Raw genomic sequence first — 53356 nt, 5'->3', positions numbered from 1 at the left:
TCTTTGCCGGTTCTTCCTTGACCGGCGACGCGTCCTTCACCGCCCGCTTCGCGGCTTCCTGCTGCGCGAGCTGCTGCGTGCGCTCGCTCTGGATCTGCCAGTCGGTGAATCCGCCGACGTATTCGCGCCACCTGCCGTCGCCTTCGGACGCGATCACCGACGTCACGACGTTGTCGAGGAACGCGCGATCGTGGCTGACGAGCAGCACCGTGCCGTCGTAATCCGTCAGCAGCTCCTCGAGCAGTTCGAGCGTCGGGATGTCGAGGTCGTTCGTCGGTTCGTCGAGCACCAGCACGTTGGCCGGACGGGCGAACAGGCGCGCGAGCAGCAGCCGGTTGCGCTCGCCGCCGGACAGCGACTTGACCGGCGAACGCGCGCGCTCGGGCGCGAACAGGAAGTCGCCGAGATAGCTCATCACGTGCTTGCGCACGCCGCCGATCTCGACCCATTCGCTGCCCGGACTGATCGTATCGGCGAGGCTCTTCTCCTGGTCCAGTTGCGCGCGCATCTGATCGAAATATGCGACCTGCAGGTTCGTGCCGGTGCGCACCGTGCCTTCGTCGGGCTTCAGTTCGCCGAGGATCAGCTTGAGCAGCGTCGTCTTGCCCGCGCCGTTCGGACCGACGAAGCCGATCTTGTCGCCGCGCATCACCGTCGCCGTGAAACGGTCGACGATCGTGCGGCCGCCGTAGTGCTTCGTCACGTCCGTCAGCTCCGCGACGATCTTGCCGGACTTCTCGCCCTGCGCGACGTCGAGCTTCACGTTGCCCTGCGCGTTGCGGCGCTCCGCGCGCTCGCGGCGCATCTGCTCGAGCCGCGCGATGCGGCCAACGCTGCGCGTGCGGCGCGCCTCGACGCCCTTGCGGATCCACACTTCTTCCTGCGCGAGCAGCTTGTCGAACTTGTCGTTCTCGACGCGCTCCACTTCCAGCTGCTGCGCCTTGCGCGTCTGATATGCGGAGAAATTGCCCGGATACGACAGCAGCCGGCCGCGGTCGAGCTCGACGATGCGCGTGGCGACGCGATCGAGGAACGCGCGATCGTGCGTGATGAACAGCAGGCCCGCGCGCTGCGCGACCAGCAATTCTTCGAGCCAGCGAATGCCGTCGAAGTCGAGGTGGTTCGTCGGTTCGTCGAGCAGCAGCACGTCGGGCTGCAGCACCAGCGCACGCGCGAGCGCGACGCGCTTCTGCATCCCGCCCGACAGCGCGTCGACGTGCGCGTCGCCGTCCGGCAGTCCGATCTGCGCGAGCGTCATCGACACGCGCGTGCGCCAGTTCCACGCGTCGTGCGCATCCAGCGACGACTGCAGCGCGTTCATCCGCGCGAGCAACGCATCGTGCTCCGCGCCTTCCGGCGTTTCCGCGAGACGGTGCGCGATCGAGTCGTATTCTTCGAGCAGTTCGCGCGTGTGCGCGAGTCCCGACGCGACCGCATCGAACACCGTCGCGCCCGGCTCGAATTCGGGCTCCTGCGGCACGTAGACCGTCACGAGTTCCTGTTGACGCGTGACGAGCCCGTCGTCGGGCTTCGCGAGCCCCGCGACGATCTTCAGCAGCGACGACTTGCCCGCGCCGTTGCGGCCGATCAGGCCGACGCGCTCGCCGGCCTCCAGCGAGAAGTCCGCGTGATCGAGCAACGCGACGTGGCCGAACGCGAGCTGCGCGCCGGTAATGGAATAAAGCGACATGGGGAGACGGCGAAGAGAGAAATCGGAAGCGCCCATTGTACCGGTGGCGGACGCGTACGCCGGGATGGCCGGATGGGCTAGTGCCACGATCGGCGCCGGTCGATGCCGGTTGATGCCGCTCGCGCGGTTGCCGCGGGATGTTGCACGAGCAGCGGCCGGCCCGGACGGCGGCCGGCCGGAATCCCGCGTCGGGCGCACGCGCGCCCGCGCGGGCGATAACGATCGTTACTTCACGTTGATCGTGATCGTCGAGCTCAATTCGGGACCGTACGAACGATGTGCGCCGTCGCCGAGCTGCAGCGTCAGCGTGTGCTGGCCGGGCGGCAGCTTCACGTCGGTTTCGGTCTGGCCCTTGCCGAAGTGCAGCGAATGGTCGGTCGCCGGGATCACGTCGCCCTTCGGCACCGGCTTGCCGTCGATCAGCAGATGATGGTGGCCGGTGTCCGGCGTCATGTCGCCAGCCGGCTTCAACGCCATTCCTTCGAGACCGAACTTCACGTGCACCGGGCTCGATACCGTCGCGCCGTCCTGCGGCTCGACGAAGAACACGCGCGCTTCGGCGCGCGCCGCCGTCGACACGGCCAGCGCCACGACACATACCGCACCCGCGATCCACTTTCTGTTGAGCATCGTTTGTTCCTCCAGATTGACAGGCCCACGAAGCATACACTGCATGCCCGGCGCACGCGACGGCGTGCGGGTCGCGCGCCCCGTCGTTCGGCTGCTGTTCGCGATGCGTACGTTTAAAACGACGTTGCGGCGGAAATCGGCGAAATTCCGGTACCATTGCGCGTCTCGTCCGGCGGACATGCCGCGGACGGCGTCACAGATTCCCGATCATCCCGAGCACCACAATGAGCGAAGTAACCGAATACCAGAGCTGGGTCTGCCTGATTTGCGGGTGGATCTACCACGAAGCGGAAGGACTGCCCGACGAAGGCATCCCGGCCGGCACCCGTTTCGCCGACATTCCCGCCGACTGGCGCTGCCCGCTGTGCGACGTGGGCAAGGAAGATTTCGTCGTCGTCGATTTTTGATTTCTCGTTGTTCGGTTGCCGATTGCGGCGCGTGATGCGCGGTCAGTGCGGAGCGATCCGGCCGCCGCGCGCGCCGCGTTTGCTATACTCTGCGCGCTGTCCACACCCGCCGTCCGGTTCACGCTTCGCTTCTCGCGTTTCGCGCGCGATATCCGGATAGGGCTCTCCCCGTAGTTCAATGGATAGAACAAGCGCCTCCTAAGCGCTAGATACAGGTTCGATTCCTGTCGGGGGGACCAGCAAGGTTCCCAGAGCCTCCCAAGATTTCCTAAAAAGCCCCGCAAAGCCTTGCTCTGCGGGGCTTTTTGCTGCCATCATTGCCCAATGTTGCCCAGTACAAGCCAAGTGCTTTGGGGGTATCGTTGAGGATATACCCCGAAGCACGCAGCGCCGATACCCCCAAGTCAAATGCCGAAGCGAACTGATCCACTGTCCGACCTACAGGTGCGCCGCGCGAAGCCCGCCGAACAGCCATATCGCCTAGCTGACGGCAAGGGACTCTATCTGCAGGTGATGCCAAACGGTTCCCGCTACTGGCGGATGAAGTATCGATTCGGCGGGAAGGAAAAGCTCGCGTCGTTCGGCGTGTACCCTGAGGTATCTTTGGCCGAAGCGCGACAGGCCTGTCTCGCCGCCCGGAAGTTGCTGGCAGCGGGACAAGACCCAACCGAGCAGAAGCGCGAAATCAAGCGCGCACGGGTAATCGAGGCATCGTCAACCTTCGAGGCAGTGGCCCGCGAGTGGTTCGAAGCCCAGAAGGACGGCTGGACGGAAGTCTATGCAGCCAAGGTGATCAATTCGCTGGAGGTCGACGTGTTCCCGCGGATCGGCGCCAAGCCGCTGCGCGACATTGAGGCACCCGCCATGCTCGAGATCCTGCGTGCCGTTGAAGCACGCGGCGTTCGAGAAACAGCGAAGCGTGTGCTTCAACGATCGCGCGCTGTGTTTCAGTACGGGATCATGACAGGCCGGTGCTCGCGCAACCCTGCCGCCGACATTGACGCCGAGACCGTTCTTCGGAAAGGAGCCGGCGTCCGGCACATGGCGCGCGTGAAGCCCATCGAAATCCCGCAGCTCATGCGCGACATTGCCGCCTACTCCGGCGATCGAGTCACGCAACTCGCCCTTCGGTTCATGGCGCTGACGTTCACTCGGACGACTGAGATGATCAACGCTGAATGGGATGAATTCGATGAGCGCGCAGCCGAATGGCGCATCCCGCCTGAGCGTATGAAGATGCGCGATCCGCACATCGTGCCGCTGTCGCGGCAAGCGCTAGAAGTGCTTGCCGCCCTGCGCGAGCTCAACGGCAGCCAGCGGCATGTCTTCTACAGCGTCCAGGGACGAAGCCATATCTCGAACAACACGATGCTCTATGCGCTGTACCGAATGGGGTACAAATCCCGAATGACTGGTCATGGGTTCCGCGGCCTCGCTGCGACCGTGCTCCGCGAACTCGGATACAGTCGGGACGTCGTCGATCGTCAACTGGCGCACGCGGAGCGCAATCAGGTCACGGCTGCGTACGTCCACGCCGAATACCTTCCGGAGCGCCGAAAAATGATGCAGCACTGGGCGGATCACCTTGACGCTCTTCAGGCCTCCAACTGAACCGCGGCCAATGTCGGAGCAGTCGATCTCGGCGCCAGCGCGATTACGGACCGACACGCCCCCGTGATTCTTCTCAACCAGTTGATTTAGAAAAATCGAGCAAACGACCATCCATCTCGGTATCAGTTCGTCGAAGGTGTCCAGTCCTGCCTGAGAAATCGGAGCAAAAAATATGGCCCGAAACACCAGAAATGCGTTCACCGCATTACGGTTACTCGCCGCCTACGCCGTCATAGTTACCCACAGCTATGTGGTGCTCGGGCTGCCTCACGATTGGCTTCAGATACACGGCTTCCCGCAGTTCAGCGAGTTGGGAGTAAGCACCTTCTTCGCGATCAGCGGATATCTGGTCTGCCAGTCGCTGCAGCGTAACGCGAATCCGCTTGCGTATCTACGCAACCGCGCCCTGCGAATCTTTCCCGGTCTGCTGGTTCTCTTGTTGCTGACAGTCTTCGTTGCCGGACCGATCATGACGCGCACGTGGTTTCCCGGCTGGCTCGACTATCTGGCGAATCTCACTTTGTTCTGGCCGGTCCCGACGCTGCCACACTTCTTCGCGTCAAACCCGGTTCCCGTCGTCAACGGCTCGCTTTGGACACTCGCGCTCGAGGTGCTGTGTTACCTGATGCTGCTCGGCGTATCGTGGGCCGGCGCGCTGAACTGGCGCGGAACGCTGCTGATGCTAGCCGCGTTCTATGCCGCTTTCATGGGCAACATGCTATGGGCGGACGGTACGATGTTCGGCGTGAGCACCTTCCAGCTCGCGCGGCTCGGCGTGTTTTTTTGGGGTGGAGCATTTCTCGCGACTGTCACGCTGCCGCGCAGTTGGGTCCTGTGGGCAGTTTGCGTCTTGCTGGCGCTGCTGCCGTTCTACGTGTTCGCGGCGAGCGCAGACTGGAAGATCAAGGCGTACGCGTTCAATCTGCTGCTGCCTTTCATCGTCATCTTTGCGGCGGAACGCCTGCCGAAGCTCGCGTTCCTGAACCGTTTCGATATTTCGTACGGCGTCTACATATACGCGTTTCTCGTGCAGCAGATGCTGGTGTGGTGGTTCGGAACCGGCGTCGCTCCGACAACCCTATCGCTGCTCACGGTTGCAATGGTGACGCCGATTGCGACAGCGTCGTGGTTCTTTGTCGAGAAGCCGGCACTCTCCCTGAAGAAGGTGTCCCCCGCGCCACCGAAGTCTTCTGAGCCTGCACCAACCGATGTCAGGCAGCCCCTCGCTTAACGAATGCGTCGAGCGCGGATTCGCCCATTGCAAGTCGCCGTGCCGCCCGACACGCCGGCGGAAGCAACCAGATAAACCGTAGCGGCCGAAGACAGCGGTACGCGGACGGTAGGTGTAACCAGCGTGTCGCCGAGTCCTTGCCCGTTTGAGCCAATTTTCAGCATCGAGGTATCGAACGCGCCGAAGGCAGCTGATACGGTCGATATGCCGACTCCGGGATTCACAAAAACGGTCGACGCGGCCGGCGCAAACTGGACGACTCCCTCAACGTCCCAGTCGCCCGCGGACAATGGCGCGGTCGCGCAATTCACGGCGACATTGTTCGTTATGCTCGTGCCCGTCGTCGCAGCCGGGTTGATGAATTCCCCAACGCTTCCCGCATTCGCGTTATCGCCGAGCGCCGTGCCGACAATGCCGGCCGTCGACGACGGCGTGATCGCTCCTGTTGCGGTGATCGTCGTGAAGCGGCCAGTACTTGCTGTAGTCGCTCCGATCGGCGTGTTATTGATGCTGCCCCCCGTGATCGTCGGAGACGTGATCGTCGGGCTCGTGCCGAACACAAGTGCACCGCTGCCCGTCTCGTCGGAAACCACGCTGGCCAGCTGCGCGGACGTCGTCGCCGCGAACTGATTCAGACCGGCGGACGTCAGCGCGATCGAGCTCGCGCACGTGAATCCCGTGCCGGCCGTCCATCGCAGCGCGTTGTTTGCGCCGCTGCAACTCGGCATGGGGAACGCAGTCGGTGTTGCGGTCGAGCCGGTCGCATTCGCGAGCACCGTGTTTGCGGTGACGGGCGACAGGCCGCTGACCGAAACACTTCCCCACGTCGACACACCAGACGGGCCGCCCGACACGATCGCTTGTCCGACAGTCGAACCGACCGTGTCGATCATCTGCACGGGCACTTTCGTCGCAGCATGCGCGACTGCGGTCAGCGCAAGCAGCGCGCCGATCAGGGTCTTCTTCATTGCGGTTCCTTCCTCTGGTTGATGGATTCGGTCAGGGCATCGTAGTCGCGCTCGCATTGCTGGCCGGCAATGCCCCGCTCGTCAGCGATTTTCGCCAGTTCTCCCGCGCGCTCGTCAGCCCGGCCGAACAGGTCGGCAAGCAGATCGAGGGCGTCGCCGGTTGCCGAGCTTCCGGCGGCAGCGGCGGGATGGAGGGCGGCTGCGACGAGCTGATCGACGCGCTGTTGCAGGCTGCCAGCGGCAGCGCGAGCAGCAAAAGCATCCGCGAGCGCGGCAGTTCGCTGTTTGTTCGCATCTTTCGCAATCTCCGATTGGGCCGCGGTGCGGCGTTGTTCTTCGGCGCGTGCGGCCGCGACAGCCTCGAGCTGCGATTTCTGCGCAGCTGCAGTCGTCGCGCGTACGCCGTCGGCGTGCCCTTTGAAGTAGCAGCCGGCGGCCGTGATCGCCAGCGCGACGAGGAAGGCGAGCCAGATGCGCGGATCGAGAATCGTCATGTGCCGCTCCGCATCAGATCGGCGAGCCGCCGCGCACGGGCGCCGACCTGCTTCGCCCACAGGCTGTTGAGCATCCCGTCGGCGGCCGCGCCATAGTCGCCGCGCTGGATCGCCGCAAGCGTGTTGACGAACGTCAGCAGCTTCCCTTGCATGTTGAACGCCATGTTCATCATCACGCGCTGGCGCACCGGATCGAGCGAGCGCCACCACGTGAGGTTGCGATCGAGCCACGCTTCCGTCTCGGCGACGTCGTTCTCGTACATCAGGTCGATCTCGTTGTCGCGGAACCCTTTGTCGGTGAGATTGCGGCCGATGCCGCCCGACACCTTGCCGACCGTGTCGACGTAGATGCGCTTCATGCGGCCTTCGTCGCGCGTGAGCTCCGTCTTCAACAGCGAGCGGTCATAGCCAGCCATGACGCCCCCCTTTCTTGCGCCAGTACGCAACGCGCGCCGCGATCCAGATGCACACGATCGCGAGGCCGACGAGCATCAGTGTCTCGGGCATATCGATCGTCGATGGCATGCGCATCGGTTTGAACAGGTTCACGGCCGACGAGATTCCGATGATCGAGAATCCGAGCGTGCCCCACCAGCCTGTCACGAACACGTTCGTAACGGCGATCCACATGCAGAACAGCAACACAACGAGGTTTGCGAGATAGAAGACCGTGACCATCATTGCCCCCCAAGGAAGCGGCGTTTCAAAGCCCCGATGAGGTCGGCTGTGTTGATTTCCTTGAACAGCTCTTTTGTGATTGCCAGTCCGAACAGGCCCACGAGGAACCCGATCGCCTGCTGCGCGCCGCTGTCGCTGATCGAGAACCACACGACGATCAGCGGGCCGCCGTAATACGCGACCGCGGCGCCCGACAGGAACGAGACGACCTTCTGCTTGCGCGTCAGTCCTTCGCCGATGAAGCCGAGCGCGATCAGCGAACCGATTGCGCCCGGCAGCAGTTTCCAGAGAAGGGCGCCGACGGCGGCCGTGCTGGTGGTGGTGGGTTCAGCCATATCGGCTCCTTCTTATTCGAGCGCGGCGCGCCAATTGAAAGACACATTCGCGCCGGGATTAGCGTCGCAACTCACAGTAAATGCTGTCGGTCCAACGGAACTGATCCACACGCTTTTCGCCAGGCCGATCCCGGTCGTCATACAGATCTGAATCTGGCTGATACTCGGCGTCATTGGCAACCCGTGGTTAATCGTCACGGACGTCGTTCCGTTAGCGATAGTGCCGGTCCCAAGATTTACGCCTTGCGGGTAATGAATGGCGCCGGCACCAGCGAACAACGTCGTCCCGGTCGGCCCTTCGGCGACGACCGCATCAGGTACGATCAGTTGATTGCCGCTGCCGCAATAGAACGCTTCCGAACCTGCGCCGAACGTATTCCATGACGAAATGCGCGCGCCCGCGACACGGACGATGTTGCCCGTTCCTTCGATGCGCACCAGCCCACGTGACAGCGTCTTGCCAACCAGATTCGAAAATTCGAAACGGCAGTTGTTGCCGAGAATGCGGACGCCGTATCCGTTCGTGTCGGCCGGTGTCTGTCCAAACGTAGTGACGTTTACAAACTGCCCGTCGACGCCATCGGTGACTGACGCGTCGACAAAGATCGGCATCGACGTTTGGTCAAAGTCGATATTCAGAGCATGAACCTGCGATGCGCGTCCTGCTGCGCTTTCGAAAAATTCAAATCCGACGAGATTGAAGATCGAGAAAATGTTCTCGAACATCGGGTTGTCGCAGCGCGTCATCGAACAGAAAACATGGTTCGCCTTCTGGTAATCCGTCACGGCGGATCCGTTGTACCAGAACGGCCATTGATGAATATTCGTCAAACGGCACGTGTCGAACACTTCGAAAAGATTGATGCCAATGCTGAACCACTGACCCCGCACGTTGTTCAGAGTCACTCGGCCGCCGCCGTTGGGATGTGCGACCTGCACGGCGCGATACGCGTTCAGGATCATCACGTCGTCCATGATGATGTCCGCGTTCTGCGATGAGAAATCGAAGTCAAATACCGTCGGAGTCCATCCCGGAGCCACGGCGTTCACGTGCTTGCGATACGAGCCGACGCGCAAGAATCGCACGGTATTAACGAAATTCACGCCAGCGTTGTTCGATACGTTAATGCCGATGCCGGGGTGATCAAAGAAGAACCAACTACCGGGACCGCGATTGTCGTACGGACCGGCTGACGTGAACGGCGACGTGCCTTCGCCTAGAAACGTGAGCGATTGTTGACACTGGATCGTTGCAGTGGTTCGAAAGCCATTGGCCGTCGATGGCACTTCCAGCAGTGGCAGATTCGCATTCACGGCGGCCTGAACACGTGCCGTGTCGTCGGTGACGCCGTCACCTTTCGCACCGAAATGGAAGAGATTGACGTTTCCACGAAGAATCAGACGCCAACAGCCGGGCCCGGTACTGCTCGCGATGATCGTGCCGCCGTTGTCCATATCGTGCGTGGCTGTACTGTCGTACCAGTAATCGCCTGCGCCGCGCCCCCCTGCGTAATAGCCGCGCGTCGACGCGGCTTGATACTTTGAGACATTCAGGCTTTTCAATGCGTCGACGGAGTCCACCACACGCGTGAGAACGCGTCCCCATTGCAATTGATCATCACCGACAGAGCCATAAGGCGGCACGTAAATCGACAGCGTCGTTCCGCCTACGCACCAGATACGCGACACGCCGAGCGGGATCGGCGCGTCGAACTGCAGAGTCGTGCCGCCGTCGATCAGCGAATAGCTAGAGGGGTCCTGCGCGATGCCAGCCATCACGACGATGCCGAGGTTCGCCTTCGTTCCATACGAGCGCGAGAGCTGCACGGACGTCGAAGTTCCGGCCGTGTAATCGACGCCGTCAGTCCACGATTCGTTTTTCAGATCGCCAGCGCCGACACTCGCCGGAAGCGGAACCATCGTCTGCATGCCGAGTTCGTCGAATCCGAGCAGCATCTTGCTGCGATCGTTCGCCGGCGGAAGTGTGCCGTCCGCGGTGTATTCGGCGATCGGGTATTGGATCGCGCGCGTGCGGTTGGAGCCTTCGTCCTGCAGCGCCATCCAGATGCGGTCGAAATCGGCGTTCACCGTGTCGGCGAGCAGGTCGCCATTGTCCTGATAGTCCACGTCTCGACGCAGGGCGACCAGCCGATAGATGATGATCTTGTCGCCGAGCAGCGGAGCGACCGAAAAGACCACCGATCCGCCCGATTCCTCACCGATTCCGTTGATCGAAAAGTGCGTTCCGACGTACAGCGGTGCACCGTTCTTGATCACCTTCAGGTCGGCACTGTTCAGGATCTTGAAGTCGAACGCGAACTCGGTGGTGATGCCGTTGCCGACATACGAAACGATGGGATTCTGGACTGGGACGGTCACGCTGCGGTCTCCGGTGGAGCGCCGCACGCGCGGCGCTAGACTTCGAGCGTCACTTCGTGCACGCCCGTTGATGGACGCCAATCGTGCCCCTCTGGGGCTGTCGGATTCCCGACTATCCGGCCGATGCGGACAGGGGTTTCGAGGATCGCGGACGCGCCGGAGTCGATGAAGTCGTCCGGCTGCTGTTACACCATGGGGTTGAAGGACTGCATCTGGTCCCACACCGGGCCGTCGAGCACGTCGACGTGCGCCCATAGAACGCCGGATTTCAGCGGCGGCTCGATACCCGCGAGGATCTTCTCGTTCTTGTTGACGGTCGCGGTACGCTCCACGACACCGCATATCAGCTTGCGCTGCCGGAGTGCCTTGCGCAGCAGCTGCGGCACGAACGAGCCGACGCCGTTCGTCTCGACGTAGATCTGCGGAATCGCGAATCGCTCGACCAGATCGCACACCTGCATGACTTGGCCGCCGACGATCTTCGAATTCTCACCGCTGGAAAATTCTGCAAACTCGCCGAGCATCGCCTGCGCGACGTGCCAGTAGTAGTTGCCGGCTGCGTCGTCGAGCAGCAGGGAAAACGCCGAGTCATCACTGCCGACCTTGCCTGTCGCGCAGTCCCAGTACGCGCGCGCACTAACGATGCGCGTGCCGCCGAGCATCATGCGCATTTCGCGGTTCGCACGCTCGACGATCGGATGCACGTCGTACGGCTTTAGCTTTTCGGGATCGAGCCGGACTTCCGTGAGCGGCTTCGCCTCGAGCTGATACTGCGAATCCCACTCGTTGATCGTCCGCGTTTCCTTACGCCGTAGTTGCAGTTCCTCGCGTGTGAAACGCTCCGGCCATGCACACCGCGCATAGACGTCGATCAGGCACCCGGGCGGCTTCGGGAACACGATCACTCGTCCCTCCACGCGATAGTCGCTTCCTTCCGTTAGCAGCCGCGCATGCTTGTGGATGCCTGCGAAGACGTACAGGCCATGCTCGTCCGGATCGAAATCGAACTGGTACCGTGTCTCCTTCGACGTGTCCTCATATCGCTTTGAATTCTCGAAAAGGCGGATCGTCAGCGAGTCTGCGCCCGCTGCAATGCGTTCCGGGTAGATCGAATCATGGGTATGCGGTGTGCCGATCAGCGTCTTCTGCGCGCCGGGCACCGCAATGTGTGTTGATTCGGCGATGCGTCGGCGCAGCTTCTCGCGTGCCTCGGGCGTCTCGATGTTGCCGGGCACTTCGATATCATCGAAATCGACGTCGTCAGCACGCGCGCCGGTCACGTTCGACATGACGCCTGTCGCGCGCATGCTCGGGTTCCGCGCGTCCGTCGCGCCAGCAACCCAGAACCGCTTCGCGCCAGGCTTGGTAGGTAGCATGCCGCGGCACAGCGGATGATTGCGAAGCACGTTGATCGTGTCCGCCGTCAACATAATGGCGGTGTCGTTGTCGGCCGACCAGATCAGCGACCGACGCGCCGGGTCGCGATACAACCGGTATGCCTTCCACACCGCATAGATCGTCGATTTTGCCGCACCACGAAACACCTGAAGGACGCGCACTGGCGCCGTGCAGGTGTCGAGCCACACGCAAATCCGGACGTGCAGAAGCGGGACGGTCCAGCCTTGAAATTCCGCCCAGAGGATGAAGAACGTCAGGAAGTCGACGGGCTTACGCTTTGCCATGCGTCTTTTTGTCGAATGCCGTCTTGCGCGCCTCCTGCTGCACGCGGTCTAACAGCTGCGCCGCCTTTCGTTCGGCGCGCGCGATGTCCTTGTCAAGATCGCCGGCGTCGGCATCTTCGGGTTCGACAGCGGCGCCCCCCGCACCACCACCGGCCGAATCCGCCTGAATCTTGCCGGTCAGTGTCACGATACGCATGATCAGGGCCAGCGTAGCCGCCGGCACCTTGCGACACCAATACGCGTCGCCGCGCGTCTTCGCATCCATCTGTGCGATCGGAATACCAGCACCTACCCAGTTATCCGGATCGGCCTCGTCAAGAAAGTGGTCAGTGAGCTTCACGCTCAAAGCCTGAAGTCGGTCGTATTGATCGGATCTCACGATTCCCCCCTATATGGTGCACGCGATGTGCACTCGCCGCTTTGCATCGAGATACGCAGCATGTGCAAGTTCCGGCGTGTCGTACGTACCAATGTGCTGCTTCTGGCCGTCGACGGTGATCGAGGCAGCCCAGCGATCACGATTCGGGCTCACACCTAGAAGCCCTGCCACATTGTCGCGTCGCGCATTACGCTGATTCTGGTTGTTCTCCGAACGAGTCGCGAGCCGAAGGTTAGACCAGCGGTTGTCGCTGCGCACGCCGTTCACATGATCGATGTCACGATCCGGCCATTCTCCAGTCACAATGACCCAGATCAGCACGTGCGCCATGACGCGGCGCCGGTCGACAGAAACGCGACGGTACCCACGTGCATTCACGTCGCCAGCGACCGAGCCAGCGCCGGCGTTCCCCTGTCGACCAACGCGCCACGTCAGCACGCCTGTCTCCGGGTCGTAGTTCAATAGTTCGCGCAGACGCTGCGCGGCAAGTGCTTCGCCCATCATCCCCCCTGAAACGCGTTGCCGAGATCAGGCGCGCGCTGCGGCGCGCTGGTGCCCGGCTCCCAGAAGTAGTCATTGTGGTATTGCTGGCGCGACTTCGCTACGTTGCGCGACGTGACGCCCGGCGACAGGTTCTCGGCGATGTTGTCCCAGATCAGCCGGTTCCACACCGTTTTCCAGTACCAAAGATTGACGATCGGCATGTTCGATTGCGCGAACTTCAACAGGTCGGCGGACAGATGGGTATCTTTGCCTTCGGCGGCGGCCATCGCATTGTTGGAGAACGGCGTGACCGCCTGAATAGCGGTCGATACAAGGGGGCCACCAAAGACGCTGCCGACGGCCTCGGCCGGGTTCTTCCCGGTGAGCATGGCCGACAGCATGTCGCCCGCGAAGCCTGCGCCGCCGCCCTTGGTAAACGCGCGGAACCAGAATGCGCCGCCATGCTTCACGTCATCGCCCATCGGTTCTGGATCTTTCCCCAGCAGCAGGTTTTGCAACTGGACAGCCAGCGCACCGAGCAGCGTCGTGCTGACGACGAGCGCCGCACCGTACGCCATCGGACTGGCGAGCGTCGGTGCGCCTTCGACGCGGAAGTCGCCGGAACGGCGCATTTCGCCGATGCGCCCCCAGTGCCGCGAGATCATCGCGATCGGGAACGATTTGAACTGCAGGAAGGTCTTCTGCAGCTCGCCTTGCAGCGTGCCGGGCGTCGCCGCGGCAATCACCTTCGTGCGCAGGTCCGGGTTCAGCACGGCGAATTCGCCTTCGTCGCGGATCATGCCGAGCAGTTTCGGCACGACGTCAGCCGCGCGCGCATCGCCGGTGCCGTACAGCGCGTCCGGCGTCAGATACTTCGAACCGTTGTACTCGCCGGGCGTCGCGCGGTTCACAAGCGCCCAGTCGTCAGCGGTAATGCCAGAACGCGTGAGCGATCGCCGATCCCACTCGGTCAGCTTGCTCCATTCCGTACCGCTGATCTCGGCAAGCCCGCGCATCATCTGCGCCTGAAACGCGGTGCGCATCGCGTCTGTCCAGCCCGTGACGCCGCCGAACTTCATGGTCTGCGCCGAGAGCCACTTCGCCCAACTCGTCGCGAGGTGATCGGTGCCCCATCGATTCAGGCCGTGCTCGAGCGTTTCGGCAATCAGGCCTTGCGACGTTAGCCAACTGCGATAGTCGCCGGAGCCGGGACCCATCAGTCTTGCGGCGGTGCCGAGCGTCTTGAAGAATGGGACGCGGTTGTAGCCAGCCGTGACGAACATCGTGCCAACGTCGCCGAGCGCTGCAAGAATCGTGAGCTGCAGCTTGATCGCACTCACCGTCGTGCGAACCGTCTCCATCTTGTTTGCAACAGCAGGATTGACCGGCGTGTTGGTCGCGCCCGTCACGTAGTTCCAGTAGGCGCCGACCGACGTCATACCGCCTTCGAGCGTGCGCAGTTCGGTGTTGTCATGCAGTGCGGTTAGCTGCATCTGCGTGCGCATGTTGCGCGTCGGGTTGGGACCGTACCGCTCGACGAGCGCGATATTCTTCGCCATGCCGCCGACGTGGTCGATCAGCGCGTTCAGCAGCGAACCTTCGCCGTACGCACGGTTGTACTCGATGTGCGCGTCGGCATCCTTGAAGTGCAGCACGCGATGTTGCGAGCCGGCATTTGCGCGTGCGGCCGCCCCCGTCGTCTCGCCGGGCACGATCTTGTTCACACCGCCGTACGCGATCGTGTCCCATACGCCTTGCTGACGCGGCTCGACACCCATGCCGCGCGCGGCGATGTTACGCGCTTCCCACGACTCGCGGTCCTCGCCGGTGAGCACGCGGCGCAGCGCGGCGTCGTCGAGCGGATTCCCCGCGTCATCCAGATACTGCGAGCGGTCGAGCCGCGGCAGCACGAAGTCGGCCCATGCGTGCCGCGCGGCGTCCGAGCCGTTGCCGAGGATCTTCGCCTGCGAATGGCGGATCGGCACGTATCCGTAGTCGAGCTGGCCGACGTTGCCGCCCGCGCGGTTGAAGCGCTCGCGCATGGCATTCGACGTCGCACCGATCTGCTGCGCGGCCGCCTTCGCCACTTCGTTTCCCGTCGAGCCATCAGCGCCGCGGTAGATTTCGCGGATGATGTCGCGCTCCATGGCTGGATTGTCGATGTCAAATGCCCGCGCGAGGAAGTTCTGCCCATGCTTCATCGCCTCGATCGCGTCCATCGTCTGCCGCATGTAGTCGGCCTTGATGCCGCCGGCCAGCTCATACGTGCGCTCGATATCTGCTTTCACGGCCTTCTCGCGGGCGCGCTTCGCGTATGCGCGCTCAGGATCGGCAAAGAGCGCTTCCTGAATCCGGTCTGTCGTCTCGATCTGCTTGGCGATCTGCAGCTGTTTGCGGGCCTTGTCGAGGTTCGCCTCGGCTTCTAACTGCTGCCGAGCCCATTCCGCGCCGGCCTGCACGCGCTCGGCTTCGGTCATCGAGCGCCAAGCGGCCGGGTCTTGCCGCGCCACTGCGCGCATGCCGGCACGAACGCGGTTCTCGATACCGTCGAGCTCAGCTTTCTTTAGATCTCGGCCGGCCGCCTGAGCGACTGCCGCTGCGCATTTTGCGTGCATGGATTACCCCAGAGTCGTGATAAAGCAGTTCGCCGCCACCTCGAACAGCTTGGCGTCGGCCATCGTCGCAGCATGCTCGGCGTCGATCGTGTCGAGTGCGTCGCGCAGCGATCCGCGGAACTCGCCGGCCGTCGCGTCGAATTCGACCTGAGCGTCGGGCGTCACCGCCGCAGCTTCGCGAAGGTTTGACTCGACGGCGGTCGGCGGCCGCGCTGCTGGTTCACCAGTCCCGGTCACGTCGCGCACGGCGGCAGCGAGGATATCGCCGGCAGACGGCGTCTGCTCGGCGGCCATTACCGTCACATCGGCATTCCGCTGCGTCACTTCAGCGCGGCGCACCGCCGGCGAGCGATCGGCCTCGCGCTGCGCGCGGGCGATGCTCGATACGAAATCCGCGATCGCCGTGCGGCGCGTAGCCGGCGCGTCGATGCCGGCGCGCGCGGCGCGCATTTGCTCGATCTGCGAGTCGAGCGTCGGCAACTGCTCGCTCGCGCGTTGCGCCTCGGCGTTCTGGCGGATCATGCCCTCGAGCCGCGCGACCTGCGCCTCGTGGTCGGCCTGCGCCGCGTCGATGCGTCGTTGCGCCTCGGCGGCCGCGGCCTTGTACTTCGTGCCCTGCTCCTGTAGCTGGCGTGTCAGCTCCTTCACCATTTCAGGCGACGTATCGGGTGCGTTCGCGCGCAACGCTTCCAGCTCGGCGCGGGCCTGCGCCACGGCGCCCGGCTCGGCGAGGTTCGCCGCTTGTGCGGCCAGATCTCCGCGGTACGACTCGGCGTCGGCAATCAGACCATCGAGCGCGTTCGCGCGCGTGAGATCGTCCGGGGTGAAGTAGCGCGACACGTCCGGGAAACCACCGTCGTCCATCTGTCGCGCCGCGAGCTCGAATGCGTCCTGATGCGCGGCCATGCCGTTCACATCCTCCGGCGAGCCGAACACGTACGCGTCGTCAACGATGCGCTGCCCGCGCGCCGTCAGGGCGGCGTCGACTTCCTGCGGGGACGGGTTGAATCGAACGTCGTCAACGGCGTGGTTCGCGACATAGTCGTCGTAGCGCTTCAGGTATCCGATCGTTTCGGGATGCGTCGGCGAGCCGCCAGCCTGAACGGCGCGCGCCTGCTCGACGCCCCCGTTGTACTCCGTGACGGCCGCGCGCAGATCGCCATCGTAGCGCTTGATCAGGTCTTTCGCGTATCGCGCGGCCGCGTCGATCGAGTTCAGCGGGTCTTTCGGATCCCCCTTGCCGTACGCCGCCCACGTCTCTTTCGTGAACTGCATCACGCCTTTCGCGCCGGCCGGCGACACCTGATCGCTGTTCGACATTTCGCCGCGGTTCTTGATGAACAGAAGAAGGGCCGGCGGCACGCCTTCGCGCTGCGCAGCCTGCGTCGCGTATGCGTCGAGGATCGGCGAGTTATAGGGGAGCGCCTTTCGCGCGGCAACGTCAAGACTCGGCAGAGGCGTCGACGGATCGGCATTGCGCGCTGTGCGCGCAGCCGACGCGAGGCCGCCTGCGTGCAGCCCTCCGAAGAAGCCAGCCATCAGCGTCGAGGCCGCGAGGTTCGTCGGGTCGAGCGGGTCAATCTGGTCCGCGAGGTGGTCATATCCTGCGTTCTTCAGGATCGCCTTCTCCGCGGTGCTTTGTCCGATCGCCATACCGGGGCCGCCAACCGCGACGAGCCCGAGCGTGCGGGCGATGGTCGAGCCCCCTGCGGGCAGCACTGCGCCGGCGGCGCCAAGCGCGCCTTCGACCGCGCCGACCGCTGTGCGCGTGCCGACGTCGACGCCTTCGCGCTTCAGTTCTTCGGATCGCCCGAGACCAATCGATGCGCCGCCCACCGCGGCACCTGCGACCGGTCCGCCGAGCACCGCGGCCGGCACGATCTGAACGAGGCCGCTTACGGCGCCCTGAACGATCTGATCGGTTGTCGTGGTGTTCTGCGGATCAGGGCGCAGCATGTCGGACAGGCTGTACAGTCGCTGGCCTGCGGCCGACGTGAACAGCGTGCCCTCGCGCTGCTTCCTGAACGTCTCGCCGAGCCGCCGGTCCGTTTCCTCTTGCACCTGCGGATTCAGCAGCGATTCGGTCGGATCGGTCAGCATCTGGCTTGCGCCGGCCGTCAGGTCAGCCGCGCCGGCCGCGAGCCGCGCCGCACCCTGCACGGCGCCGAGACTGACCGCCAATCCGAGCGAACCGAGGCCCGTTGACGGTTGCGGCCGCGGCTCCGGCGGCAGTTGCACATTGCCTTGCCCCGAAAGGTAGGCGCTGGTCGTGTCTTCGTAGAGGGGATCGATCGGCATATCAGCGCTTCGGTACGGGCTTCGTGAGGTGGATGAGCAGCGGCGCGCCGGTCGTGTCCGTTACCGGACGAGCACCGGTGAGCACCGTGTACGTGCCGCCGATGCCGACGCGCTGCAGTCGATAGCTCGCGAACTGCTGCATGAACTGGTCGATCGGGATCTTCGTTCCGTTCGCGATCACGCTGTCGACAGGCCGTCCGCCGGGCTGGTTCTCGATGTTGGTGATCGACGCCTGTTTGACGCCTCCATCGAAATCGTCGTCGGACCAGCCCCACGGTTTGGCGGCCATGTACCGGTCGCCGCGCGGGTCGATGCCGCCCGTCTTCGCGAGGCCGCCGGTCGCGACGTTGATGCCCGTCTCGACGTCGGTCGAGTTCGGCACGTCGCGGCCGTTCTTGCGCGCGCTCGCCACCGCGGCGAAGTACGCCGTCTCGCGCGCATCGCCGAGCTGTTGCGGCGGCAGAGCGTCACCGATGCGTTTCGCGATCGTCGCCTGCAGTCCGGTCGCGGCCGCCGCGTCGACCTTCACCAGCTTGTTCGCAAGCGCGTCTTGTCCGTCGAGGATGTACTGCGCGACGGGCATGCCGCTCTGCATCATCAGTGGGCCGCCAGACGGATCAGCTGCGCCAGCCTTCATCGCGAGCGCCGCCGCCGGGCTCTTATCCTTCCACTGCTCGGCGAGATCGTTGATGCGCGCGGCGTTCCCCATCGAGCGGCCAAGCAGCGCGAGCGCCTGTGCTTTCGTGTTCGTCGGCAGCGCGTCGATCGTCTGCAGCACATTGCGCGCCTCGTCCGGGGTCAGCAGCGACACGCGGCGGGCGGCCTTGTGCTCGACGACCGGCGCCAGTTGAGCGCGCGCCGCGAGGGAAGACGCGAGCTGCGTAATGCCCGATGTATCGATCGGAGGCACGACATCGATTGCGCCGCGTTCCAGCGCCGCGTTCCACGGGTCGCGTTTGTACGCCTCGTCGGTCGCGGTCAGGATCTGCTTTTGCTGTTTGATCGCGGCCGCTTCGAGCGGGTCGGTGCCGGACTGGTTCTGCTTCGATTCATTCGCCTGCACCGCGGCGCGCATCTCCGGCACGGACAGGGTCGAAAACGACGCTCCAACCGCGGCTTGCTTGATGACGCCTTGTGTCTGCTGCTCGAGCGCGGTGCCGCGCGTGGCCGCCGTGAGCTGCTGCACATACTCGGGGCTGAAGCGCTTGCCCTGCGTCATCAGATCGGTAGCTTGGTTGAATGCCGTCACCGCCTCGCGCTCGCGTGCCTGCTGCTCGCTCGTCATCTGGTTCTGCAGCGACAGCCGGTTCGAGACGACCGAGGCGAGCACCTGATTGCGTTTGCCCGCGTCGAGCTTGCCGGCGTAGTAGCCATCCGGCGACGTCAGGTCCTTCTCCAACTGCGTGAGCGCGGCGAGGTCGCCGTTGCCGCGCGCGGCGATCGCGGCAGATTGCGCGTGCGCCGCGTATTGGCTGTCGGCCCAGTCTTGCGCGACCTGTTCGGCGCGCTGCTTCGGGATGCCGGCCGACGCGGCGGCGCTCAGGTATGCCGATCTCGTGCTGGTGACAGTTGCGTCGATACCACCCGGATTCGTCGCGATGCTCTTGCCCGCTGTGTCGAGCAGCGTGGCCGCATTCGCAGCGATGAGCTGCTGCGTGTTCTTCGTCAGCACCTCCTGCATGCCGAGCGTCACCGTGCGGTCGAGCCCCTGCGCCTGGATCGTGGCTATGTTCTTGAAATGGTTGTCCGGCAGCGCGCCGATCGTCGAGTCGAACGACTGCTTCTGCGCATCTTTCAGTGCCGCGACATAAGCAATTTGGTCGATTTGACCACTCTGCAACTGCTCATCGAGGTCCTTTTTCGACGACTTCACGTTCGTCTCGTGCGTCTGGAACATGACGGCTGCGTTCGTGCGCGCGAGATCCTGATCGAGCTTCTGACGCTGCTGAAAGATGTCCGCCGTGAGCTGAGTACCAGCCGCGCCAAGCCCCTGCACTGCCCGCGCTTCTGCACCGCCGAACGCATCCGGGCTTGCCTGAACGGCCGGACCGGGCTGCGCAACGACGCTCGCCGGATCGCCTAGTGGAATTCGTGCCATGTGTCCTCCAGGTTACGAGCTGGCCAGCTTCTTCCAGCCGGTAATAAAGTTCGATGCGCCCGACAGCACAGACGAAAGCGCATTGACGCCGCCGGCGCGCGACTGACCCTGAGCCGACCGCATGTCCATGTCTGCTTGACCGCGCAGCGCAGTCGCGCGCGTGTCGGCGTTCAGGATCGAATTGAGCGCGTCCATTTCCGTGTTTTGCGTGATGCGCTGGCGCACGTCGTTCGATGTGCCAGTGCCGACGTTCACGCCCGACGCGGCCAGCGACGCGTTCGCTTGGCCGACAGTGCTCGCGCCCTGCTCGCGGATTCGCTTCGCCTGCTGATAACCGGCCGCCTGCGTCTGGTCGGCCTGCATCAAGCTCTGCTGCGCCGCGAACATCGCCGCCTGCGACGCTGCGTCGCCCTGCTGCGACGCGCCGCTCGCGGAAGTCAGCACCGAGCCGACGGCGGGCAGCAGCTTTGCACCCGTCGTCACGGCCCCCATGATCGTCACCGGATCACACATGCGGCACCTCGAAAGTGATTGAGGCCTCGATGAGGCCGAGCGTCTTGTAGAAGCGCGCCGTCTGCTCGACGTGCACGCCGGTCGAGATTCCGAGGAATATGTCGATCGCGCCTTGCTCGCGCGCCCATTGGCGATACGTGCGCACGAAGCGCGCAGCAAGCATGCCGCCGCGGTGCGCCGGATCGATGAATAGGCCGAAGTCGCATGCGATCTTGTCCTCGGACATCCAGTGCGCAACGACGGTCGCGGCCATGACTGCGATCGGTGCGCCGTCGCGCTCGGCCAGCATCAGGAATCCGTCCGGACGTTCGATCAGGCTCTCGAACAGTGCGGCCAGTTTCGCCGACGAGAAGCGGTAGCGGCGATACCGCGGCGACTCGGCCGCCATGATGGAGCCGAGCTTGACGAGCGCGGGAATATCGTGGGGCGTTGCTTTTCGGATCATGGTTTCAGCCCGTGTTGACGGTGAACTGGCGCAGGAGCGCGAGCACGTACCAGTCGTACGGCTGGTCCTGCGTGATGGTGATTTCGGACGACGAGTCCCATCCGAACTCCGTGATGTCCTTGTCGCCGGTGAAGGGCTCGGGCGGCTTGTTCAGGACGTTCTCGCCGAAGCCGCGAAACGGGATGATCTGGCCGTTGACGAGGCACCGGATCGTATTCAGGAAACGCAGGATCACGCGGCCGGTGCGCTGCTGGTTGCCCTGCGACGTGCCGAGACCGCCCGACAGATTCGGTGTCAGCGCGACGATCGTGCTGTCGTAATGCAGCCCGATCTCGAACGTTTTGGCCTGCCGCGGCAGCGTGACCTGCCCGTCGATCACCGTGAACTGGCCCATGAAGACGCCGTCCGCTTTCACGTCGCACGTTTTGCCTTCCAGCGTGCCGAGGTTCGTCCACACATTTCCGCCCGTATCGCTCGAGCCGATAATCGCGGCGTCGGTCTGCACGCCGGCGTCGAGCCGTTCGACGTTCTGCACGACGTTGCCGTTGATGGTGCGCTGCACGACAGCGAAAAGCACGTCACCGTCGGCACCCGGAATGCAGCAAACGGATTTGAATGCGCCGTCGGTCGTGTGACGAGCGAAGCCGCACACGTTCTCGTCACGGTCGTACGTCATCGATATCAGCACGCCATCGGCACGCACCATCCACACGACCGGTGTCGGCTCGGCCTGAAACGCGATATCAACGACGCCCGACTCGGTGATGTGCGCGGCGAGCCGCGTCAGGTTCTGCGAGCGGAATGAATCCGTGTTGAAGTCGTACGCCATCGAGCGGATCTTCTTCGCCGCGCGCTGCGGGAAAATCAGCTCGTTCCCGACGCGCACCGGCCGAGGCCGGGCAGTGCCGTAGATCGACTGGCTGCGCACGTTGATGTTCGTCGGCGTGATAGAGCCGACCGAGCCGCCGTCGATCGTGAATTCCTCGCCCTGCGTGAGCACGGTCAGGATGCGCGAGGACGCGAGGTGCATGATCTGGTTCACCTGATCGGACGCGACGTCGTATGAAAAGCCGTCGCCGTCGTCGGTGCCGGGCGTGAAGTCGTAGTAGAGTCCCGTCGCGCTCGCCCACACGCGTTCCGGATAGCCGCTCGAGCCGGCCGCGTACAGCCGCTGCTGGTACAAGCTGACCGCGCACGGGTAGCCGTCGGTCGGGTTCCACATGAACGTCTTGAGCATCCACCCGTCCGGGGGCGCCGTGATCGTCGCCGACAATTCCTTGACGATGCGGCCGTACGCCTTCGATGCGTCGACCACCTGCGTGATCTCGATCAGACCACCGTTCAACGTGACGTACGAACCGACGTCGCTCGCGCGCCATGCCTGCCCGAGACCATACGGATACAGCGCGCCAAGCACGCTGCCTTCGAGAAGCGTGCCGGTGAAGTTGAACGTGATGTGCGTTGCATCCGGGACGGTCGCCACCGTGTAGAGCCCGTCGAGCCCCGCCGACTCGAATCCGGAGAGCACGAACTGCTGTCCGACCGACAGCCCATGCGCGTTGACGCTCTGCAGTGTCATCGTCGTTCCGGTCAGACTGACTTTCTGGACCGCGACCGCCGCGCCGTCGGCGACCAGCGTCACGGCGCTGTCGGCCGGCTTCGCATTGCTCGGCGTGATGGCAACGCGCGGCGACCCGTCGAGCTTCCAGCCGTTCGGCCCGAACGATGTCGAGGTGAAGCCGCTGCTGATCGACACGGTCGCGCTGGTCGATGTCGAGACCGCGATCACTTCGGCGACACCGGGCCCCGCGACGATGTTGCGGCCGACGTCGCTCGGCAGGAACGCGGCGCCGGACGCGGTTACGTTAGCCGTTCCCGGCACCGTGGAGGACAGCACGATCGACACCGCGGGGCGCGTACCGATCTCGTCGATGGGGCCGGGATCGAAAGGCGCATCGCTGATCGCCCACGCAGTTTGCAGGACGCGCACGAGCCGTTTCATGGGCATCGACGGGTGCGCGACGAACATCGTGTCGCTGCCCTGCGCGTATTCCAGTTCGAACACCTTGTCGGCCGACCACGGCGTCGAGATCTCGATCGGAACGCCGCTCTGCTGAATCTGTCCGTCGACCGAGTAGAAACGCGCGTACGAATCGCCGAGCTCGACGAAGTACGCCTGCGACTTGCTGAACACGAACGGGATCAGCCGCGTCGTGCCAGTCGTTTTCGTGCGCGCGATCTGGCGGAAGCCCGAGCGCCGGCGCGAGCCGCCCTCGATCTGCGGAATCGCGTTGAGCATTGTCTTCACGCCGTTCGCGTACCGGTCAAGGTCGATGTGACCTTCGAGCGGTGGCGACAGCTCGCCGGCGTTGAAATTCGACTGAATGGTGGTGATCTTCGCCATGACTTACCGCCCCGGCGCACGACCGGGCGGGGTCGTGTAGCTTGACAGACGCGATTCGAGCAACGGGAAGTCGCCGATCGTCTCGGTGTCGTCGTCCTGTCCGTTGATCGCCTTCGCCTGCTTGAGGAAGGCTGCGAATTCAGTCTGCGCAGTCTGGGCCATCGCTGCGGACTGCGTGATCGGATACGCGATCGCGGCCTTAATTGCCTTCGTGACGACGTCTACCAGCGTCGATTCCCACGTCGCCTCGTTCTCGTTTCGGAAGATATAGACGAACGGCATGGCATTGACGAACGCCAGAATGCGATTGCCTTCGGCCGCGTAGTCGAGCGGGCACTTGCGGCTCCCGACCTGAATCGTGCGCAGCCAGTCGGCCGGCAGCTGGAACTGGTACGGATAGTCGAAGGGCGGCGCTTCGGCAAGCGGCGCGAGCACCACACGTTTCGTGCACGAATTCCACGGATGCGCGCGCAGCATCGCATCGCGCACCTCTGCGTATAGGTTCGAGCAAACGAGTGCACGATCCGTCGGTTCATCGAAAGACGAAATCGGCTTGTCGCCGAGCTGCAGCAATGCGCTTGAGCAAATCGAAACGCTACTGGTCATGGTCGCCTCAAACAAAAATGCCGGGAGCAAGCGCCCCCGGCATAACTCCTACGCCGCGCCGGGAAGGGCGCGGATCAGTCCAGTACGTAGTGCACGGTCACCGAGATCAGCTGACCCGGCGAGGCCGGCGTCGCGGCGCCTGCGATCGTGCCGTAGACGTCCACCTCGTACGGCGTCACATACGACTGACCAGCGTTCGTGAGCGCGCCAGTGTTCGTCACGTCGATGTTCTGCGCCGCCGCAATGGACGTAGCAGCCGCGAGCGCCGTTGCTGAAATGACCGTCTTGTCCGAGGTTTTGCGAAGTCCGAGCGACATGGTCGATGACGCAGTACCTGCTGCGTTGTTCATGCGCGTCGACGAGATGCGCGCACCACCAGGGATTCGGCCAAAGTAGACCGTGTCGTTGATCTGGCCAGCGACAGACGTGATCGTCGCGAACATGATCCGCGAGCGGCCGCCGGTTTCGTTCGGCTGCAGCTTTGCGTTCGGCGCGCCGAGCACCTTCGCCATCTGTACCGAGTTGGTTTCTGCCATGATGTGCTCCTGTTTCGTGTCGAGATCGATGGAGAGCGGCGCGCGGCGCCGCCCGTCACATCACGCTCAGAACTGGTAGTCGATCGTCACGACCTTCTTCTCGTCGGTGCGCACGGCACCGTACGACTCGCCGATGTAGATCTGGATCGCGTTGCGCTTGTCGCGGCGCGGACCGATGTCGATGTCGCGGTTCAGGCCGACACCGAATTGCGTCGACGACTTCGTGTACGCGACCGTCGTCTTGACCGTGCCGGCCGTGTTCAGCGCTTCGTACGGAATCCAGTTGAAGCCGAGCCAGCGCCCCGACAGCTTGCCGTCCTGCAGCATCTGCACGGCCATGAAGTCGGCGGACGTGAGCGTCGTGTCGCTCAGGATGTCCTCGAGCATTTCGGCGTCGTACAGCATGTACAGGTCTTCGCCATTCTGCTCGTCGGCTTCGTTCTTGCGGAACAGCTTCTTTGCCGTGATCAGCTTCGCCTTCGTCATGCCGACGCCGCCGTCGAGGATCTTCTGCGACGACGGCAGCGCGATCGAGCCATACGGCAGCGCTTCGCCGGCGCGCGTGATCGAGTTGCCGATCAGCGCCTGATAGATCACCGCGTCCTTCTTGCGGTTGAGGGCGGCGAGGCCGTTCTGCATGTACGTGCCCTGCGGGTTCGCCTTCAGCTTCGGCAGGTCGTACTTGTCGATCGGCGTCGACCAGTCCTTGTCCTGCATCAGCGCGACGCGCGTGTCGTTCGGGTTGTCGTTCCACACGGTGTCCGACAGACGCGACGTGACGTCGTTTGCTTCGGTCGCGCCCATGTTGTTCGCGGTGAAGCTCGAGCCCGTGACGTCGCCGTACGCCATGACGGTCGACTGCAGCCGCGACTCCTTCTGCTGCGCGGCCATGATGTAGCCGTCGGCGAACTGCTGCACGAAGGCTTGAGTGATCGTTTCGTTGTTCGTGCTCATGGTGAGAGAACTCCCAAAAGGTTCGATGTCGTCTTGTCGCCTTCAGGGTGTCCGTTGCCGGGCCTGTGTTACGCGCTCTCGTCGGCGAACTCGAGCTATCGGGCTGGTCGGGTATCCGCGCGCCACCGCGGGCCGAATGCGTTGCATCTTCGACCGACGTGCCTGTCGGAATCCCGACCAAATGGCGCACGAATAAAAAAGCCCCGCGCGAAGGCGGGGCGAAGTGGCTGCTGCGTGGGTTCTTCAGGCGATCGGCGTGTTGCCGTATTTGCGGTTGTAGAACGCGTCGATCCGCGCCCGCGTCGCCTTGTGATCCGGGTGCTTCGGATTCGTGTTTGCCTCGGAGATCAGGAGCTTCTTCACCTCGTCCTCGGACATGAAACCGCCGCCGTTGCCGGAGCCAGCCGGCGTGTCCTCCGAGAACTCAGGGCCAAGCGCGGCCATGATCTTGATGAACGTCGGATTGTTGGCGAGGCCGGCCTTTTCCAGATCGTCGAACGACATGTTCGCTGCCTTCGCCACCGCGTTGCTCGCGCGGAACGCGAGGCCGACGTTCTTCTGAAACGTCGCGTCGTCGGCCCAGTCCTTGCGCAGGTCGGCGGTCGCCGCCTCGGCGTTGTACTGCTGCGCGCCGGCCGCAAGTCCCGGCACGACCTCGAAGTACTTCGACATGATCCCGTCGAATTGCTTCTGCGACAGGCCGAGCGCGTGCATGTCGTCGCGGAACTTCGTGAACAGCTTGTCGTTGTTCAGGTCCCCGACGACCTCCTTGAACTGCTCTGGCACCGTCACCTGATACTCGGCGGCGGACGCCGGCGGTGCGCCGCCGTCGCCCATGCGCTTCGACAGTTCGCCGTAACCGCCGGCGAGCTTCTGTGCCGACGCGCTCAGGTCGATCGAGCCGTCCGCAGCAGTAACGCGGTACTTCTCGGGAATCCAGTCGAGACTCGACGCCGACGTGCCGTCGCCCGATGCGCCACCCGACAGGACTGAACCAGCTACTCCCGAGCCCCCGCCCGATGCTCCGCCGTTTGCACCTGTCGCGCCTGCAGCGTTGCCTGCAGATCCGCCCATGCCTGCTGCGCCGCCAGCAGCGCCCGGAACTCCGGCGGCTCTATCGCTTCCGCCACCTGCGCCACCGCCCGCATCACCCGCCGCATCCATGAGCGCATATTTCCTCCAGAAATGCATGTTGCCTCCGTTATGCCGCTGCCTTCACGGCGGTCAGTGCGCCGGCGGACACGATCGCCGTCGCCGGGCTGTTCAGGGTCGCATTGCCGGACGACGTCGTGCCGTCCGACTTCTGCAGCGTCGCCGTGTCCCCGTTCGTCACGATCGCGTCCGTCGCCGCGAGCGTGACGACGCCATTCGTCGCGGTGAGATTGCGCGTCACGGTGCCGGCAGAGTTCCGCACGGTAACGGCGCCGTTCACCGCGAGCGCGGCCCATGCGCCGGCCGTCTTCTTGTAGACGACGAGGGTCACCGGATCGATCGTCACGTCGCCGTTCTCGCCGACCTGATCCTGCGGCTTGCCGCTGTAGTACGGCACGCCGTACGGCTTGTCGTCGGTGCGCGGCGCGCCGTAGGCGATCCAGCCGCTGCCGGTAAGTTGCGAAGTGCCGGACATGTCACTCTCCTTCGGGTTCTGCGCCGTTGGCGCGGTTGATCATGCTGATGATGTGCTCGACGACATCGCGCCGACCGAGCCGGTACGTTGTCTCGCGCTCGCCGTCGTGGCCGCCGCGCACGAACACTGAGCCGGTGAAGCGGCGCACGAGATCGTCGAGCACGAGCGAGCCGGCCGGGCTTTCGAAGATCACGCGGTAGTCGTCGGGCGTCGCGCGCTGCTCGGCCGACGCACCTTCGATGTGCGCCTTCATTGGTTCGCCACCATGCGACTAGCGGCCGCGCTGCCGATCGACTTCATGACGTCGCCCTGTACCTCCATGCCGAGCTGTTGCTGCTGTTGCTGCGCGGCGGCGGCTTGCTTCTGCTGGCGGTACTGCGTGACCTGATCGCTCGTGCGGACGATGCTGTCCGGCACGCCGAGATTTTTAGCGGTCAGGCGCACCGCCTCGTCGCCGTCAATGTTGTCGAGCGCTTCGGGCTTCACCTGAGCGATGACAGTGACGTCGCCCATCAGGCGCTCGATCGCGGACACTTCCTCGAGCTTCTGCGCGCGCGCGAGCGGCGACTGGTACTGCACCGAGAAATTGCGGCCGCCGAGCGAGTCGGGCGGGGGCGGGAAGACGCCTGCGCGATACGCGAGGCCGAAGCAGCGCGCGATCAGCGGCTGCAGGTACTCGGCCTGCAGGCGGCCGTAGATCGGGCCGAGCAGCTGACGGATCAGGTCGACGCGCACGTGCACTTCCGTCGCCGTCATGGCGGGGCCGTCCTGCGGCTGCAGTTGGTCGGCCATCAGCGTCTTGCGAATCTGTCCCTGCAGCTTCTCGATGCGCGTCTCGGCAAGCTGGAAATTCGACGCCGGCTGCAGCGGCTTCATGCTGTCGACGCTGTTCGCGACGATCACCTTGCGCGGGCCGACCTTCACCGTGCGCGGGTTCAGCACACCGTCGTCCTCGGCGATCCACATGCCAGACACAGCGAGGTCGAGGTTCGCGTATTCGAGCTTCACGATGTCGTTCAGCGTGCGGATGTCGGGCAGCGCGTCAAGCAGCGGGCCGACGCCGTAGACGCTGTTCGGGATCTTCTTCCATCGCGCGACGACGACCGGCATTTCGTGATACCCGGACTCGCGGATGACCTGCTTCTGGTTGCACGCGAACGTGACCGAGGCGATCGGCATGTTCTTCGCGCGCAACGCTCCGACCATGTGCACGTCGCGCGGATAGATCGCCTGACAGAGATCGACCAGTTCCTCGGGCTTGTTCTTCGCCTTGTCGACGATCTCCTGCGGCAGCGAGTCGCCGCGCCGGTTGAACTCGCGCACGCACTGCTCGGCCGTGAGCTGGTAGCAGCGGAACACGATGTCGACCGTGCCGCCCGGCTTCGACGATGCGCAGTAGACGCCGGCCATCGGCCAGTGCTCGAAGTACAGGCCGCCGGCGTCGCGGTTCTCGTCGATGTACAGCGCGAACCAGCCGGCCATGCCATCCGCGACGGCATCGGCCGCCTCGCTGTCGAAGTTCGCGCTGTGGATGTTCTGCCAGAGCACCTCGCTCGCGCTGTCCAGCCACCGCTCGCCTTCGTCGTCGGCGCCGTTGACCGTCATCGTGAACCATAGCGAGTTTGCCGGCGTCATGCCGGACATGATCGACGCCTCGAGCGTGCGCTTCGCGTCCGTCGCGGTCGAGTCGAAGATCAGCGCGACGGCCTGCGCGATCTGGTTCGCGTCCATCTGCGGACCATCGAGGCCGGACGCGCGCACCGGATCGGTCAGCATGAAGCACTCGCGCCAGACGAGCTCGTGCACCTGCCGTTTCGACTTCATCGTTTCGAGGCGCTTCGCGAGGGTTTCGCCGAGGCTATCGATCATGGTTCATTGCCCGAGAGAGGATTTCGCACCGGCGAGAACGGACGTTGCTGCCCCTGCAGCGCCGCTGCCAGCCGCGCCCGTGGCGAGCGCCGATCCGACGGCGCGTCGGCGTTTGCCGACGGCGCCTTGCGCATCCGGTTGAGCAGCGGCAGCGCTGGCGGCATCCGGAGCCGGCGCGGCCGGCGCAGGTGCGGGAGCGGACGTACCGCGCGTGATGAGGTCGGTCCAAGACGAGCACATGGTCACTGCCCCAACGTGTTCTTTGCGCTGGCGAGCACCGACGACGAGCTGGTGCCGCTCGACGTGCCCGAGCCAGTCGCAAGCAGGCTCTGCGCTGCGCGGCGGCGCCGATCGGCTGCGGCCTGCTCGTTCGCCGCCTGCGCAGCCTGAGCGTCCGCGGTATTGGCGGCGCTCGCGGCGGACGTCGTCGTGGTCGCAACGGGCGCGACAGTCGCGCGGCTGCCGCCGAAAAGATCGCTCAGTGCACCGAATACATCGCACATGGCCGCCTCCGTTACTTGAAGCTGCGCGGCAGCTCGCGCGGGGCAGACGGGACGATCCAACCCTGCTGCGTGAGCACAGGCGCGGCGATCGCCATCGGGTCGATTTCGTCGCAGTGTGGCAGCTTGCGCGAGGCCTGCGCGGTCGCCTGCGTCGTTCCTTCATCGATCGCTGCGCGCGATGCGCGGCGCGCGTTCACGGCCGCGACCGCGGCCTTGCGCGCTGCTTCCTGCGAGGGCAGTTCGCCGGCGCTCGCGAGCGTCTGTTCGACCTCCTTGCGCTTCTTGCCGACGAGGTCGTCGCGCATCTGCGGCTCGGCCGCATTCCATTCCTCGACCGACAGGCCGCTGGTCTCGAACGCGCCGATCACGATCTCGGCGAGCGGCACTTCGCGGCCGGCGATGGTCAGCACCGCTTCCGTGTCTGCGCCGACGATCGGCGCCGGGCCGTCATCGGTCGGCGTGACCGCGGCCGCGCCGGGCACCTGCGTTGCGTAGGTTCGTTTCGACATTCCTGCACCTCCATGGATGGTGCAGGCGAGTATCGGACCGCGTGGGTGTCGGATTCCCGTCTATCGCAGCGCGTCAGAGACGGACGGCATGCGTTGGATCGTGGGCGCGTCGTCGGGCTGCTTGCCCGTGACCTGCGCCCAGAGCTTGAGCAGCGTGACGCCGGCGTAGTGCTTCGGCTCGGCGCCGAGATTGCGGTAGCCGAGCAGGGTCGTGCGCGGGATCTGCGTGTACTGCGCGATCTCCGCGAGGGTGAAGTCGGCCCGCCGCACGTCCTCAAGGACGCGGAACCAATCGACGGCACGGGCGGGCTCGACTCGGGTCATGCGTTACAGCGCCTCCACGAACGCGCGCAGCTTCGCCTGCAGGTCGCCGAGCACGATCGCCTCGCCGGCGTCGAGCTTTTGCAGGAGCGATTGCGCGTGATCCTTCGCGGCTCCTGCCGCTCGCATGTGACGCTCAAGCGTGGCGATCTGCGCACGCAATGAGCAGTTCTCAGCGTGCAAGGCAGCCGCCTCGGTGTCGCCGTCTTGCGATGCACCCTGCGCAGACGATGCAGTGTCGCTTGCGGATTGGCCGGCCGCAGGCGACGCAGCGGCGTTTGGGTCGTCAGCCGCTGCAGCGTCGCGCGATTGCGCACCGTTAGAACCAGCCGTGCTGCGTGGCGAACCATTGGAGCCATGCTCCGAAGACGACGAAAGGCCATCCCCTTGCGATGCCGCGCTTGAGTTCGCGCCAGACTCCCCCGACGCCGCGACCGCCGGCGCGTCAATAGCTGAGTTCGCGAGGGTCGATGCGCTCGATGACGAGTCGCCCATGCTCGTCGTAGCAGACGTGGAGGCATCCGAAGCCGCGGGCGATGATGTCGACACTGACGTCGAAAGCGTTTCGTTCGAACCTCTCATCGAAAGCGGCGCGGAACTGGCGGATCCACTCCCTGCCGGCTCCCCCACCGCGGCCCCGCCAGCCTCCGTATCGAGTGGAACGTTTTGCGGTTCAGCGGACGCGTTTTCCGTTCCACCTGCCGCTGAAACCGTATCGGCTGCGGCTGCCTGCGGCTGCTCGGCGCCGTTCGACGCAGAGTTCACTTCTTCGGGGTACCCCAAGCCCGGCTGCCCTTCGTTCATGATGTTCTCCATGTTCAGTGAAACCGCAGCGTGTTTTCCGCTGCGACCAGAGTGGAAAGGTGTGGTGCTCCAGCCATGTCAGAATCGATCTCGGCTTCCAGGCCAACGACATCAACCCCATACGCGAAAGGAGCACCACATGAGCTACACCGGAGCCCGCAACTACGCTCATCAGGCAGAAACCGAGGCAAAAAACCGAAACGAAGGTGCCGCGATTGCCGCGTTGGCGCAGGCAATCGCAGCCCTATCCCGCGCCATCGAAGAGGACATGCGCAAGGTCCGGCACGACCTCAGTTACATCCAGTCCCGCATTCGTTAAGCAGCTGGGCCGCCTTCTGGGCGGCCTTCACGACCTCCTCCACCACGTCAGAGCACGAGCAGCTTCCGTCACCGGCTGCCAATACGTTTCGGTCCGGCATTCGCGTCGCCACGTCCACCGCCGCCCGCACTGCCTGTTCGTACGCGAAAACCTTCTGCTCTTCCGTCATCTGACTTCTCCTCGTTGACTTGATGGACCGCTAAATGCGCGCGCACGCGCGCGTAGAGATGAGCATGACGCGGCCACAATCACCGCGCCCACCCTTGCTTGAACATCCCCGACGCGTAGTCGAGATACTGCCGGCCAGACCTCGGATGCTCGAGCAGCTGCTGGCTGTCCCGGTCGAACCAGAGGCTGATGCGCCCCTCCCATGAGAAGTGCCGCTGCTTCCCGCAATCGATGAACGCATCCGGGACCTTTTCGAGCTCTGCGAGTTTCTCGGCGTCCGACTCCGCCTCGACCTGAGATTCCTTGCGCTTGTTTCGATAGACGATGAGCACGTTGTCGACGAGGTCAGTAATCTCGCCAGCACCCTTGATGTCGAACTTGTCCGGCACCGCACTCTCCTTTTCCCCCTTGCGCACGTGATGCACGAGGTGGATGTGCAGGCCGGTATCGCGCGCGAGCACGCAAAGCGAGTCGACGAAGTTCTTCTGCCCCGTGTAGTCGTCCGGCGCGAGACCGCACTTCATCAGGCTGTCGATGACCATGTGATCGACGTTCAACTCCTTCCGGCAGTACCGCGAGACGGCGATCATGCGATCGGGCGTCGCCTTTCCGTTCTGCGCGTACAGCCACAAGCGGTCGTCCGTCCACCGATGGAACTTGCTGATCGCGTCAATCGTTGGAACCGCTCCGCCGGCTGCCTGCCGACACATGCGATGCATGATCTGCCGCGGCGCCATTTCGAACGACGCGATGCACGAACGCGCACCAGCCGCCATCCCGTGAAGCATCACGTAGCCGAGCGCTCCCGACTTTCCGTGGCCGTTCACGCCGGCCCAAAGCGTGACCTCGCCGGGGCGAAACTTTAGCCTGTCGCCGACCTTGCTCCACGGCGTCGGCATACCGATCGATTGCTCTTCCTCACCATGGAACATCTGGATTACGGCGTCCAGACATTCCGAGGCCGGCCGAACGTCGGCGCGGCCGTCATCCTCGTCTCTGGCGTAGGCCTCCCAATCGATGTCGTCGGGGATCATGCGCGCCATTGTTCGCTCTCCTGTGCGGCTCTGATGACGAGCGTGCAAGCCTCGTCGTACGGGGTTGGGATGGACTTGCCGAGCTCGGCGAAGATGCGCGATGCGAGTGCGCGAGCGTCGCCCCAGCACGGACCGCCGAGCGCCATCGGGCACCAGTCGAACACGCGAAAATCGGTGATCTGGCGCCACTCCCCGAGCTCGACACGCGGCCCTTCGAGGAAAGTCAGCACCATCCGCTTCGGTACGCCCGCGGCGATGTCGGCAAGCATCCGTAGCAGACGCGAGAACGGCACCGCGACCGACGCGATGACCTCCACCTCGAGACCGCCGAGGACGCGCCAGTCGTACCGCACTTTCGGCTCGGCGAGCAGAGTCAGATTCACGAAGTCGAGCGGGCCGACTAGCGACACCAGGATCGGAAGCTCGGGACGAATGCCGCGGATTCGCAGATCGATCAGTGCCTGCGCGTTACGTGCCATCGCCGTCATAGCGCGCCTCGCATCAGGTCGTCGTACTCGCTCAGCATCCCGGGCAAGGCACCGCCCGAGGAACCGCGACCACCATCGCCACCCGGCACCCCGTCTTCCCAACGTCGCTGGTTCAGGTACGTCAAGGGCGCCGGCTCGTAGCCGTCCCGCCACTGCCGCGTCCGCTTCATCGCCTCGACATGCGCGACGATCTGCTCCCCGGCACGGTCAAGGCCGCCCTTCCGCCACTTCTCAGCGCACTTCGCCTTCGCAACCTTCCGCTGCGACGACGGCCATGCGGACCAGAAGCGATCGAACGAAGCCGACGACTTCCCTGCTCGAGACCGGGCATCGTCGCCGTCAGGCGACAAGGGGGTAAGGGGGTTTACTTCTATTCCCTCTCTATTGCGATCGCCTAGCGATTCGGGGGGCGATTCGGGGGGCGACAAAAAATCATCGGGGGGCGACGAATTTTCCGGTCGGGGGGCGATCGGCTCGCGATCGGCGTGCGATCCCCTGACGATCGCCGCGACCTGCTTCTTGCGCAGCGTTTTCGACTCGGGAGCGACCTCCGCGAGCAGCGATGCAGCATGGATGACCTTCTCGGAAATCGCCGCGGTATCGACCTCCGTGCCCCATCGCTTTGCATTGCCCGTGGAGCCTGCGAGACTGCTGACCAGCTTTTCGATCCATGCTTCGAGCGCTTTCTCGGCGACCACCGGGTGATACAGCCGGCCGTCATCGCACTTGATCCAGCCACGCAGCGCATGTTCCTTCACGCGCTTCCAGTTTTTTGCCTGCGACAGATGCCCGAGCAATCGATCGTTGTCCGGCAGGCTCGCGGCGGGAACCTGATGCCAGCTTTCGAGCCAGAGCGTCATCGCGGCTGAACGCTCGTCGCCGGTGCCGAGAATCCATGTTTCCGACGTCAGCATGCGTTTCACGTCGAGCGGCATGAAGGCGAAGTCGCGCAGGTTGCATTCGGCTGGCGTGAGCGGCTTGGAGAGCTTATCCATGGGCCACCTCACCGAGCGGGATGCCGGCGGCCGCGGCGCATTGGCGAGCCGTGGCTTCGGCTTCAGTGGCGGTCATGCCGAACTGGATGATCGCGAGCTCGACCAGCATATCGAGCGGCACCGGCGCGTCGCGCAGGTCGGCTGCCGACGGCGTGAACGGGACAGGGAGATTCATACGCGCCCCGCCAGCCCGGCGGCCTCTTCCATCAGGCGAACCTGCGCCGCGCTCCGGCGCGCGATTTCTTGCCGCATGAGGTAGCAGCAGCGAGCGCGCAGGGCTCGCGTCGGCGCCGCGCACATCAACTGTCCGAGCGCGGTGATGCGGATCTCGCGCGCCACATCATCGGGCACGCGGCCGACTGCGGTGGCCGACACCGCAGCGACGCGCATCGACCACGACCGCATGTGCAATGCCCCCACGCCACGAGGCGAAGTCTTGACGGTCACTTTCATGGCCGCCTCACGCAGCGTCTTTCGCAACGGGCGGCTGATAATTCAGCGGGTCGGCAATCCAGCGGTGGACTTCCGCGTTGCTGTACACGGAATGATTGGGGCTGAAACGAATCGGCTGGGGCGCCTTGCCGGCGAGACCCAGCTTTCGCCAAGACTCGCGGCACACCGGAATGAACGGCGCGATCTGCGCCCATTTGGAGAGGCCGACCTGAGGAAGAATCGGTTCAGCCGGATTGCCGGAGTCCCTGCGCGCTGCGGTCTTTTTCACTTTGGCTCACCATTAGTGGATTTGGTGAGCTAATGCTAGATTTCGTCGCGCCGCGCGAAAACATCTATTCCGGAACGGTGCTTACTGTGCCGGAATAGATACCACTGTCCCGGCACGGTGAGTGTGTGGATCAGGTCGACTCCCTTTCCCAGGCACGCGCCCAGTCCTCGACCTTTTTCGTGCTCTTCAATTCGTCAAATTTGTCGATCATGTCACGTGCAAATGCCGCTTTCGAAGGGTACCGAGACGGCTCGAGGCGCCACAGTTCCCACATCTTCCGGACTTCGGATTTTGCTAACTGCTTCGGATCTTTCGAGTATCGTGCGAGACTCGCATTTCTTTGTCGTTCACGGATCAACTGTTCAGTCAGAACCTCGACATTCTTGCCCTTCAGGAATCCGGCGCAAAACCACAAGCTGACCGCACTAATCCCTCGTTCAGATATCAGCTTGGCATAGTCGCCCATCGTGGCACCGTCCGTCAAAAATAACTCGGCCATTTTTTCCGCCAATTCCAATTCAGCCCCTATCGTCTTGGCAGTCAACAAGCCAACCTGATTTGTAGCCTCCGCGTCGTCAGGATTAGAGATTTTCTTCTGTAGCCACGGACGGATCTCTTCGATATTCCACGACTCGCCCAATGTCCTGTAGCGAACGTTAGATTCGTCGACAGCCGGCTTCCTCGATTTCGACATTTGCGTCCCTCACGCATCCCTTGGAAAGAGCCGCGCCAACAGGGTAAGGGAACCCTGCTTTCGCCCCGTCGAGCTAGGCGCGGCAAAACTCACTCTACACGAACTTACGAATGCCCCTCGGCGAGTCGGTATAACGCGTCTGCGATCTCGCGCGCGCATTCAATAGGGAATCGCACATGGTCAATTTCTACGTCATCGAAGCTATCAGAGATCGACGCAGTCGAGATGACGATCTCGCCATGACTATTCAGTTCCACCGATATCTGCGGTCGATGCGAAACAACAAGGCCACCAGACACGGTTTCTTCATCGCTTTTCGACATTTTGGCACCCTCACGTGTTGACTACTTTGGGAAACGGCCAGCGCATTTATACGCGCGCAGCCAAACAAGATCTGGATTCCTACAGCTGCGGCGGCCGGGCCGAGTCCCGCGATTGCAGCCTCGTCACGTATGCCTCGTTCAACTGAGCGAGCCGCCGCACAACCGATGCGGTATCGGCCAAGATTTCGAGCATGATCGCGCGCTCGTCGTCCGACATTCTCGCGGCGCCCGGCGCCGCCATGCTGTCGCGGCGCAGCACCGCGGCGAGGACATCGAGTCGCGCGCTTTCACTCGCGAGCGTCACTTCGGGAGTCTGATCGTCATATCGCCGGCAAACCGAAGTGATGCCAGCCTCGTAGGCCGCCGAGAATTCGTCACACTCAGATCGAAGCGGACGCTCATTCATGATCGGCCTCCTGTTTCTGCTCGAGGCTTGCGACGCATCGCGCGTGGCCGTGCATCTGTTCGGCTGTTTCGCGCAGATACTGTCCAATCAACTCCGCCGCGTTCATCAGCCCGAGATGTGCCGACAAACCGAGCGGCTCGGCACCTGACATGGCCGGCTCGCAGAGGCTGTTGTGCACAAGACGGGAAATCGTTCGAATCGCGTCGGACGCACGTTGAATGTCGCCGATCAGATTCGACGGTACCGTGGCATGGTCGCCACCAACGTCGGAGGCGAAAAGATCGCACGTCAAAGCGCCGCGAAAAGAAGGAGCGTTGTAGTCGGGCTTGGGGGACGAAATTGCGGAATTGGTGGTCGGCATGATGCATCCTCTAGAGTGGGATACCTGCCATCCCGTCGCCAAACGGGGGTGGGCAGGCGAATGACAAGGTTGGCGAACCGGATCTAGAGGATTCCGGCAGACCCGAGGGTCTCCCTACCACCGCCCGCCCATAAAATGGACGCGTGCGCAGTATACAGACGAAAAAATACCGCCATATGGCGGTCGTCGTCCGCCTCTAGAAATCAGGTCGCCAAACCCGACCGCTGTTGTCTCAGCGGCGATTTCAGAATAGCCACGTGTCACGGAAGCGTCAAGCAGGAATTTGTAAACTTAGGCGGTCGTGGCAAGATGAAGGCTCGCATTCGGGAGAACGTCATGACCGACCCGATGGAAGAGCTGCGCGCCACCGCGACGCGGTTGAAGCGCGAAAGCGACGAATTGCTGCGAAAGATCGATGCGCTCCAGGCACATGCACCGAATGCCTCCGCACGCGCAGACCTGGGCGAAGGCGATATTGTGCGGATCGCCACCAGAGCAGTTGAACTGTTCGAACAACAGCACCCGCGACCGACGCACGTCACGCAGATGCAGGCTGCCGAGATGCTCGGCATCAGCCGCTGGACCGTGAGCAAGATGGTGAGGGCCGGCGCCCTGAAGCTGAACCGGTGCGGCCTGATCCCGATTGAATTGATTGACCGCGCCCGATCAGGACGGGAATGCAAGTAGCCGAATACACTCGCCGCCGTCGGCGGCACAACCCGGGGACCATCATGAAGAAAAAAGCACTGCTTTTAATCGCATGCCTTGCTGCCGGTCCGGCAGTTGCGCAGTCGTTCTACGGGCACCATCAATCGAACTCATCGTTCGGTGGATCGACCATGTACGGTTCAGACCAGACCGTAAGCGGCTACACACGCAGCGACGGGACATACGTGCAGCCTTATCACCGCACGGCGCCGGACGGAAACCCGTACAACAACTACTCGACGCAGGGCAACGTCAATCCGTACACGGGACAGCGCGGGTACAAGAACCCGGGCTACTGATCAGGCACGCCGCCGTGCGGCGTTCGAGCACGGCGGCACCTCGCATGTCACTCCTCGACGTGAGACTCGGCCCACGCGATCACATCCTTCGCGCGCCACAGCGGCCGGGCACGCTCGGTTGCGCTCTTGCCTGACGGAATGCGCAGCGGCCGCGGAAAGCCGGCCTGCGTGACGATCCATTGCCGCGTGTGCTGCTGACTGCGATGCAGGTATTCGGCCACCTCGGCCAAGTCCCACAGTGCGTGCGGAGTAAGGCGCGCGGCAATCTTTCGAGCGAGCTCGTCCAATTGTCCATGTTCGTCTTTCGTCGGTGCACTCGGAGGATTTTGAGCGATGCCCGCCTTCTCGGCCAGCCACGCGTCGACGTCCGACTCGAGCCACGCAGTGCGACCCGGGACGAGTTCGAACGGCTTCGGAAATGTGCCGGCTGCGATCATGCGATACAGCGTCGACTGGCCGAGGCCGACTTTTTCGGCCACGTCGTTCATGCGGAGCGCGCGCATAGCTCCCCTTTGCATCAGGTGATGTCCATCCATTGTGCGCGCTGCGCAACGTCCGTGCGCAGCGCGTGCGACGCGACGCCGCGCGGCACTAGGGCGGACATCCCGGCCGCGGCCCACAACAGCGAGCCCGCGAGGAGAGCGAGCGGATTCAGCGGCCGGATCACGACGGCAATGCGGCGAGCGGCACGACGAGCCAGCGCGCGGCGCGCGCGAGCCCGGTCGGGCCCGGTTGATAGAGACTGGCGTCGGTCCACTGCGCGGCGCTCGCGATGCTATTGGGCTTGTGCTTCTTCATCTTGGCGCCGGCCTTCGCAGGTGCCGAGGCAGGAGCCGAGCCTCGGCAAATGCGGCCGTAGCAAACATCGATGCAACGAGTGCAGCAGCGAGTTTCTTCACGTCATTCTCCAGCGAGTTATCGGCCGACCGGATTATTTCCGGCCGCCCCACTGTTTAGCGCAAGCGTGCGCAGATATTGTGCGGGTTTTGGCTATATTAGCCAACGCTGGGCGTTCTGGTACCATCGCCACAACGAACGAATAAAAACGGGGCTAGAGTGAAGAGATTCGAAAGAACGGTCAGCTTTTATGATCTCCGCATGTCGGCGTCGTCGCGGACCTTCGACGCACCAACGACAATTTCCACCGCACGAGCGTTGGAGTTGCTCGCATCGATCCCCGAGGAACATCGTATCAAGGGGTATCAGAATGATGAGCATATTTACTACATAAAGGATCTTCGCTTCGTAAACGGTAATTGTGAAATCTTGATCAACAAGTGTGATCGACAGTTGGCGGATCCACGATTCTCAGACCCTCGAAACTCGACATGGAGAACGGCCGCACGCGAGGACGGCGAAGGTCTTGATTTTTCTTGCCACCTTATCATTCGTCCATCCTTGGACCCATTGGAATCAGCGCTCGCAATTTTGGAAAATGCGACAGGCCTCTCGATTGCAAACGTCCAGCGATTCCTAACCGGGCTTTTACGTGATGTCGAAGCTTTCAACATCGACGCGTTCGAATTCCCACATCCAGATGGGTCTGTAGACGCCAAAGGACATCCTAAGAAGTACCGTGCTCGCTTCACCTTCACGTTCGACGGGCATCCGTCGGATGAACTGGTAGATTCATTGCGCGAAGGACGCATCAACGGTATCGAACTCATAACGTCGAGCAATAAGGAAGGACGCTTAGACGCTCACGGCTACGTGCGAGAAGTGCGTCAGACGCTCGCTATTTCACTCGGCGATCAAGTTGAACGTGGAAAACGCGTTGGTACACTGAAATCGTTCTTCCAGAAGAAGAGCTCCGCCTACGAAAAAGCGAGAATTAGCTTTGTCGATCCTGGCGGACTACCACGGACCGTGAAACTGAATACCGCAGACTTCACGATTGACGCAGAATCCATCTTCATTAAGCGCATTTCGATAGACGGATTTGTTGAGCCTCTCGAACAAGCCTACGAGACTATCAATCCAGCTATCATCGCTAAGATGCGTCTTCTGCTGGGTTGATCATGTTCTCCTTTCATCTCCTGCGCCCCTTCTCCTATTGGTCGATCAGGTTCGACAAGAAGTGGCAGCTCGACTGGGGTCTGCCCGCATTGCTCACTCTTATGTCGCTCGTGGCTGTCGTTGGTGCCTCATATCTCAAACCTGTCGTCGTTCTCGGAGACTCTGGGCTGCTCGCCAAGATACTCAGCTTCGTGCAGTCCTTGCCCGGCTTCTACATCGCAGCTCTCGCGGCAATCGCGACGTTCAATCGCGTCGATATCGATCGAATCATGCCCGCGCCGCCCCCACGCATGAACGTCAACATCCGGGGTCGCTCGATCGCTATTGAGCTCACACGCCGGCGATTCTTGTGCGTACTCCTGGCGTTCCTGACTGCCGAAAGCCTCGTCTTGATTGTGACGGCCATGTTCGGGTTGTCTGCTGCGCCATCGGTCAAGACCGCCTTCAGTGATGAGCACCAGAGAATCGTGCTGTACATATGCCTCGCCGTCTATATGCTGTTTTTCTGGCAGATGCTCTGTGTAACATTCTTGGGGCTGTTCTATCTCGGTGAGCGGATTCATCAGCCCGACGACTCAGCATGATTTGGAGGAATCGCATCGGTCGAATTCACGACTACGATTTTTTAGGGGTGTTTTTGGGGGTATAAATTCAAAAAACAACCACACAACACCCTGTCAGCATTGACGCATGAATTCTGTCGGGGGACCAAGAATTCCCACTTCCGCCTTTTCATACAAACCTCGTCGGTCAATTTGGCGTGATTCCGGCGTAACGCTCAATAACGCGCATCGCCGCAAGCTTACTAGTACAGAGCACAGCATCGCGCACGCCGCCAATGTGTGGGGCGTCGCCATCTGCCATCACCTATCCCCAGTCATCGGCCGCAAGTCAGCGAGCGTTTCTCGCCTCAGTTTCCGCGCAAGTCCCCCGCATCACCACTCCAGCATCCCACTGCGCGACATCGCGATAGCAGTCATTGAAGGCGCCATACGTCATACCCGCTCCCCCGCGACGTGCGCAACGGCAGCGCAATTCCGCGGAGTCCGCCCCAGCCGCGCCGACAATGACGCCCATATCGCCTGCCCTAGCTCCATTGCGAGCGTCGACTCACAGCGGCTCGCTAGCTGCATAGACCGATCGAAACGCCCTCCCGGGAACACCCGATGCTCGTCGTCACCACACCACGAGCCCCGGCCGCATCCAACACCGCCGCCCGCACCCACCACCAAAGGAGAGAATCCAATGCCCACCCCCGCCGACCAAGCCGACCCAGCCAACAAACAACCGTCCGAAAACGGCGACGAAGTAAGCACCGACCGCGACGGCAACGTCCGTCAAAAGGGTCACGGCAGCATGGACGAAACGATGATCCCGCAGAAGCCGGAGCCGGAAAAAGGCCCGTACGCGCCGCCGCCCGGCCATCTCGACGATCCGAAGGACGTCGAGCCGCGCAGCGGCGGCGACTTGTCCGCGTGACATCATCGCTCCCCGCGTCAGCCGCGCCCGCCACCCGGCCACAGGTTGCGGGCGCAACCTCACCACAACGTCAGCGCTTCCTCACGCGCCGCCCCACTGCATCGTCAGCCCGCCGTCGATCGTCCATGTCTGCCCGGTCACGTAATCGCCGTCGTCCGACGCGAGAAACAGCGCGACGCGCGCAATCTCCTCCGGCCTTCCGGGCCGATGCCACGGGATCACCGACATCGACTTGTCGCGCTCGTGCGGATCGTCGAGCCGCTCGCGCGTCATCGGCGTATCGATGAGCCCCGGCGCGATGTTGTTCACGTTGATCCGATCGTCGGCCACCTCGCGCGACAGGCTGCGCGCGAGCGAACCGAGGCCCGCCTTCGCCATTCCGTACGGTGCGCTGTCCGGCGTCGGCAGATGCTGCGCGACCGATGAAATATTGACGATGCGGCCGCCGCCGCCCGCCGCGCGACGCTGCCTGACGAACGCGCGGCAGCAGTAAAGCGGCCCAAGCAGATCGGTACGCAGCACCGTGTCGATCTGCGCGTCTTCGAGGTCGACCACCGACGCTGCGGGCGCACCCACGCCGGCATTGTTCACCAGCACCTCGAGCCCGCCGAGCGCGTTCGTTGCTTCCGCGAAGAACGCGGCGACGGACTGCGGGTCGCCGACGTCGCCCTGAATCGCGCACGCGCGCCGGCCGGCCGCCTCGATACGCCGAACGGTCGCCTGCGCACCGTCGCGATCGGTGTGATAGACGATCGCGACGTCCGCGCCTTCCTGCGCAAACAGCGTCGCGATCGCCTGACCGATTCCCGAATCCGCGCCCGTAACGAGCGCGCGAATGCCTTGCAGTTTCATCCTGTCCCTCCTGACGAGCCGTATCGCGGCGGCGATGCACCGCACGCATCGCACAAGCGGACGCATTCGCCGTTCCTTCCCGCGGCACGCGCGATGCTGCGCCGGCAGAAACACGACAACCGGACGGCAACCCACGACAAACCATGGATCCATTCGACGACGCACGACAGCAGATGGTGGACCGGCAGATCGCATCGCGCGGCGTGTGCGATACGCGCGTGCTCGATGCGATGCGCGCGGTGCCGCGTCACCTTTTCGTCCCCGCTGAACTCGCGGAATTCGCGTACAGCGACACGCCGCTGCCGCTGTCCGAAGGGCAGACGATCTCGCAGCCGGTAATCGTCGCGCAGATGCTCGAAGCAGCGCAGCTGTCGCCCGGCGACCGCGTGCTGGACGTCGGCACCGGCTCCGGCTACGCGGCGGCGGTCGCCGCACGCATCGTCGCTCACGTGGACAGCGTCGAGCGAAACGCGTCGCTTGCGGCTTCTGCGCGACAAACGCTCGACACGAACGGCTGTGGCAACGTCGACGTTCATCATGCGGACGGCACGCTCGGCTTGCCCGCGCACGCGCCGTTCGACGCGATCGTCGCGGCCGCAGGCGGCCCCGACGTGCCGCGCGCATGGCGCGAACAGCTGTCGATCGGCGGCCGGATCGTGATGCCGATCGGCACGCAGCGCGACCGGCAGCGGCTCGTGCGCATCACGCGCACGAGCGCCGAGCAGTTCGAACAGGAAGATCTCGGCGGCGTGCGTTTCGTGCCGCTGATCGGCGATCAGGGCTGGCCGGAGCCAGAGCAGGAATCGGAATCGAAACGGGAATCGGACGGTGCCGCCGCGCCGCCCGCATCCGAGCCGACGAATGGCGCCGGACTGTCTGCGCTGCCGCTCGCGAGCCTGATCGCGCGCACCGCGATTCTGCTGCCCGATCCGGACGATCCGCGCTTCGCCGACGCATTCGACCGCTTCGCCGCAAAGCGCGTCGTGCTGCTCGGCGAATGCACGCACGGCACGTCCGAGTTCTATCGAGCGCGTGCGGCAATCACACGACGTTTGATCGAACGGCACGGCTTCAACATCGTCGCCGTCGAGGCCGACTGGCCGGACGCGGCGATCGTTCACCGCTACGTGACGCTGCAGGAACGACGCGACGCAGGCGCGCCGTTTCAGCGCTTCCCGACGTGGATGTGGCGCAACGAAGAATTCGCGGCGTTCGTGCAATGGCTGCGCGCACACAACGGCCGCATGCCGGAAGCCGCGCGCTGTGGCTTCCACGGGCTCGACATGTACAGCCTGTCCGCGTCCATTGAAGCAGTGCTCGACTATCTGGACCACGCGGATCCGCATGCGGCCCGCGTCGCGCGCGAACGCTACGGATGCCTGACGCCGTGGCAGAAAGACCCGCTCGTCTACGGGCGCGCGGCGATGTCGGGCGGCTTCACGGATTGCGAGGAAGCGGTGATCGCGCAACTGCAGGATCTGCTGCGCGGACGAATCGCGCGCGCGGACGGCGACGATCCGCTGTTCGACGCGACGCAAAACGCGCGCCTCGTCGCGTCGGCCGAACGCTATTACCGGACGATGTATCGAAGCGCCGCACAAAGCTGGAACCTGCGCGACACGCACATGTTCGAGACGCTGGAGAACCTGCTCGCGGCGAAGGGCAGCGAGAGCCGCGCGGTGGTGTGGGCACACAACTCGCATATCGGCAACGCGAGCGCGACGGAGATGGGCAGCGTACGCGGCGAGCTGAACGTCGGCCAGCTCTGTCGCGAACGCTTCGGCGACGACGTCGCGCTGCTCGGCTTCGGCACGCATGCAGGCACGGTCGCGGCCGCGACGGACTGGGGCGGTCCGCTGGAAATCAAGCGCGTTCTGCCGTCACGCGGCGACAGCTACGAATGCACGTTTCACGAGTCGGGCCACCCGCGCTGCCTGGTGGATCTATCGGCCGACGGCAATGGCGAACTGGTCGAGCGTCTGCGCGAGCCGCAGCTCGAGCGCTTCATCGGCGTGATCTACCGGCCCGGGTCGGAGCGCCACAGCCACTATGCGGAAGCGACGCTCGCCGACCAGTTCGACGGCTACGTGTGGTTCGACCACACGCACGCGATCACGCCGCTTTCGACGACTGCGACCGAACGCTCGGTCGATCTGTATCCGTTCGGGCTGTGACGAAAGATCTGGAAACGGAATGTAGAAAAGCACCGGTTCCGTATGACGAGTGCGTCGCGCGTGCAGCGATGCGCGGTACGCGGGTCGGAACCGGATCGACATGGTTTCCGGCCCCATACGCGACATCGAACATCGAACGCAGCGGCGGTTGCGCTACGACACGCACCATGACGGACAGACCCGCGTAACCCGCGCGCGATGCGGACTACGTCCGGAGACGAGCGCGGTGGCGCTCGCCTCTCCTGCACGCGCCTATCGGCGATCACGCATTCGCGCCGCCGTCGATCGTCAGTCCGGTGCCGTTGATCGAGCGCCCTTCCGGCCCGACGACGAATGCGACGAGTGCGGCGACGTCGTCGGCCTTGCCGTAGCGCGGAATCGCCATCCGCGCGAGCTGCGCGGCGGCGTGTTCGCCGTCGGCCGGATTCATGTCGGTATCGGTCGAGCCGGGATGCACGATGTTGACCGTGATCCCGCGCGGGCCGAGATCGCGCGCAAGCCCTTGCGTCCAGCCGATCAATGCGGCCTTGCTCGCCGCGTAGAGGCTCATCCCCGCCTCCGGCACGCGCGTCGCAAGGCAACTGCCGGTGGAGACGATGCGTCCGCCGTCGCCGAGATGCCGCACGGCCGCCTGCGATGCGACGATGACCGCGCGCACGTTCACGTTGAGCGTTGCGTCGATGTCGTCGAGCGTCAGATCGTCGATCGTGCCGGCGCGAAAGATGCCCGCATTGTTCACGAGGATGTCGAGGCCGCCGAGCGTCTGCGCAGCGCGATCGACGGCGCCGCGCACCGCGGCGGGGTCGGCGCTGTCGGCCTGGATCGCCACGGCGCGCCGGCCCAGCGCCTCGATGTCGGCGACGACGGCCTGCGCACGCTCGGCGGATTTCTCATACGTGATCGCGACGTCCGCGCCATCGGCGGCCAGCCGTTTCGCAATCGCCGCGCCGATCCCGCGGCTACCGCCGGTGACGAGTGCCCGCTTGCCCTGAAGTCGATTCATGAAAGCTCCTTTCGATATTTATGTAACGGTCAACACAGAATGTGGCAAGTTGCGTGACGCTGTCAATTGAATTATTTTATCGATCGATACAGATATATTCCGACGAAGGAGCGCACGCGATGGCTGAGCGGGGTCGACCGAGAAGTTTCGACAAGGAAGCGGCGCTGGAGCGCGCGATGCAGGTGTTCTGGCGTCTCGGCTACGAGGGCGCGTCGATGGCCGATCTGACGTCGGCGATGGGGATCGCGTCGCCGAGCCTGTATGCGGCATTCGGCAGCAAGGAGGCGCTGTTCCGGCAGGCGCTCGAGCACTACAGCGCGACGGAGGGGCAGGAAATCTGGGGCGGCGTCGAGCGGGCCGACACCGCATACGCCGCCGTGCAGAGCTATCTGATGGAAACGGCGCGCGTGTTCACGCGCCGCTCGAAGCCGGCCGGCTGCCTGATCGTGCTGTCGGCGCTGCATCCTGCCGAGCGTTCCGATACGGTGCGGCAAACGCTGATCGCGATGCGCGAACAAACGGTCGACGCGTTACGGGCGCGCATCGAGCAAGGCATCGCGACCGGCGAGATTGCCGCGCATGCGAACGTCGACGCGATCGCGCGGTACTACGTAACGGTTCAGCAAGGCATGTCGATCCAGGCGCGCGATGGCGCGAGCCGGCGCGACCTGGAAGCGATCGCGCACGCGGCGCTTGCCGCGTGGCCGGCGCTGGTCGGCACGGGCAGCGCGTAGCGGCGGCAAGCGCCGCTGCGGTCGACCCGCGCGGAGACGTTACTGCTTCACTGCTTGCTGCACGTCCTTCGACGCATGCCACACGCGGTAACGCACGTCGAATCCATCCGGCACGTACACGACGAGCGGCAGACGACTGTTGTAGCGCAGCAGTTGGCCATCGCCGCGCACCTGCACGAAGCGCTGTTGCGGCACCTGGCCCGGGCAGGCCATCAGCGTGGACGCCGGCCCTTTCACGTCGGTCAGCCGATAGTACGTATAGCCCCAGCCCTTCACGTCGGCGGCGGTCAACTCGCCGCCGAACCAATGCTGGTTGCAGTCGGTCTGCAACGTCTTGCCGATCATCAGTTCGACGCGCGCATCGCCTTCGTTCTCGAGTGCGGGCAACGCAATCGCGACGCGCTGCTCGCCGGCCGCCGGTTGCGGAAACATCTTGATCGAATCGGCCGGAACGGCGGGGGCCGCGGCAGGTTCGGCCGCGCATGCGGCGGTCGTCACGAAGAAGGCGGCCAACGCGGCCCGGATCGCGAATTTCATCGATGTGCTCCTCGGAAACAAATGGGTTTCGGATGCTAACACTTTGCTCGCCGGACCTTACGCCGCTGTAATTTGGCGACACAATTCCGAACAGCCGGCCGCCCCCGTGCGCGGTACTTATAGGGCAACCCACGGAGAACATCATGTTGAAGCTCATTGCTGCGGCCGGCGTCGCGACGTTGCTGGCCGGCTGCGTCGTCGGCCCCGATGCCGGATACGGCTACGGACAAACCTACTATTCGGATCCCGGGTACGCGTACGGCCCGGCGTACGCGCCGGCGCCGGTCTACGGCACGATCAACATCTGGGGCGGCGGCGGTGGCCGCGACTGGGGACACCGCGACTACCACCGCTGGGATCGCGATCGCGGCGATCACCGCGGCTGGGGCCGCGGCGGCGGATGGCGCGGCGACTGGAACGGCGGCGGCGGCGGACGCGGTCACGGCGACGGCGGCCGCCACGGGCATTGATGCAATTGCAACCGTTTGTATCCGCGCGCGTCGGTCGTACGGAGCGCGTATCGCGCCAGTAGACGAAGGTCGGCCGAAAAGCAAAGGCCCTCGCATTCGCGAGGGCCTTTGTCGTCGCGCGTATCGACAGCCGGCGGCGGCCGGCGATCCGCGGCGCGCGCTTACCAGCCCGCCGGTTGCGCGTAGCCGCCCGATACCGGCGCGCCGCACACGTACGCACGCTGATAGCGGTCGTAGCAATAGTTCGGACCGTCGTCCTGATATTGCGCCTGCCGATACGTCGGATATGCCGGCGGCTGGTAGGCAGGCGCCTGATAGTAGGTCGGCGGCTGATAGGCGGGCGCCTGGTACGCGGGCGCTTGATAGGCGACGGGCGGGTTCATCGCGGACGTCACGATCGCCCCCAGCACGGCTCCGCCGATCAGCGCGCCGATCACCGCACCGTCGTTGCGGCCATGCGCGGACGCCGGTCCCGCGACCGCGAGCGAACCGGCCAACACACAGACTGCTGCAATTCTTTTCATGATGAACTCCCGCGCGAAGTGGTACGCGATGCACTGCATTGTGGCGGCCGGCCGCCGTAATAGATGCAGCAAGTGGTAACGCGCGATTACCGCGTGCTCGCACGCCGGCGCGCGGCAACGGCGTGCTACGATTTTCGGCATACAGGAGACGCCTTCATGCAGCCGGAAACCGCCCGCCGTTTCGATACGGAGTTCGCGCCGCGCATCGCGCGCGCGATCGCCGCGTTCTTCGCCGATCATGTCGAAACCGACGTCGTTCCGTACGGCGGTCACGGACATCCGACGTGCGTGCGGGTCCGCAGCGCGCCGCACGAACATGTGAGCGGCTTCGCGCACCCGCTGAACCTCGAGTTCACATGGGACACCGACGAGATCGAACGGCTGATGGAGCCCGACGGCCGCGCGCGCTTCGACCGTTATCTGGCCGCGCTGCCGAGAAAGCTCGCCGCGTGGCAGGACGCACGCGACATCGATCTGCCGTCGCGTACGCAGGCAGAGCCGATTGTGCGGCTCGGCGGGCTCGACTTCGAAGGGTGAACGAGCGGCTGCGCGGGCTGCGTCCGTGCCCCGCGCGCCCGACGTCACGCAACGCACGCCGGTGATACACTCGACCGGCCGCGAGCCGGCGCAGCCGCGCCGGCCGGACCGTCCATCGCCGCCTTCGTTCGTCCGCATGGTTGCGCACGCAACCGGCAGCCGGACACGCGGACAACCCTGCTTTCGCTCCCGTCATGAACGCCGATACCGGCCTGCCGCTTCCGCAACGCTACTGGGCGATCGTCTGCGTCGCCCTCGGCATCACGCTCGCCGTGCTCGACGGCGCAATCGCGAACGTCGCGCTGCCGACGATCGCGCGCGACCTGCACGCCTCCGACGCCGCGTCGATCTGGATCGTCAACGCGTACCAGCTCGCGGTCACGATCACGCTGCTGCCGCTCGCATCGCTCGGCGAGCGCGTCGGCTATCGCCGCATCTACATCGCCGGCCTCGCGCTGTTTACCGCCGCATCGCTCGGCTGCGCACTCGCCGGCTCGCTGCCGATGCTCGCGCTGATGCGTGTGATCCAGGGCTTCGGCGCGGCCGGCATCATGAGCGTGAATGCGGCGCTCGTACGGATGATCTACCCGTCGTCGATGCTCGGGCGCGGACTGTCGATCAACGCGATGGTCGTCGCGCTGTCGTCGGCGATCGGGCCGACGGTCGCGTCCGCGATCCTGTCGTTCGCTTCGTGGCCGTGGCTCTTTGCGGTCAACGTGCCGATCGGCATCGCCGCGGTGCTCGGCAGCATTCGCGCGCTGCCCGCGAATCCGCTGCACGACGCGCCGTACGATTTCGCGAGCGCGCTGATGAACGCATGCGTGTTCGGGCTGCTGATCACCGCCGTCGACGGGCTCGGCCACGGCGAAAGCCGCGCATACGTGGCGGCCGAGCTGTTCGTCGCGGTCGTCGTCGGCTATTTCTTCGTGAAGCGCCAGCTGACGCAGCCGGCGCCGCTGCTGCCGGTCGATCTGATGCGCATTCCGATGTTCGCGCTGTCGATCTGCACGTCGATCGCGTCGTTCACGTCGCAGATGCTCGCGTTCGTCGCGCTGCCGTTCTGGCTGCAGAACTCGCTCGGCTTCTCGCAGGTCGACACGGGCCTGTACATGACGCCGTGGCCGCTCGTGATCGTGTTCGCGGCGCCGCTCGCCGGCGTACTGTCGGACCGCTACTCGGCCGGCATCCTCGGCGGAATCGGGCTCGCGCTGTTCGCGGCCGGGCTGCTGTCGCTCGCGACGATCGGCGCGCATCCGGGCACGGTCGACATCGTATGGAGAATGGCGCTGTGCGGCGCGGGATTCGGGCTGTTCCAGTCGCCGAACAACCGCGCGATGCTGTCGTCCGCACCGCGCGAGCGCAGCGGCGGCGCGGGCGGGATGCTGAGTACCGCACGGCTCACCGGCCAGACGCTCGGCGCCGCGCTCGTCGCACTGATTTTCGGGCTGGCGCCCGATCGCGGGCCGACGATCGCGCTCTATGTCGCGACGGCGTTCGCCGCGGTGGCCGCGGTCGTCAGCATGCTGCGCATCGCGTCGCCGCGCCCGGACGCGGCAGCGTGACGCCGCCGCGCGACGTGCGCAAGCGTCATGCGGCGTCGAGCGCGTCCATCACGAAGCGCACGCGCGCCTTCACGCTCGCGCGCGGCAGCTCGATCAGCCGATAGCCGTACGCCGTGTAGCAGTCGACCATCGCGTCGTACGTGCGCACGGCTTCCGCGAAATCCTGCCGTCGCTCGGCATCCTGCGTATAGATGTCCGGCCACGGCGGCGCGATGAACACGCGCCGGTGATAACGAAAACGACGCGCGGCCGCTTCGACGTGAGCCGGCACCGCGAGGCCGGTGAGCCGCAGGTAGCCGATCACGTCCGGCACGCCGCGGTCGAAGAACACGGGCCCGCGTGCGTGCCGCGCGAGATGATACGAGCGCATCTCCCAGCTCAGCATCAGTTCGGCGAACGCGGCGCGGTCGCGCCACGGCAGCGCATGGCCGTCGATCGCCGCCTGATCGCGGATCACGCCGCGCCCGGCCTCTTGCGAGCGCGCGAAGCCGGCGCGCTCGAGCGCGTCGAGCAACGTGCTCTTGCCCGAGCCGGGGCCGCCCGTCACGACGAAGAAGCGGCCGGCCGCATCGTCGGTCGTGTCGTCCGCGGCGCCGGCGCCGTGCACGAGCTCAGACATGCGCGACGCGCCGACCCGCGCGCTGCGTGACCGAAGCCGCTGCCGCGACGCTGCGCAGATCCGCGATGAACGTGTCGCGCCACGCGGACAGATCGTTCTCGCGCAGCCGCGCGAGGTTCTGCTCGTGACGCGCCTGCCGTTCCGCGAGCGGCATCGACAGCGCGCGCTCGAGCGCGTCGGCCATCTGCGACAAGTCGTACGGATTGACGAGCAGCGCGCCGGTCAGCTCGGCCGCCGCGCCGGCGAACTCGGACAGCACCAGCACGCCCGGATCGGCCGGATCCTGCGACGCGACGTACTCCTTCGCGACGAGATTCATTCCGTCGCGCAGCGGCGTCACGTAGCCGACCTGCGACATCCGGAAAAACGCCATCAGCAGATTGCGCTCGTATTTGCGGTTCAGATACTGGATCGGCGTCCAGTCGAGCTGCGCGAAGCGTCCGTTGATGCGGCCGGCCTCGCCTTCGAGCGTTTCGCGGATGCGCTGATAGGTCTGCACGTCCGAGCGCGTCGGCGGCGCGATCTGCACGAACGATACGCGTCCCTGCCAGCCCGGCGCGTTCGCGAGCATCCGCTCGAACGACTGGAAGCGCTCGACGAGCCCCTTCGAATAGTCGAGGCGATCGACGCTCATCACGAGCTTGCGGCCGCCGAGCGCCTCGCGCAGCATCTTCACCGGCTTGCGCGCGCCGTACTGCACGGCCACCTGCGCGATCGCGTCCGGATGCACGCCGATCGGATACGCACCGACCTTCACGACGCGGCCGTGCGCGTGCAGCATCCCGTCGTCGCTCGCGGCGCCGATTCCGCGCCGCTCGATGTAGTCGGTAAACGCCTGCTTGTCGGCTTCGGTCTGGAAGCCCGCGACGTCGTATGCGCACATGAACTTCACGAGCTCCTCGTGCGGCGGCACGATGCGCAGCATGTCGGGCGACGGGAACGGGATATGCAGGAAGAAGCCGATCGGGTTCTTCACGCCGAGCTCACGCAGGCAGTGCGCGAACGGCAGCAGATGGTAGTCGTGCACCCAGATCAGATCGTCGGGGCGCAGCAGCGCGGCGAGCTGCTTCGCGAGCATCGCGTTGACGCGCAGATAGCCCGCGTACTCCTGGCGGTCGAAGCGCGCGAGATCGCCGCGGTAGTGAAACACCGGCCACAGCGTCGCGTTCGAGAAGCCGCGGTAGTACTGGTCGTAGTCGCGCCGCGTCAGTCCGACCGTCGCATATGTGACGTTGCCGTCGCGCTGGATCGCCGGCGCCGCGTCCGGCGTACCGACGATCTCGCCGTTCCAGCCGAACCACACGCCGCCCGTGTCCTTCAGCGCGTCCATCACGCCGACCGCCAGGCCGCCCGCGCTCGGGCGCGTATCCTCACCGGCGGCGACACGGTTCGATACCACGATCAATCTGCTCATACGGTGATCCCTCCTCGATTCGATTGAACGACGCGCAGCGCACGCCGCGCGGGCGCGAAATGCCCGCGGGCCGCCGCCCGGCGGCTCACACGTGAGAAATGCAACGAAATGCGGGATGAACGTCGACGGCTGCAGGTCGCGGCGACGCGGTCAAGCGTCCTGCTCCTGGCCGAGGTCGCGCTGATAGTCGAGCCCTTCCGGGCGTGCGCCGCCCTGGTTGTGATCGCCGTCGGACGGCGTCTCGCCGGGCGCGCCGGCAGGCGGTGCGGATGGCGCGTCGGTGTGCGGACGCGGTCGCTCGGCGCCCGTGTCGGGCGGCCGGGACGACAACCGTCTCGAACGGCGCATGGCTGGGTGTCTCATGGTCGGCGCGGCTCGTAGCCGTCGTTGAAACATTCCTTAACAAAAGAGTCTAGTCGCTTCGCCGCAGGCCAAGGTAACAATTACCTTCAAATTGTAACGATTCGACCCTTCCGCGTGCGGGTCGCCCACAATAACGCGGCGCGCGCACGCGCGATAAGCACACGCGGTCGCCGCGATTTGTCAAAGCTTTGCAATCGTTCCGCGACGATTGCGAAACAATGATGCGGCTCGGGCGCGCATGCGTCGCCGCCGACCCAGACAGGACTTGCACTCCGGATGAACATTCGTTTCGAACCGCCGCGCCGGGCCATGCCGGCGCGCATCGCGCTGGCCGCGCTCGCGACGGCCGCGCTGCTGTCAGGCTGCAACTCGTTGTACAGCGAAGGCGCGACGGCCGGCGCCGGTATCGCGGGCGCCGCGATCGCTTCCAAAGTCACGAACAACGCCGCCGTCGCGACCGGCATCGGCCTCGGCGCGGTCGCCGGCGCGCGCGCCGGCGTCCAGTACACGCAGCGCGTCGCGCATCGCTACACGCAGGAACAGATCGCGAAGGCGGCCGGCCCGCTCGACGTCGGCGGCGTCGCGCCGTGGTCGACGCACCACTCGTTCCCGATCGAGGACGACGAGCACGGACGTGTGACGGTGAGCCGGATGATCAGCGTCGGCCCGCTCGACTGCAAGGAGATCGTGTTCGCGGTCGACACGGCCGCGAAGCAGGACAAGCCCGCGCAGTCGGCGTTCTACGTCGCCACGATCTGCCGCGACGGCCCCGTGTGGAAATGGGCGTCCGCCGAACCGGCCACCGAGCGCTGGGGCGCACTGCAATGAGCGCCGCGACGCGTATCGCGGCAATCGGCGCGCTGTGCGCGGCGAGCGTGGTGCTATCGGGCTGCGGCTCCGTCGGCGCGGCGAGCGGCGCGCTTGCCGGCGCGGCGACGGGCCTCGTCACCGCGAATCCGGCAGTGGGCGTCGGTGTCGGGATCGCGGTGCAGGCCGCAACCGACGAAGCGGTCAACCGCACGATGAAGCAGCTTCACCAGAATCAGCAGGACGCGATCGCGAACGCTGCGGGCGGTCTGGCCGTCGGCGAAGTGAAGCCGTGGAAGGTGAAGAACACGATCCCGCTGGAAAACGGCGAAGGCGAAGTGCGCGTGACGCGCGCGTATTCGACGCCGCTCGCGCTGTGCAAGGAGTTCGCGTTTTCGGTGAAGGACGGCGACAAGGCCGACTGGTATTTCGCGAATGCGTGCCAGCAAGGCACGCAATGGAAATGGGCGTCGGCCGAGCCGGCCGTCGCTCGCTGGGGCAACCTGCAGTAACGACGTAACGCCGTCGCGCCGGGCCGCGCATGCGCGGCCGGCGCGACGGCGGTCAGGACTCGACGTCCTCGAGGCTGAAGATCTCGGTCTGGTCGTTGTACGAGAAGATCTCGCCGTAACGCCCCCAATCGATCACCGCATCGAGCGTTTCCTCGGCCGCACCGTCCG

The 53356-nt window shown here is 64.5% G+C and carries 64 protein-coding genes and 1 tRNA gene (1 of these 65 cut by a window edge); 17 read left to right on the top strand and 48 right to left on the bottom strand.

Translation table 11 applies throughout. From position 1 onward, the window contains the following. Both BUB20358_RS09070 and BUB20358_RS09065 read right to left on the bottom strand, forming a co-directional pair. A protein-coding gene (locus tag BUB20358_RS09070; RefSeq protein ID WP_035971959.1) for an ATP-binding cassette domain-containing protein crosses the window boundary here: on the bottom strand, nt 1–1690 show its 5' portion. 260 nt of this gene lie to the left of the window's left edge; 1690 of the gene's 1950 nt are visible here — the first part of the coding sequence; the start codon lies at nt 1688–1690; its stop codon lies off the left edge, out of view. 225 nt (nt 1691–1915) lie between these two features. Continuing rightward, on the bottom strand, nt 1916–2320 hold the full coding sequence (locus tag BUB20358_RS09065) for a DUF4399 domain-containing protein (RefSeq protein ID WP_035971957.1): 405 nt from the start codon (nt 2318–2320) through the stop codon (nt 1916–1918). Nucleotides 2321–2544: 224 nt separating this feature from the next. Between BUB20358_RS09065 and BUB20358_RS09060 the strand changes: the two genes are divergently transcribed. The 4 genes from BUB20358_RS09060 (at nt 2545) to BUB20358_RS09045 (ending at nt 5569) form a co-directional block, all read left to right on the top strand. After that, on the top strand, nt 2545–2727 hold the full coding sequence (locus tag BUB20358_RS09060; protein ID WP_006763737.1) for a rubredoxin: 183 nt from the start codon (nt 2545–2547) through the stop codon (nt 2725–2727). Nucleotides 2728–2891: 164 nt separating this feature from the next. Then, nucleotides 2892–2966, top strand: a tRNA-Arg gene (locus tag BUB20358_RS09055). A 169-nt stretch (nt 2967–3135) separates the two neighbouring features. After that, entirely contained in the window at nt 3136–4338 is a 1203-nt protein-coding gene (locus BUB20358_RS09050; RefSeq protein ID WP_006763736.1) for a tyrosine-type recombinase/integrase, read from the top strand. 172 nt (nt 4339–4510) lie between these two features. Continuing rightward, nucleotides 4511–5569: an acyltransferase family protein gene (locus tag BUB20358_RS09045; RefSeq protein ID WP_006763735.1), complete on the top strand. Its 1059-nt coding sequence runs from the start codon at nt 4511–4513 to the stop codon at nt 5567–5569. Here the strand turns inward: BUB20358_RS09045 and BUB20358_RS09040 are convergent. From BUB20358_RS09040 to BUB20358_RS08910, 26 genes are all read right to left on the bottom strand, one after another. Next, nucleotides 5566–6537, bottom strand: a complete 972-nt coding sequence (locus BUB20358_RS09040) for a hypothetical protein (protein ID WP_035971954.1) — start codon at nt 6535–6537, stop codon at nt 5566–5568. The two genes, BUB20358_RS09045 and BUB20358_RS09040, sit on opposite strands and share 4 nt — an antisense overlap. After that, nucleotides 6534–7031 carry a DUF2514 family protein gene (locus BUB20358_RS09035; RefSeq protein ID WP_035971952.1) on the bottom strand — a complete coding sequence of 166 codons (498 nt, stop codon included), beginning with the start codon at nt 7029–7031 and terminating at the stop codon, nt 6534–6536. The genes BUB20358_RS09040 and BUB20358_RS09035 overlap by 4 nt, the downstream gene beginning before the upstream one ends. After that, complete coding sequence (locus BUB20358_RS09030; protein ID WP_006763733.1) at nt 7028–7447, bottom strand: lysozyme family protein; 420 nt, start codon at nt 7445–7447, stop codon at nt 7028–7030. The genes BUB20358_RS09035 and BUB20358_RS09030 overlap by 4 nt, the downstream gene beginning before the upstream one ends. Then, nucleotides 7434–7712, bottom strand: coding sequence for a hypothetical protein (locus BUB20358_RS09025; RefSeq protein WP_035971951.1), 279 nt, complete (start codon nt 7710–7712; stop codon nt 7434–7436). The genes BUB20358_RS09030 and BUB20358_RS09025 overlap by 14 nt, the downstream gene beginning before the upstream one ends. Then, the gene (locus tag BUB20358_RS09020; protein WP_006763731.1) at nt 7709–8044 is read right to left on the bottom strand and encodes a hypothetical protein; all 336 of its coding nucleotides are present in this window, start codon (nt 8042–8044) and stop codon (nt 7709–7711) included. Before BUB20358_RS09020 ends, BUB20358_RS09025 begins: the two co-directional genes overlap by 4 nt. Nucleotides 8045–8056: 12 nt before the next feature. Then, complete coding sequence (locus BUB20358_RS09015) at nt 8057–10423, bottom strand: putative phage tail protein (RefSeq protein ID WP_052688661.1); 2367 nt, start codon at nt 10421–10423, stop codon at nt 8057–8059. A 185-nt stretch (nt 10424–10608) separates the two neighbouring features. Further along, on the bottom strand, nt 10609–12105 hold the full coding sequence (gene terL / locus BUB20358_RS09010) for a phage terminase large subunit (protein WP_006763730.1): 1497 nt from the start codon (nt 12103–12105) through the stop codon (nt 10609–10611). Further along, nucleotides 12092–12445: a hypothetical protein gene (locus BUB20358_RS09005; RefSeq protein ID WP_223296935.1), complete on the bottom strand. Its 354-nt coding sequence runs from the start codon at nt 12443–12445 to the stop codon at nt 12092–12094. Before BUB20358_RS09005 ends, terL begins: the two co-directional genes overlap by 14 nt. Before the next feature lie 48 nt (nt 12446–12493). Further along, the gene (locus BUB20358_RS09000) at nt 12494–12988 is read right to left on the bottom strand and encodes an HNH endonuclease (protein ID WP_081293570.1); all 495 of its coding nucleotides are present in this window, start codon (nt 12986–12988) and stop codon (nt 12494–12496) included. Next, entirely contained in the window at nt 12985–15582 is a 2598-nt protein-coding gene (locus BUB20358_RS08995) for a hypothetical protein (RefSeq protein WP_006763729.1), read from the bottom strand. Before BUB20358_RS08995 ends, BUB20358_RS09000 begins: the two co-directional genes overlap by 4 nt. Nucleotides 15583–15585: 3 nt before the next feature. Then, the gene (locus tag BUB20358_RS08990) at nt 15586–17880 is read right to left on the bottom strand and encodes a transglycosylase SLT domain-containing protein (RefSeq protein ID WP_006763728.1); all 2295 of its coding nucleotides are present in this window, start codon (nt 17878–17880) and stop codon (nt 15586–15588) included. Between the two features lies 1 nt (nt 17881). Continuing rightward, nucleotides 17882–19978 (bottom strand): hypothetical protein, encoded by a 2097-nt coding sequence (locus tag BUB20358_RS08985; RefSeq protein ID WP_006763727.1) that lies wholly within the window; start codon nt 19976–19978, stop codon nt 17882–17884. A gap of 12 nt (nt 19979–19990) precedes the next feature. Next, on the bottom strand, nt 19991–20491 hold the full coding sequence (locus BUB20358_RS08980; protein ID WP_094190535.1) for a hypothetical protein: 501 nt from the start codon (nt 20489–20491) through the stop codon (nt 19991–19993). Next, entirely contained in the window at nt 20484–20936 is a 453-nt protein-coding gene (locus BUB20358_RS08975; RefSeq protein WP_035971948.1) for a GNAT family N-acetyltransferase, read from the bottom strand. The genes BUB20358_RS08980 and BUB20358_RS08975 overlap by 8 nt, the downstream gene beginning before the upstream one ends. Before the next feature lie 4 nt (nt 20937–20940). Beyond that, nucleotides 20941–23340 carry a phage tail protein gene (locus BUB20358_RS28320; RefSeq protein WP_223296934.1) on the bottom strand — a complete coding sequence of 800 codons (2400 nt, stop codon included), beginning with the start codon at nt 23338–23340 and terminating at the stop codon, nt 20941–20943. A gap of 3 nt (nt 23341–23343) precedes the next feature. Then, nucleotides 23344–23976, bottom strand: a complete 633-nt coding sequence (locus BUB20358_RS08960; RefSeq protein WP_223296933.1) for a phage connector family protein — start codon at nt 23974–23976, stop codon at nt 23344–23346. 44 nt (nt 23977–24020) lie between these two features. Then, a complete protein-coding gene (locus BUB20358_RS08955; protein WP_105773944.1) occupies nt 24021–24482 on the bottom strand; it encodes a hypothetical protein in 462 nt (153 codons plus the stop codon). A gap of 66 nt (nt 24483–24548) precedes the next feature. Further along, complete coding sequence (locus tag BUB20358_RS08950) at nt 24549–25436, bottom strand: phage capsid protein (protein ID WP_006763722.1); 888 nt, start codon at nt 25434–25436, stop codon at nt 24549–24551. Between the two features lie 243 nt (nt 25437–25679). Next, entirely contained in the window at nt 25680–26627 is a 948-nt protein-coding gene (locus BUB20358_RS08945) for a hypothetical protein (RefSeq protein WP_123806824.1), read from the bottom strand. A 10-nt stretch (nt 26628–26637) separates the two neighbouring features. Then, entirely contained in the window at nt 26638–27063 is a 426-nt protein-coding gene (locus BUB20358_RS28315; protein ID WP_223296932.1) for a hypothetical protein, read from the bottom strand. Between the two features lies 1 nt (nt 27064). After that, nucleotides 27065–27316 carry a Bbp19 family protein gene (locus tag BUB20358_RS08935; protein ID WP_035971944.1) on the bottom strand — a complete coding sequence of 84 codons (252 nt, stop codon included), beginning with the start codon at nt 27314–27316 and terminating at the stop codon, nt 27065–27067. Further along, nucleotides 27313–28932, bottom strand: a complete 1620-nt coding sequence (locus tag BUB20358_RS08930) for a portal protein (RefSeq protein WP_006763721.1) — start codon at nt 28930–28932, stop codon at nt 27313–27315. Before BUB20358_RS08930 ends, BUB20358_RS08935 begins: the two co-directional genes overlap by 4 nt. Nucleotides 28933–29174: 242 nt before the next feature. Beyond that, complete coding sequence (locus tag BUB20358_RS08925; RefSeq protein ID WP_035971943.1) at nt 29175–29435, bottom strand: hypothetical protein; 261 nt, start codon at nt 29433–29435, stop codon at nt 29175–29177. 11 nt (nt 29436–29446) lie between these two features. Beyond that, nucleotides 29447–29944 (bottom strand): hypothetical protein, encoded by a 498-nt coding sequence (locus BUB20358_RS08920; RefSeq protein ID WP_035971942.1) that lies wholly within the window; start codon nt 29942–29944, stop codon nt 29447–29449. 60 nt (nt 29945–30004) lie between these two features. After that, complete coding sequence (locus BUB20358_RS08915; RefSeq protein ID WP_045552423.1) at nt 30005–30268, bottom strand: hypothetical protein; 264 nt, start codon at nt 30266–30268, stop codon at nt 30005–30007. A gap of 3 nt (nt 30269–30271) precedes the next feature. Beyond that, nucleotides 30272–31081 carry a hypothetical protein gene (locus tag BUB20358_RS08910; protein WP_006763720.1) on the bottom strand — a complete coding sequence of 270 codons (810 nt, stop codon included), beginning with the start codon at nt 31079–31081 and terminating at the stop codon, nt 30272–30274. Between the two features lie 127 nt (nt 31082–31208). On the opposite strand from BUB20358_RS08910, the gene BUB20358_RS08905 reads away from it, so the two are divergent. Further along, nucleotides 31209–31388: a hypothetical protein gene (locus BUB20358_RS08905; protein WP_123806822.1), complete on the top strand. Its 180-nt coding sequence runs from the start codon at nt 31209–31211 to the stop codon at nt 31386–31388. Here BUB20358_RS08905 and BUB20358_RS08900 read toward each other — a convergent pair. The 10 genes from BUB20358_RS08900 to BUB20358_RS08855 form a co-directional block, all read right to left on the bottom strand. Next, nucleotides 31360–31557 carry a hypothetical protein gene (locus tag BUB20358_RS08900; RefSeq protein ID WP_035971941.1) on the bottom strand — a complete coding sequence of 66 codons (198 nt, stop codon included), beginning with the start codon at nt 31555–31557 and terminating at the stop codon, nt 31360–31362. The genes BUB20358_RS08905 and BUB20358_RS08900 overlap by 29 nt on opposite strands. A 79-nt stretch (nt 31558–31636) precedes the next feature. Beyond that, on the bottom strand, nt 31637–32599 hold the full coding sequence (locus BUB20358_RS08895; protein WP_006763719.1) for an AAA family ATPase: 963 nt from the start codon (nt 32597–32599) through the stop codon (nt 31637–31639). Continuing rightward, nucleotides 32587–33078 (bottom strand): hypothetical protein, encoded by a 492-nt coding sequence (locus BUB20358_RS08890; RefSeq protein WP_006763718.1) that lies wholly within the window; start codon nt 33076–33078, stop codon nt 32587–32589. The genes BUB20358_RS08895 and BUB20358_RS08890 overlap by 13 nt, the downstream gene beginning before the upstream one ends. After that, nucleotides 33075–34073 carry a DUF1376 domain-containing protein gene (locus BUB20358_RS08885; RefSeq protein WP_052688657.1) on the bottom strand — a complete coding sequence of 333 codons (999 nt, stop codon included), beginning with the start codon at nt 34071–34073 and terminating at the stop codon, nt 33075–33077. Before BUB20358_RS08885 ends, BUB20358_RS08890 begins: the two co-directional genes overlap by 4 nt. Further along, nucleotides 34066–34248: a hypothetical protein gene (locus BUB20358_RS08880; protein ID WP_035971938.1), complete on the bottom strand. Its 183-nt coding sequence runs from the start codon at nt 34246–34248 to the stop codon at nt 34066–34068. The genes BUB20358_RS08885 and BUB20358_RS08880 overlap by 8 nt, the downstream gene beginning before the upstream one ends. Beyond that, on the bottom strand, nt 34245–34526 hold the full coding sequence (locus BUB20358_RS08875; RefSeq protein WP_035971936.1) for a hypothetical protein: 282 nt from the start codon (nt 34524–34526) through the stop codon (nt 34245–34247). The genes BUB20358_RS08880 and BUB20358_RS08875 overlap by 4 nt, the downstream gene beginning before the upstream one ends. Before the next feature lie 7 nt (nt 34527–34533). Further along, nucleotides 34534–34794 carry a helix-turn-helix transcriptional regulator gene (locus BUB20358_RS28310; protein WP_223296931.1) on the bottom strand — a complete coding sequence of 87 codons (261 nt, stop codon included), beginning with the start codon at nt 34792–34794 and terminating at the stop codon, nt 34534–34536. Nucleotides 34795–34924: 130 nt separating this feature from the next. Then, nucleotides 34925–35488, bottom strand: coding sequence for a hypothetical protein (locus tag BUB20358_RS08865; protein ID WP_035971934.1), 564 nt, complete (start codon nt 35486–35488; stop codon nt 34925–34927). Nucleotides 35489–35890: 402 nt separating this feature from the next. After that, nucleotides 35891–36217, bottom strand: a complete 327-nt coding sequence (locus BUB20358_RS08860; RefSeq protein WP_123806821.1) for a hypothetical protein — start codon at nt 36215–36217, stop codon at nt 35891–35893. Then, a complete protein-coding gene (locus tag BUB20358_RS08855) occupies nt 36210–36578 on the bottom strand; it encodes a hypothetical protein (RefSeq protein WP_123806820.1) in 369 nt (122 codons plus the stop codon). Before BUB20358_RS08855 ends, BUB20358_RS08860 begins: the two co-directional genes overlap by 8 nt. 336 nt (nt 36579–36914) lie before the next feature. On the opposite strand from BUB20358_RS08855, the gene BUB20358_RS28305 reads away from it, so the two are divergent. Continuing rightward, the gene (locus BUB20358_RS28305) at nt 36915–37265 is read left to right on the top strand and encodes a DNA-binding protein (protein WP_223296930.1); all 351 of its coding nucleotides are present in this window, start codon (nt 36915–36917) and stop codon (nt 37263–37265) included. A 152-nt stretch (nt 37266–37417) separates the two neighbouring features. After that, on the top strand, nt 37418–37585 hold the full coding sequence (locus BUB20358_RS28300; protein WP_223296929.1) for a hypothetical protein: 168 nt from the start codon (nt 37418–37420) through the stop codon (nt 37583–37585). Between the two features lie 47 nt (nt 37586–37632). Here the strand turns inward: BUB20358_RS28300 and BUB20358_RS28660 are convergent, their stop codons facing one another. From BUB20358_RS28660 to BUB20358_RS28560, 3 genes are read right to left on the bottom strand one after another with little or no spacing between them, the layout of a single operon-like run. Beyond that, nucleotides 37633–38121, bottom strand: coding sequence for a helix-turn-helix transcriptional regulator (locus tag BUB20358_RS28660; protein WP_006763716.1), 489 nt, complete (start codon nt 38119–38121; stop codon nt 37633–37635). Then, nucleotides 38103–38252, bottom strand: coding sequence for a hypothetical protein (locus tag BUB20358_RS08835; RefSeq protein ID WP_162487089.1), 150 nt, complete (start codon nt 38250–38252; stop codon nt 38103–38105). The genes BUB20358_RS28660 and BUB20358_RS08835 overlap by 19 nt, the downstream gene beginning before the upstream one ends. Next, nucleotides 38249–38383 carry a hypothetical protein gene (locus BUB20358_RS28560; protein WP_258230471.1) on the bottom strand — a complete coding sequence of 45 codons (135 nt, stop codon included), beginning with the start codon at nt 38381–38383 and terminating at the stop codon, nt 38249–38251. The genes BUB20358_RS08835 and BUB20358_RS28560 overlap by 4 nt, the downstream gene beginning before the upstream one ends. A 258-nt stretch (nt 38384–38641) precedes the next feature. On the opposite strand from BUB20358_RS28560, the gene BUB20358_RS08830 reads away from it, so the two are divergent. The 3 genes from BUB20358_RS08830 (at nt 38642) to BUB20358_RS08820 (ending at nt 41080) form a co-directional block, all read left to right on the top strand. Then, nucleotides 38642–39601 (top strand): hypothetical protein, encoded by a 960-nt coding sequence (locus BUB20358_RS08830; protein WP_123806819.1) that lies wholly within the window; start codon nt 38642–38644, stop codon nt 39599–39601. Between the two features lie 2 nt (nt 39602–39603). Further along, nucleotides 39604–40185, top strand: a complete 582-nt coding sequence (locus tag BUB20358_RS08825) for a hypothetical protein (protein ID WP_035971928.1) — start codon at nt 39604–39606, stop codon at nt 40183–40185. 661 nt (nt 40186–40846) lie between these two features. After that, nucleotides 40847–41080 (top strand): hypothetical protein, encoded by a 234-nt coding sequence (locus BUB20358_RS08820; RefSeq protein ID WP_123806818.1) that lies wholly within the window; start codon nt 40847–40849, stop codon nt 41078–41080. Between the two features lie 81 nt (nt 41081–41161). Here the strand turns inward: BUB20358_RS08820 and BUB20358_RS08815 are convergent, their stop codons facing one another. Next, nucleotides 41162–41932, bottom strand: coding sequence for an SDR family NAD(P)-dependent oxidoreductase (locus BUB20358_RS08815; RefSeq protein ID WP_035971926.1), 771 nt, complete (start codon nt 41930–41932; stop codon nt 41162–41164). Nucleotides 41933–42075: 143 nt separating this feature from the next. Here BUB20358_RS08815 and BUB20358_RS08810 point away from each other — a divergent pair, with 143 nt between their 5' ends. Beyond that, nucleotides 42076–44106 carry a protein-L-isoaspartate(D-aspartate) O-methyltransferase gene (locus tag BUB20358_RS08810; protein WP_006763715.1) on the top strand — a complete coding sequence of 677 codons (2031 nt, stop codon included), beginning with the start codon at nt 42076–42078 and terminating at the stop codon, nt 44104–44106. A gap of 262 nt (nt 44107–44368) precedes the next feature. Here the strand turns inward: BUB20358_RS08810 and BUB20358_RS08805 are convergent, their stop codons facing one another. After that, nucleotides 44369–45109, bottom strand: coding sequence for an SDR family NAD(P)-dependent oxidoreductase (locus BUB20358_RS08805; protein ID WP_006763713.1), 741 nt, complete (start codon nt 45107–45109; stop codon nt 44369–44371). 119 nt (nt 45110–45228) lie between these two features. Here BUB20358_RS08805 and BUB20358_RS08800 point away from each other — a divergent pair, with 119 nt between their 5' ends. Beyond that, nucleotides 45229–45843 carry a TetR/AcrR family transcriptional regulator gene (locus BUB20358_RS08800; protein ID WP_006763712.1) on the top strand — a complete coding sequence of 205 codons (615 nt, stop codon included), beginning with the start codon at nt 45229–45231 and terminating at the stop codon, nt 45841–45843. A gap of 39 nt (nt 45844–45882) precedes the next feature. Here the strand turns inward: BUB20358_RS08800 and eco are convergent, their stop codons facing one another. Then, nucleotides 45883–46380: a serine protease inhibitor ecotin gene (eco, locus tag BUB20358_RS08795; protein WP_035971925.1), complete on the bottom strand. Its 498-nt coding sequence runs from the start codon at nt 46378–46380 to the stop codon at nt 45883–45885. A 143-nt stretch (nt 46381–46523) separates the two neighbouring features. On the opposite strand from eco, the gene BUB20358_RS08790 reads away from it, so the two are divergent. Further along, nucleotides 46524–46850, top strand: coding sequence for a hypothetical protein (locus BUB20358_RS08790; RefSeq protein ID WP_006763710.1), 327 nt, complete (start codon nt 46524–46526; stop codon nt 46848–46850). Nucleotides 46851–47011: 161 nt separating this feature from the next. On the opposite strand, the gene BUB20358_RS08785 is transcribed toward BUB20358_RS08790, so the two are convergent. After that, nucleotides 47012–47374, bottom strand: coding sequence for a hypothetical protein (locus BUB20358_RS08785; protein ID WP_035973303.1), 363 nt, complete (start codon nt 47372–47374; stop codon nt 47012–47014). A 156-nt stretch (nt 47375–47530) separates the two neighbouring features. Between BUB20358_RS08785 and BUB20358_RS08780 the strand changes: the two genes are divergently transcribed. Both BUB20358_RS08780 and BUB20358_RS08775 read left to right on the top strand, forming a co-directional pair. Next, nucleotides 47531–47911 carry a DUF5594 family protein gene (locus BUB20358_RS08780; protein ID WP_035971924.1) on the top strand — a complete coding sequence of 127 codons (381 nt, stop codon included), beginning with the start codon at nt 47531–47533 and terminating at the stop codon, nt 47909–47911. 194 nt (nt 47912–48105) lie between these two features. After that, the gene (locus BUB20358_RS08775; protein WP_006763707.1) at nt 48106–49473 is read left to right on the top strand and encodes an MFS transporter; all 1368 of its coding nucleotides are present in this window, start codon (nt 48106–48108) and stop codon (nt 49471–49473) included. A gap of 25 nt (nt 49474–49498) precedes the next feature. Here the strand turns inward: BUB20358_RS08775 and BUB20358_RS08770 are convergent, their stop codons facing one another. The 3 genes from BUB20358_RS08770 to BUB20358_RS08760 all read right to left on the bottom strand — a co-directional run bounded on the left by BUB20358_RS08770 (nt 49499) and on the right by BUB20358_RS08760 (nt 51854). After that, nucleotides 49499–50092, bottom strand: a complete 594-nt coding sequence (locus BUB20358_RS08770; RefSeq protein WP_006763706.1) for an AAA family ATPase — start codon at nt 50090–50092, stop codon at nt 49499–49501. Continuing rightward, on the bottom strand, nt 50085–51506 hold the full coding sequence (gene otsA / locus BUB20358_RS08765) for an alpha,alpha-trehalose-phosphate synthase (UDP-forming) (RefSeq protein WP_006763705.1): 1422 nt from the start codon (nt 51504–51506) through the stop codon (nt 50085–50087). The genes BUB20358_RS08770 and otsA overlap by 8 nt, the downstream gene beginning before the upstream one ends. Nucleotides 51507–51656: 150 nt before the next feature. Beyond that, nucleotides 51657–51854 (bottom strand): hypothetical protein, encoded by a 198-nt coding sequence (locus tag BUB20358_RS08760; protein ID WP_035971922.1) that lies wholly within the window; start codon nt 51852–51854, stop codon nt 51657–51659. Between the two features lie 291 nt (nt 51855–52145). Between BUB20358_RS08760 and BUB20358_RS08755 the strand changes: the two genes are divergently transcribed. Both BUB20358_RS08755 and BUB20358_RS08750 read left to right on the top strand, forming a co-directional pair. Continuing rightward, nucleotides 52146–52697, top strand: a complete 552-nt coding sequence (locus tag BUB20358_RS08755) for a hypothetical protein (RefSeq protein WP_035971920.1) — start codon at nt 52146–52148, stop codon at nt 52695–52697. After that, a complete protein-coding gene (locus BUB20358_RS08750; protein WP_045552422.1) occupies nt 52694–53188 on the top strand; it encodes a hypothetical protein in 495 nt (164 codons plus the stop codon). Before BUB20358_RS08755 ends, BUB20358_RS08750 begins: the two co-directional genes overlap by 4 nt. The last annotated feature ends 168 nt before the right edge of the window (nt 53189–53356 follow it).

Source organism: Burkholderia dolosa, assembly GCF_902499135.1.
In the GTDB taxonomy this organism is placed as follows: Bacteria; Pseudomonadota; Gammaproteobacteria; order Burkholderiales; family Burkholderiaceae; genus Burkholderia; species Burkholderia dolosa.
This window is presented reverse-complemented; position numbering and strand designations above follow the sequence as displayed.

Bases quoted from the DNA above. Each gene is read 5' to 3' on its own strand.
- BUB20358_RS09065 (WP_035971957.1), bottom strand. From the start codon at position 2,320: ATGCTCAACAGAAAGTGGATCGCGGGTGCGGTATGTGTCGTGGCGCTG.
- BUB20358_RS09060 (WP_006763737.1), top strand. From the start codon at position 2,545: ATGAGCGAAGTAACCGAATACCAGAGCTGGGTCTGCCTGATTTGCGGG.
- BUB20358_RS09050 (WP_006763736.1), top strand. From the start codon at position 3,136: ATGCCGAAGCGAACTGATCCACTGTCCGACCTACAGGTGCGCCGCGCG.
- BUB20358_RS09045 (WP_006763735.1), top strand. From the start codon at position 4,511: ATGGCCCGAAACACCAGAAATGCGTTCACCGCATTACGGTTACTCGCC.
- BUB20358_RS09040 (WP_035971954.1), bottom strand. From the start codon at position 6,537: ATGAAGAAGACCCTGATCGGCGCGCTGCTTGCGCTGACCGCAGTCGCG.
- BUB20358_RS09035 (WP_035971952.1), bottom strand. From the start codon at position 7,031: ATGACGATTCTCGATCCGCGCATCTGGCTCGCCTTCCTCGTCGCGCTG.
- BUB20358_RS09030 (WP_006763733.1), bottom strand. From the start codon at position 7,447: ATGGCTGGCTATGACCGCTCGCTGTTGAAGACGGAGCTCACGCGCGAC.
- BUB20358_RS09025 (WP_035971951.1), bottom strand. From the start codon at position 7,712: ATGATGGTCACGGTCTTCTATCTCGCAAACCTCGTTGTGTTGCTGTTC.
- BUB20358_RS09020 (WP_006763731.1), bottom strand. From the start codon at position 8,044: ATGGCTGAACCCACCACCACCAGCACGGCCGCCGTCGGCGCCCTTCTC.
- terL (WP_006763730.1), bottom strand. From the start codon at position 12,105: ATGGCAAAGCGTAAGCCCGTCGACTTCCTGACGTTCTTCATCCTCTGG.
- BUB20358_RS09000 (WP_081293570.1), bottom strand. From the start codon at position 12,988: ATGATGGGCGAAGCACTTGCCGCGCAGCGTCTGCGCGAACTATTGAAC.
- BUB20358_RS08995 (WP_006763729.1), bottom strand. From the start codon at position 15,582: ATGCACGCAAAATGCGCAGCGGCAGTCGCTCAGGCGGCCGGCCGAGAT.
- BUB20358_RS08990 (WP_006763728.1), bottom strand. From the start codon at position 17,880: ATGCCGATCGATCCCCTCTACGAAGACACGACCAGCGCCTACCTTTCG.
- BUB20358_RS08985 (WP_006763727.1), bottom strand. From the start codon at position 19,978: ATGGCACGAATTCCACTAGGCGATCCGGCGAGCGTCGTTGCGCAGCCC.
- BUB20358_RS08980 (WP_094190535.1), bottom strand. From the start codon at position 20,491: ATGTGTGATCCGGTGACGATCATGGGGGCCGTGACGACGGGTGCAAAG.
- BUB20358_RS08975 (WP_035971948.1), bottom strand. From the start codon at position 20,936: ATGATCCGAAAAGCAACGCCCCACGATATTCCCGCGCTCGTCAAGCTC.
- BUB20358_RS28320 (WP_223296934.1), bottom strand. From the start codon at position 23,340: ATGGCGAAGATCACCACCATTCAGTCGAATTTCAACGCCGGCGAGCTG.
- BUB20358_RS08955 (WP_105773944.1), bottom strand. From the start codon at position 24,482: ATGGCAGAAACCAACTCGGTACAGATGGCGAAGGTGCTCGGCGCGCCG.
- BUB20358_RS08950 (WP_006763722.1), bottom strand. From the start codon at position 25,436: ATGAGCACGAACAACGAAACGATCACTCAAGCCTTCGTGCAGCAGTTC.
- BUB20358_RS08945 (WP_123806824.1), bottom strand. From the start codon at position 26,627: ATGCATTTCTGGAGGAAATATGCGCTCATGGATGCGGCGGGTGATGCG.
- BUB20358_RS28315 (WP_223296932.1), bottom strand. From the start codon at position 27,063: ATGTCCGGCACTTCGCAACTTACCGGCAGCGGCTGGATCGCCTACGGC.
- BUB20358_RS08935 (WP_035971944.1), bottom strand. From the start codon at position 27,316: ATGAAGGCGCACATCGAAGGTGCGTCGGCCGAGCAGCGCGCGACGCCC.
- BUB20358_RS08930 (WP_006763721.1), bottom strand. From the start codon at position 28,932: ATGATCGATAGCCTCGGCGAAACCCTCGCGAAGCGCCTCGAAACGATG.
- BUB20358_RS08925 (WP_035971943.1), bottom strand. From the start codon at position 29,435: ATGTGCGATGTATTCGGTGCACTGAGCGATCTTTTCGGCGGCAGCCGC.
- BUB20358_RS08920 (WP_035971942.1), bottom strand. From the start codon at position 29,944: ATGTCGAAACGAACCTACGCAACGCAGGTGCCCGGCGCGGCCGCGGTC.
- BUB20358_RS08915 (WP_045552423.1), bottom strand. From the start codon at position 30,268: ATGACCCGAGTCGAGCCCGCCCGTGCCGTCGATTGGTTCCGCGTCCTT.
- BUB20358_RS08910 (WP_006763720.1), bottom strand. From the start codon at position 31,081: ATGGAGAACATCATGAACGAAGGGCAGCCGGGCTTGGGGTACCCCGAA.
- BUB20358_RS08905 (WP_123806822.1), top strand. From the start codon at position 31,209: ATGAGCTACACCGGAGCCCGCAACTACGCTCATCAGGCAGAAACCGAG.
- BUB20358_RS08900 (WP_035971941.1), bottom strand. From the start codon at position 31,557: ATGACGGAAGAGCAGAAGGTTTTCGCGTACGAACAGGCAGTGCGGGCG.
- BUB20358_RS08895 (WP_006763719.1), bottom strand. From the start codon at position 32,599: ATGGCGCGCATGATCCCCGACGACATCGATTGGGAGGCCTACGCCAGA.
- BUB20358_RS08890 (WP_006763718.1), bottom strand. From the start codon at position 33,078: ATGACGGCGATGGCACGTAACGCGCAGGCACTGATCGATCTGCGAATC.
- BUB20358_RS08885 (WP_052688657.1), bottom strand. From the start codon at position 34,073: ATGGATAAGCTCTCCAAGCCGCTCACGCCAGCCGAATGCAACCTGCGC.
- BUB20358_RS08880 (WP_035971938.1), bottom strand. From the start codon at position 34,248: ATGAATCTCCCTGTCCCGTTCACGCCGTCGGCAGCCGACCTGCGCGAC.
- BUB20358_RS08875 (WP_035971936.1), bottom strand. From the start codon at position 34,526: ATGAAAGTGACCGTCAAGACTTCGCCTCGTGGCGTGGGGGCATTGCAC.
- BUB20358_RS08865 (WP_035971934.1), bottom strand. From the start codon at position 35,488: ATGTCGAAATCGAGGAAGCCGGCTGTCGACGAATCTAACGTTCGCTAC.
- BUB20358_RS08860 (WP_123806821.1), bottom strand. From the start codon at position 36,217: ATGAATGAGCGTCCGCTTCGATCTGAGTGTGACGAATTCTCGGCGGCC.
- BUB20358_RS08855 (WP_123806820.1), bottom strand. From the start codon at position 36,578: ATGCCGACCACCAATTCCGCAATTTCGTCCCCCAAGCCCGACTACAAC.
- BUB20358_RS28305 (WP_223296930.1), top strand. From the start codon at position 36,915: ATGACCGACCCGATGGAAGAGCTGCGCGCCACCGCGACGCGGTTGAAG.
- BUB20358_RS28300 (WP_223296929.1), top strand. From the start codon at position 37,418: ATGTACGGTTCAGACCAGACCGTAAGCGGCTACACACGCAGCGACGGG.
- BUB20358_RS28660 (WP_006763716.1), bottom strand. From the start codon at position 38,121: ATGGATGGACATCACCTGATGCAAAGGGGAGCTATGCGCGCGCTCCGC.
- BUB20358_RS28560 (WP_258230471.1), bottom strand. From the start codon at position 38,383: ATGAAGAAGCACAAGCCCAATAGCATCGCGAGCGCCGCGCAGTGGACC.
- BUB20358_RS08825 (WP_035971928.1), top strand. From the start codon at position 39,604: ATGTTCTCCTTTCATCTCCTGCGCCCCTTCTCCTATTGGTCGATCAGG.
- BUB20358_RS08820 (WP_123806818.1), top strand. From the start codon at position 40,847: ATGCCCACCCCCGCCGACCAAGCCGACCCAGCCAACAAACAACCGTCC.
- BUB20358_RS08815 (WP_035971926.1), bottom strand. From the start codon at position 41,932: ATGAAACTGCAAGGCATTCGCGCGCTCGTTACGGGCGCGGATTCGGGA.
- BUB20358_RS08810 (WP_006763715.1), top strand. From the start codon at position 42,076: ATGGATCCATTCGACGACGCACGACAGCAGATGGTGGACCGGCAGATC.
- BUB20358_RS08805 (WP_006763713.1), bottom strand. From the start codon at position 45,109: ATGAATCGACTTCAGGGCAAGCGGGCACTCGTCACCGGCGGTAGCCGC.
- BUB20358_RS08800 (WP_006763712.1), top strand. From the start codon at position 45,229: ATGGCTGAGCGGGGTCGACCGAGAAGTTTCGACAAGGAAGCGGCGCTG.
- eco (WP_035971925.1), bottom strand. From the start codon at position 46,380: ATGAAATTCGCGATCCGGGCCGCGTTGGCCGCCTTCTTCGTGACGACC.
- BUB20358_RS08790 (WP_006763710.1), top strand. From the start codon at position 46,524: ATGTTGAAGCTCATTGCTGCGGCCGGCGTCGCGACGTTGCTGGCCGGC.
- BUB20358_RS08785 (WP_035973303.1), bottom strand. From the start codon at position 47,374: ATGAAAAGAATTGCAGCAGTCTGTGTGTTGGCCGGTTCGCTCGCGGTC.
- BUB20358_RS08780 (WP_035971924.1), top strand. From the start codon at position 47,531: ATGCAGCCGGAAACCGCCCGCCGTTTCGATACGGAGTTCGCGCCGCGC.
- BUB20358_RS08775 (WP_006763707.1), top strand. From the start codon at position 48,106: ATGAACGCCGATACCGGCCTGCCGCTTCCGCAACGCTACTGGGCGATC.
- BUB20358_RS08770 (WP_006763706.1), bottom strand. From the start codon at position 50,092: ATGTCTGAGCTCGTGCACGGCGCCGGCGCCGCGGACGACACGACCGAC.
- otsA (WP_006763705.1), bottom strand. From the start codon at position 51,506: ATGAGCAGATTGATCGTGGTATCGAACCGTGTCGCCGCCGGTGAGGAT.
- BUB20358_RS08760 (WP_035971922.1), bottom strand. From the start codon at position 51,854: ATGCGCCGTTCGAGACGGTTGTCGTCCCGGCCGCCCGACACGGGCGCC.
- BUB20358_RS08755 (WP_035971920.1), top strand. From the start codon at position 52,146: ATGAACATTCGTTTCGAACCGCCGCGCCGGGCCATGCCGGCGCGCATC.
- BUB20358_RS08750 (WP_045552422.1), top strand. From the start codon at position 52,694: ATGAGCGCCGCGACGCGTATCGCGGCAATCGGCGCGCTGTGCGCGGCG.